This is a genomic window from Cytobacillus sp. NCCP-133, assembly GCF_026011715.1.
GTDB lineage: Bacteria > Bacillota > Bacilli > Bacillales > Cytobacillaceae > Cytobacillus.
Window position 1 is genome coordinate 115,343 of the sequence record NZ_BRVM01000008.1, and the last position, 55,227, is coordinate 170,569.

Here is a 55,227-nt window from a genome sequence, read left to right on the forward strand (position 1 = left end):
TTAAAGATATATTTCGGCAGCCTCTTACTCATTGTATTGCCACTCCTTTCTCTGATTTGGCAAGTATTTTACTGTAAGCGATAATGGTAATCGTAGCAATTAGAATCAATAGGAAACCAATGGCGCCTCCATAAGGCCAGTTAAGCATAACGGCTACTTGTTCATATGTTAAGTAGGACATGAGTTTCACCTGTGGGCCACCCAAAATGGCAGGTGTGACAAAGGAGCTGACGCTTAAGCTGAACACCATAACAGATCCGGCAAAAACGCCTGGCAAAGTCAGTGGAAGCAAAATGGAAAAGAAAGTTCTGAAGGAGCTGGCCCCGAGATTTTGAGAGGCTCTGATGACAGAAGGGTCAATTTTCTCAAGGGAACCTATGATGCTTAACACCATGTATGGAAAGAGAACATGCACCATACCAATAACAACACTTAGTTCGGTATATAAGAGAGTTAACGGTTGATCAATCCAGCCTAGCTTTAAAAGTGTATTATTGACGACACCATTATTGTTAAGCAGAATTACCCATCCATAGCAGCGGATAACCATGCTGATCAATAAAGGCGACAACACGAGCAGAGTGAAGTAATTTCTAGCCCTCCCCTTTGATTTGGAAATCTGAAAAGCTACCGGATATGAAATAATAATCGTTATCAAGGTAGTTAATAGAGCAATTTTCACAGTCCGCCAGACAACTCCCAGATAAAAGGGATCCGACATGAATTTGATGTAATTTTGAAGTGTCCATTCATTTCCTATCCCTGTGCTGGCATCAAATGTTTTAAAGCTAGTAATAAATAGGAAAAACAAAGGAAGCAGAAAGAAAAAGATGAAGATTCCAAGTGTAGGCAGCAATAACAGCCACGCATCAATCCGTTTCTTAATAAGATTTTTTTTCTTCTGCTGAAGCAATAAGTCATGTTCTGTTCCGATTCCTGCTTGCATTCATTTTCACCTCACTATTCTAGAAGGCAGCAGATCTTCAGGATTCCAATAAGTATAGACGCTGTTTCCTTCTTTTATTTGGGTCGGATTCAAGACTGTATTTGATATATCCGCAACAAGATGCTTGTCCTTCACTTTTAAAATATATCTTGTCTTTGCACCCAGGAACATTTTTCTCTCCACTGTTGTTTGAAAGGTTTCAGGATTGGACTCAGTTAGCGAGATTTGTATTTTCTCAGGCCTAATAAAAAAGTGAACCACCGAATTCTTCTCAGATGGCACTGAAACAATTTGTTCATTGCCAAAAAAGTGCATTTTGCTTTTCTTGTTATCATATGTTTCCAGTACTTTTCCCTGAATGTGGTTTACTTCGCCAATAAACTGAGAAACAAAGTCTGTCTTTGGATGATTATAAATGCTGGCAGGGTCATCAACCTGTTCAATTCTTCCCTCATACATAACGGCGATCCGGTCTGATATCGCGAGTGCCTCTTCCTGGTCATGAGTGACAAAGATCGTAGTAATGCCGACTTGTTTTTGGATTTCTACAATTTCTTCACGCATTTCCTGGCGCAGCTTTGCATCAAGATTGCTTAAAGGCTCATCCAGGAGCAGCACTTTTGGCTTAATAACCAGGGCTCTCGCAAGTGATACCCTCTGCTGCTGTCCGCCAGAAAGTTCTTTTGGATAACGCTTTTCATAGCCTGATAACCGAACCATCTCCAACGCTTCGAGTACTCGCTTGTTTATTTCATTTTTCTGTACCTTGCGAAGCTTAAGCCCATAAGCCACATTGTCAAAAACCGTCATGTGCGGAAACAATGCATAATTTTGAAAAACCATTCCCATCTCTCTTTTATTTGGGGGAAGCAGGTGAACGGGCTTGCCGTCCACCTCAATCTTACCGCTGTCCACTTCCAGAAAACCGGCGATCATGTTTAAAGTAGTGGTCTTCCCACACCCTGAAGGTCCCAAAAAGGAGACTAGTTCCCCTTTTTGGATATCAAGACTAAGTTTTTTAACTACTTCTGTTTTGTTAAAAGTTTTCACTACATTTTCAAGGCTTAAGTAACTCATCTTTTCCCCTCTTTCTTAATGGGCTACTTCGATTTCTTTATTGGCCCGTTCTGTCCACTCTGCTCGTTTTGCATTTACAACTTCCCAATTTACTTTGATCAATTTTGCAATCTCGTCTTCTCCATAAACGACCTTATCTACGATATCTCCTTCAAGCTTTACGTTTTTATTTACTGGACCATCGAAAAGAGAATTAGCGAAAAGAAGCTGTGCCTCTTCATCGAGTACAAAATTAACAAATTCCTGTGCAAGATCGGCATTAGGGGCATCTTTTACAACACTGACCGTTGGCATTAATGCAGGGACACCTTCATCTGGAATAACATATTCAATCGGGAATCCAGTATCTTGCAGCGTGAACACACGACTGCTTCCCCAAGCACTTGCGACTGTCTGCCCCTGCATAAAGTAGTTGGATACATCTGCTGTTTTATCAAAAGTCACTGCGTTTTTTGCAATTTCTTTTAATTTTTCAAAGCCTGGTTCAATATTTTCTTCACTTCCTCCATTCGCTATTGCAGTCATCAAAAGGAAATGAACACCGTACGTATTCGCTATAGATGGCAATACAAGTTTTCCTTTGAACTTAGGGTCAGCCAAATCATTCCAAGATGTCGGCGGCTCCCAGCCATTCTGTTCAAAAGTCTCTTTGTTATAGGCCAACCCTGTTGAAATGATCCCAAATCCTACGCCGACATTGTCTTTGTCCTTCGCAATATCATAGACATCTGCCAGATTCGTAACAACATTTTCATCTAATGTCGCCAGCAATCCAAACGCCTTCGCCTGTGCTTGCGGACCATCATCCAGGAAAGCTACATCAATTTGAGGATTATCTTTTTGGGCTTGCAATTTCGATAAAGTATCAACAGAACTTCCAGTAATGTATTTCACCTTTACGCCATGCTCTTTTTCAAATTTTGGTATCAGTACTTCCTTCATTTTTTGTTCATAGCTGCCTCCATATGCCGCTAAAACTAGTGTCTTCCCATCGTTTTTTCCTGATCCTTCATCTTTAGAACTTCCAGTTTGGCTGCTGCACCCTGCTGCAATGACAAGTAACAAACAAAGCAATACAAATAGATAAGCTTTCTTTTTCATTCTTCATTTCCCCCTCGCTAATTTTTGTATACCTGCACAAAAGGAGCAGTTCTCTGATGAAGATTCAATTTTAACTCAATCCCCCCTTTTTGATGGAATCAATCTATATAAATGATTGACTATTTACAATATTCAGTTATTAGTTTTTAAAATATAATATTATAACTTTATATCTTTTATGTTTATAAAAGGTCCTCTCAAAAAAGATTATAATTGGACCTCAGTATAATAAACCTCTTTATCGTCGCGAATGTAAAACTTTGAGTATTCAATAATGTCTTCTTGCTTCGTATAAGTAATCCGTTCCCATTCAAAAACTGCAGTGCCCTGTTCAATTTGAAGGAGTCTAGATTGGTGGATAGGAAGAATATATGGTCTAATAAAAACTTTGGCTCTTCCAAGTGAAATATGGTATTTGTTTTTTAATAGGTTGAAGATGAGGTCATTATTAATATCAGCTGGTGTAAGACTAGGGCATCGATCAGCAGGCAGGTAGGTATACTCTAGTGCGACTGGATCATTGTTTTCTATTTTTAATCTTTCAATTTTTATTACTTCATCATCAGGATCAATTCTAAGTTTCTGGGCAATTTCAGAGCCTGCTGTTTCATATTTAAAACTAAGTATTTCATGGGGATGCTCGTGATCAGAATTGGTGGAAAGAGATATAATCGAGTTAAGGTCCTGTTCCTTTGCAGCTCCTGAAACAAAAGTACCCTTCCCTCTTTGCCTGAAAAGATAACCCTTATTCACAAGCTCAATTACTGCTCTTTTTACAGTGATAGTACTGACATCGAAAAGATCTGATAGTTCCTGTTCAGTCGGAAGCTGGCTTCCAACTTCCCACTGTCCTGAAATGATTTTTTCTTCTAAAATCTTCTCAACTTGTCTATAGAAAGGTATATGTAATCTTTTATCTATCTGCATTTTGTTCTCCCTTTATTAAATATAATGTTATAACTTTATATTATTTAATAATTTAACCGTTTTAAATTTAATTGTCAATATTTTTTGAAAATTAAATTAAAAAAAGAACAAGAACTAAGGTTTGCATAATCTAAGTTGGTTCACAAAAATCACATGTGAACTTTTCCCGATTGTCGTCACGTTTTTTCTGCTAAACCGAATCGAAGCCAAACTCGATGTAGTGGTGTCGTCAATCCAGGGATTGCCGGATCGGTTGAAGAAATAAGAGCAATGTACCTTCCCTTGTTTATAGGAAGGTATGAAGATCGAATAAGTTTCTTATTAGGTTAATAGGCGACCATATCATTAACTATCTTTTTGACTGATAATGCTACATTTTCGTCGGTAATCTCCTTGATTAAAACTGCATACCAAGCATTTTTCTGCGTTAATCCCTTTGACCTTCTGCTTTCCTCATTGCTGCATCCATTTCGCCAGCATTCGGCATTCCCGTTTGCGCTCCCATCTTGGTGACTGAAAGCCCTGCGGCCAGGTTTGCATATGTTAAAGATTCTTTTACATGTTTGGTTTTTGCATATGACACAGCAAAGGCACCATTGAAGGTATCTCCCGCTCCAGTTGTATCCACTGCCTGCACAGGAAAAGCTGGAATCGTTATCTTTTGGCGATCTTCCAGATATTCAACTCCCTCTTCCCCTTTTGTTATGATACTTTTTGCAGCAAGCAGCTCCTGTTCCTCTTCAGTGCCTGATTCGGATAAAAGCTGCTTAAATTCGCCCTCATTGGGAGTTAAAAATGAAACCATTTCAATTAATCTCAATGACAGCTTTTGATAGGGAGCTGGGTTCAGTACAATCGGTATTTTGTGCTGGTGCGCAATTTCTGCTGCTTTCATAACGGACTCGATGGGGATTTCCAGCTGCAGCAGAAGAAGATCACTTTCTTTGATTTGAGCTTCGTGCCTCATCACCCACTCGGGAGTTACTTCATGATTTGCTCCCGGTACGACAATAATGCGATTGTCATTTCCGGAAATCGTTATCGAGGCAATTCCCGTTTCTTTCCCCTCTGTAATCTCCACTTTTCCCTCTTGAATTCCTTCTTTCCTCAACAATTCCTTTAGCTGTTTTCCAAAAGTATCATTCCCTACCTTCCCAACCATAAAAACATCAGCACCCAACCTTGCTGCAGCTACTGCCTGATTAGCCCCTTTGCCTCCTGGAAAAGTAGAAAAAGATTGGCCTGTGAGCGTTTCACCTTGAGTGGGTACCCTCTCTGTCACGGTAACTAAATCCATATTTAAACTTCCCAGAACGGTTATAATCGGTTTTCTCATTTCATGGCCACCTTAATTCTATAAAAATAGGGCCTTATTTGGGCCCCTTCTGTTATGTATAAAAATATGGTTACTTAGTTAATGTATTTTCCTTCCATGCAGTCAAACCTCCTTCAAGCAAGGTAACATGATAGTCTTTTTCAGCGAGGATAGACGCACATTTTCTTGCTGAGTTTCCGGTTGTACAGGTAATAATGATCTCTTTGTCAGCAGGCAAAGCGGAAAGAAGTTCATCCGCATTCTGTTCTTCCAGGCTAAAAATATCGGTTTTTGGTATGTTCACGCTTTGAATATTGGCGTCTTGAATATGTTCGTTGAGATACTTTTCCTCAGCCCTGACATCAAGGACAAAGACCTTTTCATTTTTAATTTTTTCCTTTAATTCATGTGGGGTGATGGTATTCATTAATAGTCACCTCTTTTTCTTTTCATTTTATCACATTCTTAATATGGATGTATGCATTCCCAGGGATTCCCCGCCAACCGCCTCTTCAAGGCCGAAAACATTTTGGCCGTCATGCATATATAAGACCGGGTATCTCTTAGTGCTTCCTTCGTAACATCCTGGCAAGTAAACTCGTATTATTCTTTCCTTATTAAACAATTGAATAGTAAGGCTTTTTAGCATTTTGTTCACCCGTACCTTTTATAAAAATAGTACAATATATCTTTTCCATAAAAAAACACAATCCCTTTTTTAATGGACTGCGTTATCTCATAATTGAATAATAGCAATTACAGCGATTTCACCGCCATCATGACAGAGATTTGACCACGAAAAAAAAGGCCCTATTAAAGGCCTAAAATGGATTAGCGAGGCACATCGATTGGTGAAAGTGCACAAATACAGCGGCAATCTACTATAAAATCCTGTGCTGCTGGCTGTGGAACTTGAACACCTATTGGCACTTGCATATCAAAAGTAAAGTGTGCACAGCAAGTTTCACGATTAAAATATTTAAAGGTAAATACAGTACCAAGACTCAGATTAGCTGAATCTAAATGCAAGAATTCTTTAGTTCCAGCAAGCAATAGGTAAAACTGATCGCCTCTATCAGCACGATTTAAGATGCTGCATGCACAACCATCACAGCCAGTTTTTTTAGATTCCATCGGACTCGTGCATCCGCCTTTCTTGGAGCCCATCATAATGTCACCCCCTTACTACTATCATATTTCTGAAATTCCAATCGGACAGAGTTTTAATCAAAAACTTTGTAAAATAAGGAATTTACCTATTGCTTGTTGATCTTTTTTTATAATCCTTCCATTTATTTAAATATCAACAAAATAAAAGTTCAGAGAAGGGTTTCTCTGAACTTTTGTATAAAGGCATTTTTAATGTAAAAAGCAGTTCTCCCTAAAGACCTTCATGGCCCCGCTTTCTTTAGAGGTTTTAAACAGTTCACCATTGGGTATCCATTCCTATCCTTATGCCCATTTACAATAAAGGTAAAGTCGGTTTTTTCTATCCTAGAAGTTAATGAATTAGAAAATTCGATAGATTTTAATGAAAAAAAGAAACGCTGCTGCAAGCACCTATTCAGTCTACTTTCACAATCATCCCAGATTGAATCGGTTTCCCTTTGTACGTTAATACTCCGTGATTGTTCGAATTGAGTGTTACTTTTATTTCATTCTTTCCTTTTTTTAAGGAGTCCAAATGATAATACTCTCCGTATAAACGAGTGACCTTTTCCCCATTTATGTATAAATGGGCATGGCCTTCGTTAAAGCTGGGTTCCATCTCACCCGCTTTTTCCGGCGCAAAAGAAAATTGTTGCGTCTCCACTTTCAAAAGCCATGTGCCGGAGGGGTCTAGAGTCACACGAATGTTCACACTCGGCACTTCATATCCTTCTGCCATTTCAACTATCCCATGTCCGCTGTGCATATTGGACGCACCAGCAGGTAAATGGTCCTTATGCGGATTTTGACTTGTATAATAAAAGAAGAACCCTAAAAAGAGGACAAGGAAACTTAAAAAACTCTTGAATTTTTCCACTTAAAAGCCTCCTTATGCCGCTTTTTCCATCCGCTTGATCATCAAACCAATGATCACAAGCGCCAGGCCAATTGCTAAAAATGCCAAATCGTACGCCAAAGGATTCTCAGCCATCGCTCTCACGCGATGGACTTGCAGGATATGATGGTCAACAATCCCCTCAACGAGATTGAAAGTGCCGCCGCCTATGAAAATACCGCCAATAAAGATTTTCCAGCTGTCTCCAAGTTCATTTTGCCGGGCATCTGTAAAAATTTTCATCGCGCCCCAAATCAGCTTTGCTGAAAATAAAGCCGTAAATAAGCCATCCGTAAAAATCTCAAGCTTTAGATTCGGGCTAAGTATCATATGGTGCCATTGCAGCAGCTGATGAAATAAGATCCCATCAATTGCCCCGACTAGCCCCAAGCCAAGAATAAAACCCGCTACAAATAAATTTTTGTTTTCCTTTTTCAACGAAGCACCTCTTAAAAATTCGTGGTACTTCGAGTAGTGCCCAATTAAAGAAGAATTTATACGTTTCTCTGTAAAATTTCTAAAAGGAAGAGTTCCTAAACTAAACCTAGAAAACAGCAAAAAACTCAGAGGTTTCACTCTGAGCGTCTTTCTGGCACATTTATTTAGGTTTTATTAACATTTGCCTTTTTCTGTGCCTGCCAGGTGTTGATCATACTTGGAACTCCTGCTAGCAGACTGACCATAAAACTCCACATCGCATATCGCCAATCTCCGGTATAGAGGGATACACCAATAAAGAATAGCAGCTGCCCCACAAGTGCAAACCAGGAAACGATCCAAGCAAACTTTAAGTTTGCTTTCATTTGCCCCACCCCTTTTTCAATGATTATAAATTCGATTTTGTACAGCCGGTAATGGAAAGAATAAGCAAAGAAGAAGCAATTAGAAGGGTAAATAATTTCTTCACACCTACACTCCTTTCTATTTAAACCTACGAATCACCTCCATAATAGTTTCAAAATTATGTAAATAAAATCAAAAAGGCAGATCATCCTTGATCACCGGCTGAATTTTCTTGACCAGATCCGTAATATTGTTTTGTTCATTCCAGGTCACCTTTTCAATAACGGTTTCCCTGTGGCCAGTCTCGTTCAGCTGCTGCTGAATCCATTCATATGCAACGATGCTGACGGCAAAATCAGCATCAGCCCTAAAATCTTGATCCCGAACGTAAAACTCGCCTCGTCTCATGCCCCTGCACCCCTCAATATTAAGAACTGTCTCGATAATTACCTTCATGTCACACCTCAAAAATTGTTTTTTCTTCATTATAGAACATATATTCGCTTTTATCAAAGCTAATACGATCCAAAATAAAATAACTAAGCAAAAAACGAAAAAAGATGAGGAAAAGTGACAGATCCGTGCCCATCATTGCCTCATCCAATTGGTTAATGGTGCTCTTCTTCAGCAGCCAGTGCATCTGCTTTTGTTTGATGAACGGTACCGAACGGATGCTGCGGGGGTGCATAGATCGAGTAGAGTTTTAGCGGTTCATTGCCAGTATTAATGAGATTATGCCATTTGCCGGCAGGGATGATAATCGCAAAATCATCAGAAACTTTTCTTTCAAAATCTAAACGGGCTTTGCTGTCGCCCATCCGAACAATGCCTTCCCCTTGTTCCAAACGCAGGAACTGATCCAAATCAGGGTGAATTTCCAAGCCGATATCCTCTCCCACCCCGATGCTCATTAACGTGAGCTGCAAATGCTGCCCAGTCCATAAGGCTGTCCGGAACGTGCTGTTTTTCGTCGTAGCTTCCTCAATGTCGATGACAAACGGCTGCGGGCCAAAATCCGTAATCCTGTTATTTAAGGAAACTAATCGATGGGCATTTTGCTGTTCGCTTGATTGAGCCCAGCGGAAAACATTTCGAATTTCAGGCATTTGTGTAAGCATGGCGCTTTGCTGATACTCCTGGTACCCTTCCAGTTCCGTTTTGTAAGCCTTCTGCAGCCCTTCCCGGTAATTCAGAATGGATACGTGGTCAATTTGATACTCTGGCTGCGTGCCTGTCAGACTGTAATAAAGATTGCTTAATTGTGTTAAATGGGCTTTCTTTCCGTCCATGGCATAATGAATATAGCTTTTATGCTCCAGATTTGGCGCAAGATCTGCTAACTGCCTATACAGCTCCTGTGCAGTGGCTTCTCTATTTATACCACGAAGAATGGCATCACATACCTGCTGGAACTGATCCTGATTGCTTCTTAACATATTTGAGTAATACACCTGTGAATTCCCGTGCGGGTAAAAAGGATAGGAATACGCATATGGATTATAAGACAAACTGGTCATTCCTTTCGCTGTTTTCTATAGACATCATATGCCTATGCGCAAGGAATGTACTTTGTTTACCGATCTATTTGTTGAGTCCCTTACCGATAAAAAATGAAACAGCAAGGGGCACTCTTAATGTTATTAAAATGCTCTCACATTCATCTCTCCGCAAGCTTTGCCAATCTTGTAAAAACCGGAATTTATCCACAAAGTGAGGAACATTGAATTTTTTATGCAAATATGCTCTAATATAAGTGAGTTCTTATGTTTTTAAATACCGATAGTTGTCATATCAACTATCTAATTATATAAATGATATTTATGCTGAAATATATTATTCTAAGGCCCATTTGCATGGAAAAGAGGAAACGCACAACGCCTTTCTATATGTCCTCTCCGGCAATATGGATTTTGCGCCAATGGGGTGAATTTAAAGAAACATGGTGTTGCCACATTAACCTATAAGGATGATGGCGAGAGTCATACCAGTGAATTCATGATAAAGGCAAACAGCAGACGTTCAAAAGTGCTGGTCTATTCTGGCACAACATTTAAAGAAGAAATTATGCCATACGGACCGTTTGTCATGAATACAATGGAAGAAATCAAACAGGCCTACCGTGACTTTCATTCAGGAAGATTTAGACCGTCTGCTGTTTGATCGAAAGAACGAAGTAAAAGTCTCCCGTGAATACGAACGATCTAAAAAGGAGGAAATTGTATGGATGTACTAGAAGCCATTAAATCAAGGCGCAGCTTTGGGCTTGTAAAAGATGAATCCGTACCCAATTCCGTTATTGAGCAAATTTTAGAAGCGGGATCATGGGCGCCAAGCCATTATCGTACAGAACCATGGCGATTTTTTGTCCTCATGGGGGATGGCAGGAAAAAGCTTGGAGAAGTCCTTTGTAAAATTGCGAAAAAGAATGGGGAAACCGATCCGCAAAAATTGCAGAAGGTCATGGAGAAGCCGTTTCGGGCACCGGTCGTGATCGCAGTAGGAGTTGAACCGAGCGACAACCCTAAAGCCATCGAGCTGGAAGAATACGGCGCAGGATTTGCGTGCATTCAAAACATGCTGCTGACTGCCCACAGCCTTGGCCTCGCAGGATTTTGGCGAACCGGAAAGCCGACATACGCCCCGCTGATGAAGGAATTCTTCGGTTTGTCCGAAAAAGGGGAAGTCCTGGGATTCCTGTATTTCGGCTACCCTAAAAAAGCATTGCCAGAAGGAAAACGGAAGCCTTTCCAGCCAGTAACCAAGTGGATTAAAGAATAGGAAAGGAAGAGCATGCCCGGCATGCTCTTTCGTTTATTTAATATAGACAAGTACAATCAGTGCTGCCTATAGTCTGACAGCAGGCCCTTGTCACTTGTTCCGTTCCAGGGAGGTTTCCGTCACATTGCGGCAGGCAGCTTTAAAATACTTTGCAAACGAAAAAATGGGGCAGATCATTCGGCACTTAGGTGCATCTTGCCAGCGAAATTGACTGCTGACTGCCAAGATTAAGCGAAATACAGCTAAACCAATCATTTCAGCTTAAGCAATCTTTCATTTATCGGTCAAAATCGTAATTTTATCGGATAAATTAGGCAGTTTAACGACCAAAACCGATGATTTCTCGGCCAAACGATCAGGTTTAACGGCCAAATGACAAGTTTTCAGCTGCCCTTCTCATGTCCACCGCTTAAAAATAGATTTTTCCGGCCGAATGCATGTATTTACCGGCCAAAACCGGGAATTTACCGGCCAAATTTGATGATTTACCGGCCTACTATTAGATTTACCGGCCAATTAAATCTTTCTAGCAATTTATCTTTTTGCCTGAAAAGCAGGTTCATCTGCAAAATTAAAAAACTAGCCTGCCATAGCTTCGTAAAAAGGTAAACGCAGACTAGTTCATTTATTTTCAAAAACACCTGCTACTTTTTCGGAATCTCACAGCCGTTTTCATCGCAAATTACACCGTCCTGGTTATTTAAGACTGTAACTTCATCTTCTGCAATTACTTTCTGCAATGCTTTGACAAACATTTCAGTTGGCTGCGCCCCATTTAGCGCGTACTTTTTATTGATTAAGAAGAAAGGCACACCTGTGATGCGGTACTGCTGCGCTGCTTGTTCATCAGCACGGACAGCGTCCGCCATATCATCACTTGCAAGCAGTTTTTCTACTTCTTCCCGGTCAAGTCCAACTTCCGCCGCCAGCTCGGTTAAGGTTTCATAGTCTCCAATATGTTTGGAATCTGTGAAATACGCACGCAAAAGCCTTTCCGTCATTTCTTTCATTAACCCTTTTGTTTTCGCAAACATCGTCAGGCGGTGCGCGTCAAAGGTGTTGGTCAAAATGACCGTATCCAAGTTAAATTCCAGCCCGGCATTCCCAGCCATTTGGACCATGTTTCGAGTATTCGCTTTTGCCTGTTCAATACTCATTCCATACTTTTTAGATAATTTCTCGTACATATTATCTTTAATATCACGGTCTGCTGTTGGGTCGAGCTCGAAACAGCGATAGGTCACTTCAATTGGATGGTCAATCTGTTTAATGGCATCCTCCAGATGCCTTTTGCCAATATAGCAAAATGGTCAAGCAAAGTCAGTCCACATTTCAATATGCATGATCTATTTCCTCCCATACAATAATCTCCCTTTTAGTATAGTAGGTAAGATTGTATTTTACACGGAATTAGCTTGAAATCAGCAGACAAACGTCAATGTACTAAAGACAAGCGCAGGGCGCCTGGAGCTAAACAGTTATCTAAGTTCAAAGAGATCTAAATTCTGATATTATGAAAAAAGCTTTCTTTGCTGCACTTGTCACATAAATACCGATGCTTAATTCAATATCTATACACCATATAGATTATGCAGGAGCAAAAAAGAAACCTTACCTGGAAAGATAAGGCCATCCTTTTAAATAAAGAAGAAACAAATGCTGCGTTTAAGCAAAATTTTTAATGAACGAGGGTTTCGATGGCTTTTATTCAACATATGAAACTTGAAAACGGCGCAACAGATCTGTATTGCATTTTTGCAGAAGAAATCCTGCAAATTTCGGATGTCATGCCTGTTGATTCCATCAATTAGCAATTGCAGGTCATACTTGCTCTTTCAGCCAAAAAACAACTTGATCAAGCTCTTCCTTGATCGTGAACCTGCCAAGGCTAAAACGGATTGCGCCCATTCCGATAGATTCAGGAACCCCCATTTCTCTCAGGACAGGGGACAGTTCCACTTTGCCTGCATGGCAGGCCGAACCTGTCGAGGCAGCAAGCATAGGGATGGAAGATAGAATATCCTGTCCAACTCGATTAACAAAACTAACATTCAAGGTATTCGGCAGCCGCTTTTCTTCATGGCCATTCAAAACAATGCTGTTCCCAAACGCCTCCTTTAACTGTCCCCAAAAATAATTCGTTAACTCTTCAAGTCTTGAATCATAAACAGATTCGAGAGCCAAAGCACAGGCTTTTCCCAAACCAGCCGCAAGCAGCGTATTCTCTGTACCTGCACGCAATCCAAATTCATGGCCCGCTCCATGGATGAGCGGCTCGACCTCAATCCCTTTCCGAAGATATAAGGCACCAATCCCCTTAGGTGCATACAATTTATGGCCGGCAATGGTAAGCATATCTGCATTTAATTGATCGATATCAATGGGGATTTTTCCTGCGGATTGAGAAGCATCAATGTGAAAAGCAATCCCGTGTTTTTTAGCAATTTTCCCGATCTCTTCAATGGGCTGAATGGTTCCGACCTCATTATTGGAATGCATAATGGTAATCAGAATGGTATCTTCCCGAATGGCCTTTTCAATTTCTATGGGCGAAACCATGCCATGTTCATTTACACCCACCCTTGTGATTTCTGCGCCTAATCGCTTCAAAAAATTCAAGGGCTCAACGATGGCCGGGTGCTCAATTGTGGAAGTGATGATATGTATGCCTTTTTCCTTATTTTTAAAATAATAGCCTTTTAATGCCAGATTATTAGCCTCGCTCCCGCCACTTGTAAAAATAACTTCGTCCGGTGAACAGAGCAAAAGGTCAGCAACCTGTTTTCTCGCAAACGTCAATTTTTCTTTTACAGGTTTCCCTGCCCAATGCAAGGCGGAAGGATTTCCGTAAAAATCAGTTAAGAATGGCTTCATTTCATCTATTACTTCTGGCGCTAGCGGTGTGCTTGCATTGTAGTCTAAATAGATTTTCTTCATACTCTCTACTCCCCCTCTTTTCCTAAATTATATCAAACTAAAAGAACGCCAAGAAAAAAAGCTAGTGTAAATCAGGATTTAAACACATATTTTTTTGGTACATATGCATATTTGACTTCTCCAACAAACCTAGGAAAGCACAAAAACTTTTAGCGCATATTGTTATTTTGTATGTACTTATTTATACTTAATTTGTATCTGAATTTTCGAATAATAGAAGGAGGACATATGAAATTAGGAGCATTTTCTATCAGTTTAAGTGTAAAAGACATTAACAAATCTAAAGAATTTTATGAAAAACTGGGATTTCAGGCTTTGGGAGGAGATCCTGCTCAGAACTGGCTGATTTTGAAAAATGAAAGCTGCGTCATCGGCTTATTTCAAGGAATGTTTGAAAAAAACATCCTGACTTTTAACCCCGGCTGGAATCAAAACGCAGAAAATCTCGATTCGTATACAGACATTCGAGAACTTCAGAAACAGCTAAAAGAAAAAGGATTAACACTATTGACTGAAGCCGATGAATCAAGCGTTGGTCCTGCAAGCTTCACAATTGAAGATCCAGATGGAAATCCAATTCTTTTCGACCAGCACAGGTGAACATTTCATTAAATAGGGAAAGGGATGCAATCGCACCCCTCCTCTTCTGTACAATTTTGTACTCTCAACAGTTCTTCAAATCTGCCTATCTCATCGATTCAACCCGGAACTTTCTCGATTTCTCAATCAAATACTGAAAACCATATAATAAATACGCCTTATAATGCAGGTATAGAAAAAATTGAATAGGATTTAGCCGATTTAGCCTTATGATTTTAAACTTCTTTAGGACATCAATGATAAAGAAAGCAAATAACCCGTCAGCAATCGCATTTAGCAGTACAAACTTTTTAAAGTTTCCAAAAGTATATTTCAGCAGCCACATGGAAAGCGGCATATAAGGGCCAATACTAAAAGGAAGCTCATCCCTTAAAAACGATTTTCTCCTATCATAAAACTTCCACCAATTTCGCTTGTGTCCATACAAATGATTAAAGATTTCAAAAAGGATGATGAAAAACCCGGCAGCAGAGTAATTTTTCATGCTGCGCTTTCCTATGAACAACAACGATAACCACGGAATGATGATGATTGATAGATTAAAGATTAAATGCCTCTTCGAGATCTTCAACAATTTCACCTCAGCCTGCTAGTTTGACACCTTTAGATTATCCAGATTTAGAAAAAAAATTCTTCCATATTTGAGAGGTTATCAATAGGCAACTGAAAACTTCGCTGTATCACACAAAGAACTGCATCTCCATCGAATAAAAATCCTTCCTTTTATTAGACGTATTCCGTTCAATTCCCCTTTTAACAATATATTTACATCCAGGAAAACGTGTCTCAATAATAAATCAGTAGGATTGAATTGTATACAAAATAGAAGGAGCTGAACAAATGCTTGAAAAGCTTACCAGAGTCGTTATCTTAACGGTTTTTTGGATTCTTTTCCCTTAACTCCTTTTTATTCTTTTGATTGTTCAATTAAAGCCTAGATAGACTGTTTCCAGTTCTTCCTCTTTTACTTCCTGATCAAAATATACCCGATATGCTTTTGCACTAGGCCTTGAATTAACAATTTTTCCTATGTCCTGATCCATGTAATGGATAGACACGCCATCATCGGCTGCAATTCCATCTTTAGTAGCATGTTTGCAGCCAGCATCCGATGAAAGGAAGGCCTTCGATTCACTTCGCCATCATAATGGGGACAGTTACTGCCCTTATAAAAGAAAATGCAGGCAATGTCTATTGGAATCTCCATAGCATTGACGTGCACCTTTATATATGTATCAAAAAAAAGAGCCTTGCCGCTTTGGCAAAGCTCTCTTCACTTAATAATAATAATAAGGATATGGCGGGTATGCGTAAGGCGGGTAAGGGTATGGATAGCCGTATCCGAAACCTGGTCCTGGGGCGAGCAATGCCCCCGTTGCAAGGCCGCCTAAGAATCCCAGGCCTAGTCCAGCTCCTCCAAAGCCAAACCCTGGCCTTCCAAACCCAAATCCTGGCCTTCCGAATCCAAATCCCGGACGAATTCTCTGATCATGGAAGAGCATGCCATCTTGCTGGCCATACTCCTGTTGCATTGGCATGTGATAATATTGATAATTCAACAGAACTCCTCCTCTGTATGTTTCTACAGTAAAGGATATGCGGCAGAGGCCTAATGGGTATGGGCAGCCGCCCCATTAAAGGAAATTTAACTGCAATAATTCTACTATTTGAAGAGGATAGATCATCTTTTACTTCTTGAACTAGATATGCAACCACACCTCTATCAGTACTTTCACATATCAATAATTAAAAAGACAGAAAGGAGGGATTCACATGACTAGAAAAAGATCCTCACGCTGCCTCTTTCCTGGCTACAATTGGTGCGGTCCTGGCTGCAGCGGACCAGGTGCACCTAAGAATGCAGTTGATGCTTGCTGCCGATCCCACGATCAATGCTGGACAAGCGGGAGATCAAAATGCAGATGTGACCAGGAATTTCTCCGATGTCTCAGGCCTAAAGTAAACATGTTTAACGAGGAAGGGATTATCGCAGGGATTATGTATATTTATATGAATATACAATCTAATTTTACTTGCAGTCCTAATAGAAAGAGGAGAAATTAAGCTGCTCTCCAGCTCTTTCCGGCTTCGACAGGCATCTCCATAAAATGAATAGGCTGAAAAAGGAACTCAGTCACGAGCTCCTTTTTTTGAAAACTCTATTCCGATTATTTATAAAGCTCCATAAACTTAGGTGCCACTCTGCATGGCTCTACTTCAATTTTCTGCCAAACATTATCTTTCATATAAGGTTCTTCTTTCAGCCATTGATCCAGCTCTGCCCTTGATGGGTAATCAACCACCATGATTGAGCCGATCATCTTTTCCTCATCATTAAGGATGGCTGCACCATACAAATGCTCTCCTGCTTTAAATCTCCTCTCAACTCCTTTTAAATGTTCTTCTCGTGCACTTAATCTTCTCTCCAAGGCTTGATCGTCAGTTCCATCGTAAGCTGTAATAATAAATTGCATCGTTTTATGCCTCCTTACTTTTTTTGTAATTCTTTTCTGATAATGGAGCAACTGCTTCGATCTCAATTAATTGATGACCATATCCCAATACGGTGACTTCAGATAAAGTACCGGGAACATCATGTGAACCAAACACTTCTCTATTATAATCTTCCACTCTCATGCACTATTTTCCTTCTTTCACTGAAATACCCTTCCTATACTTTAACAATTTGCTTCAGCAGGTATTGGTCCAATTTTGAAAGAGCATTAAATGAATACCCTTTAAGTTAGCAGATTCCCTTCCAGTAAACAATATGACATGTCACTCCTCATTTCATAATACTTATAATGGTGGGTTCCAATATACATGAAAAGGAGATGTTTTGGATTGAATCCTTATTATTATCATTATTATCGTGTTAACAACTGGGGTTCTATTTTAACTTTATTGCGGCAAAGTTTATTTGCTGAAGAGATGGTTTGCTCAATGAGCTCCGAACTTTTCCATATCCCAGCAACCAAAGATCTTGAAGGAAATGCCGAGATGCATAATCATCTTGTGCCAGCTTCGTATCATCGTGTTACTGCCGCAGGCTGCGCCCAAAGACTCGTGAATGGAGAAGACCGGCAAACGATTATTGCTACCATGGCAGCTTGTATGGTAAATGCAGAAAATCAGGATAAAAAGGTACGTGAAGGATTAAAAACAATGGAAGAACATGCACCTCCTGAATACAAAACGGCTATAGGTTTAATGATCAGATGGCAAGACCAGGCAGAAAACTACTTGTCCCAAGCAAAGGAATCATTGCGGATGATGGGGGTTTCCTTTCCATCTTCAGGAAGCGGACCGGAGAATGGAGAATATAATCTTTATTGAGAATTGTTATATATATTTTTAAAAATTTTCCAGCAAACACCTGAATTCATAGCTTGAAAAAAAGCTCAGAGGGGCGCTGAGCTTTCTGAATTTTTTTAAAATAAAAATTCCTTTCTTTCATTATTGTTCCACGGTAATTTCGCTTTTGATCCCTACTGCTTTCCTCTTCCCCCTAAACCACGCATAAACAATCGCTGCAATCAAAATAAATCCAAGATAGCCCATTAGCGGATAAACCGTGCCAACCAACGTGATGAACCCGACGAAGCTTGCCCCAAATGCAGCTGCACCGAACAAGATCACAAAAAGATTGAACTTTGGATTTTCCCTTTTCACCACACGGGCCGTAAAAGCATAAAGCATGCCGACTGCTGTGTTATAAATCATGCCTAGCAATACAACAAACATTAATATGCCAAACAATGGCGAAATCTCATTAGCGAGGGACAGAATCGGCATACTGGAACCGCCAATAACATCCATTTTTACAAGCATTCCGATATTGATCAGTAAAATAAGAACACCCAATCCAGCGCCGCCAATAATGCCGCCCAGTCCTGCCTGCTTTTCATCTTTCGTCGTACCGCCCATTACCGTAAGCATCGCTGCACCGGCCGCAATATTGTAAGAAACATAAAGAAGTGCACCCATAAACCAGTTTGATGCTGCTGGTGTTTGGCTTTCCGCCAATTTCTGAACTTCACCAAAATCAATGCCCATTGTGCTTAAGGCATATCCGCCAATAATGATAACCATTAATAGCAGGAAAGGAGTGACTAGACTGATGATAGAAATAACCTTCTGGATATTCAGGCAAACCGTCAGGATCGCCAACACAGCCATGATGATATTCCCGGCCATGCTCGGTATGCCGAACTGTTCTTCAAAAATGGAACCGGATCCTGCAAGCATGACAACGGCTACACCGAAGAGGAAGAACGTAATGACGAAATCGACGGCCACTCCAAGATATTTGCCGCAAATATGATAGATGACATCTTTATGAGAGTCTGTCTGCAGCCGGCTTCCAAGCTGTGTTAAATTCATTCCCAAAAACGCAAACAGGAAGGTTGCTACAACCGCACCAATGATTCCCATCCAGCCGAAGCTTGTGAAAAACTGCCATATTTCCTGGCCTGAAGCAAATCCTGCTCCCACAATGACGCCAATAAACGCCCCGGCGATTTGAATACTCTTTTTCATCATTTTTCCCCCTTTTCAATATTTGAATTTTGCGATAATTATTTCTAAAAGAGAAAGAGAGAATCCTCTCTCCTCTTAGGAATAGCTTTTTTCCATAACCGTAAACTGCTTAATGGTTTCAAGATCCGGCTCATATCCGAGGCCCGGTTTTTCTGGTACCCTTATGATTCCATTCTCAACAGTTACTTCCGGTTCAATCAGATCCTTCTCCCAATAGCGGGATGAAGCTGCTGTATCCCCTGGCATGACAAAGTTTGATAGAGTGGTTAAGGCGATATTGTGTGCGCGGCCAATTCCGGATTCAAGCATGCCGCCGCACCATACCGGAATGTCTCTTTCCTTGCAGAGATCGTGAATTTTCTTGGACTCTGTCAGTCCGCCAACACGGCCGATTTTGATATTGATAATCTTGCAGCTTCCAAGCTCTATCGCTTTTCTGGCATCTTCATAGGAATGGATGCTTTCATCCAAGCAAACAGGCGTTTGCAGCTCTTTCTGAAGTGTGGCATGGTCGATAATATCATCTGAAGCCAGCGGCTGTTCGATCATCATCAGATCGAACTCATCGAGCTGCTTTAATAGGTTAATATCTTCCAGTCTATAAGCAGAGTTTGCGTCCGCCATAAGCTGTATATCCGGAAAATGCTTACGTACTTCCCGCATAACCTCAACATCCCAGCCTGGCTTGATTTTGACTTTAATCCGTTTATAGCCTTCATTCACATGCAATCCAATAAGCTTCAGCAAATCAGCAACCGTATCCTGAATGCCGATGCTGATGCCAACATCGATTTCATTGACTGTCCCGCCTAAGGCCTTAGCTAGCGGAATGCTTTTTTGCTTCGCATATAAGTCCCAGACAGCCCCTTCAAAAGCTGACTTCGCCATATTATTTTTGCGTATGTAGGAAAGGGCTTCGGACACTTCATCCGGATGGCTCATTTCCTTATTTAATAAATCCGGAATGATAAAGTCTTCAAGCATATGCCAATTCGTTTTCAGTGTTTCTTCATTGTACCAAGGTGAATGGAAAGCAACGGATTCACCCCAGCCGCTCAAGCCGTTTTCATCCTTCGCTTCCAGTAAAAGAAACTCTTTATCCTGGAACGTGCCAAAGCTTGTCGTAAAAGGAGCTTTCATTCTCATTTTCATATGCCGCAAAACGATTTCTGTCACTTTCATGTCCATCCCCCGCCTTTTCTTGTTAGTTCAGTTCAAGACTGTCTCTTTGGACCAATACATAGTAATGTACGAGTTCTTCGACTCCTTTTATAAAACTTGTCATTGCATAGCCTTGAGCAAACAGCCTCTGCAAAATCTCCCGCGTTTTAAAGCGCCAATCCCTGGCCAATTCAACATTCTGGTTTTTTATAGACTGGAAGTTCGCAGGAATCGGGAGGAGTACTGGTCCCCCTCCTTCTTCCCATTCGGTATTTAATAGGACCGGAAAATCATCCTCAGACACGCCCCATTCAAATGGATCCTGTGCTGATTCCGCCCTAGCATTCAGCGGCAGCTTTACATGCGGACTATTAATCCACCATTCTACTTTCAGACGATCTGTCGGAAGGCCACGATTCAAGCTGTCATCCATATCCCCGTAGCAATTTTTCACATAAGTAGAGCAAATGGCATTAAGCTTTGTTAAGTTCAAATAAGCATTGCGGCTTTCCAGCGGATCAAATGTCCAGGTGATCAAGTCATAGCCCATTTCTGACGCCATCTCTTTTTGCTTTTGTTTAAGAAGCGCTCCCAAGCCTTTATCCTGATGATGAGGGTGTATGCCCAGCATGTGGGAGCAGAGATAGCTTTTGCCTTTGTGAAATCCGGCAAACCCGTAGCTGAAACCAATCAGTTCATCCTCAATAAAAGCTCCCAGCAGCAGGCCGCCATTTTGGGCAGCTGTAATGGTTTGATGAACGGGAAGCGGAGCCATATTCCAAATTTCAAGCTCCAGTTTTTGTATCAGATTCAATTCTTCTGAAGTGTTAAGAACTCTTAACTCCATGGTTAAAACCATTGTTACTCCCCCTTTCCGTGTTCCTCCAATGTATGCATGACCGTTCGAGCGAGGATTTCCATTCCTGCGTAGATGGCATCATGATTAAATGTCATCTTCGGGTGATGAAGCCCTGGCTGCAAATCACAGTCTAATCCAAGCATCGTGGCCTTGATATTTTGTTTCTTTAAGGTGTAAAAATGGAAATCTTCTCCGCCGGAAGTGACAATCGGTTCTCTTAATTGATCCGCACCCAGAACATCCACAATCGCTTTCTCCATAAACTGCTGCGCCTCTTCTTCCACCTCAGCGGCTGCCACATCCGCTTTCGTCTCTAGTGTGATCTTCACGCCATATAATTTCGATAAGTATTCAGATATCGTCTCGATTTTCTCCGATAGCGCAGCAATCACTTCATTCGTTTGTGCCCGCAGATCGAGACTGAAGGAAGCTTTTCCAGGGATGATATTGCCTGAATCACTGCCTGCATGAAATTTCGTCATCTTCGCTGTATACGGAACCATCGGATCGAGATGGATGCTTTTAATTTCATTCACGAAGGATGCGCCAATCTCAATGGCATTCTGCCCTAAATGCGGGCGGGCGCCGTGAGCGTCTTCCCCTATAATCTCGCCTGCAAGGAATCGGGCAGCACCATGGCAGATAGCAGCTGACGCCTCACCATCGCGAATTTCCTGAATAGGCCTGAGGTGGACACCATATAAGTAATCCACATCATCCAAGACACCCTCTTTAATCATTTTTAAAGCGCCTGTCCCCTTTTCCTCTGCCGGCTGAAAAATAAATTTCAGTTTCCCTTTTGAAGAAAAGCCTGCTTTTTGAAGCAGCAGCATCGCCCCAAGCCCCATGCTCATATGGGCATCATGGCCGCAGGAATGGTTGGCCTGGAACTTGCCATCCACCTCCTGCCAAAGCGCATCCATATCGGCCCTAAGCGCCACACATGGACTGCCTTCCCCCACTTCAACCACAAGGCCTGGACAATCGCCAAACACCTGGACATGAAAGCCCCGGCATTCAAGGAAGGTCTTCAAATACTCTGTCGTCTGATATTCCTTCCAGCTAATCTCCGGATTTTCATGCAAATGATTAAACACACAATTAATCGTCGGTTTTAATTCTTCAACGTATTCTCTCAATTCATCTTCCCTCCAGGCTGAATAAAAAAGTGATTGCTCTCCAGCTTTTCATATTGTTCCTTCCGTCTTTGGAATCGGTCCCTGTCTTTTATCGACACACCCGCAAGTACGGCATTCAAAAATGAAAATAAAGCCGGTGCAGCATCAATCGTCGACTTTTCCGATGAATGGATCTTAAAAAGCAAATCCGCATGCTCCTTAATCGGGGCCAGACTGGAATCTGTGATCCCAATCACAAAAGCTCCCTGCTTTTTCGCCAATTCCGCGAGTTTAATCGTATCCTTCATATAGCGGTCAAATGAAATCGCAATAAACGCCGATTCCTTGTCCATCTCACTGATGGTCAAAAGCAAATCATCCGTATCCGGCCGGATCAGCTTTGCATTCCCCCGGACAACCCCAAGTGTAAATGCCAGCCAGCTTGCTGCGGAGAAGGAAGACCGCAAACCTGAAACATACACCTTTTCTGTTCTGATTAACCGATCCACCATTCGATCAAAATCTTCCTCATGGATATTTTGAATCGTCTCCCGGATATGCAGGAGATCCTTCTCCATTACATTCGCAACAAATTGAGGCTTCTCAGCCAGCTCCATCTTGCTCGTAAAATACTGGCCAAGCGTGCTGCTGGTTTCCAAAAGCTGCTCGCGAACCATCTTCTGAAGCTCTGAATACCCGGATAAATGAATGGAATAGCAAAACCGAATCACCGTAGTCTCACTAACCCCTATTCTTTTTCCAATCTCTCCTGCAGACTTCACCGCAAAATCCTTTGGATGATCAAGCAAATACATGGCTGCCTTCTGCTGGCCTTTAGAGAGGTTATGAAACTCTTTTTCTATCGTTTCTTTCAATATCATGTAGGTTCACCTTCAAAAATGAAGTTTATGCTGTATTTTTAAAATTTATGAAGTCTACGCTTCGTTTTTAATAAATTAACATAGATTTCTTTCGAAAACAATCATTATTCTGAAAATTTTAAAATAAAAATTGGACACCAGATCTGGTGTCCAATTAGAAGGTTTAGACCTCTACTGCAGCTCATTTTCCATCAGTACCACTTTTTAGGTGTAAAGGCAAGATTATCCTGAAAATAGGTAGTTTTGGTTCCGCTGAAGGATAATTATTTAGCTGATGTTAAGTTATACGGTAATTGATACCCATGATGAAGACCCAACTAGCCTTGATGCTATGACAGTCGTCAATATGGAGACAGAGGAAATATTCATCATTTATGTCAGCGCGGATGCAAGCGGAAAACATGGAAAGAAGGATATTCTTACCGATTTTTTATGAACAGACACACTGAATGCTGCAGTGTGTCTGTTTTTCTTGGCTCTCTTCCCACAAAAAAAGATGCTGCCCCGGTTCATAAAACGATACCGGACAAGGGAAAAGAAAATCCTTTTGAAAAGCATAAAACTGATGAAAACTGCACCTATAAATTAAAAATAATCCCCATCAAAGAATAGATAATTACCGTTGAAAACAGTACCGTCATATGAACCAGAGAAAAAATAAACAGCGACTTCGCCCACTTTTCCGGGTCCATCCTTTTATAGCCGTATACACTCAAAATCAGCCAGGCAACGCCTAATAGGAGGGCTACCAGCATAAGGCCGATGCTTAAAGTTCCTAATAAAAAGCTTATTCCAATCAAAACGATTAGATAGATATTAGTTTGAATATAGGTTCTCCTTACCCCTTTAACAACTGGAAGCATCGGTACATTCGCCGCTTTATATTCATCGTGTTTTCGGATGGCAATCGCATAGAAATGCGGCATTTGCCAGATGACTGTAATGACAAACAGACCAAGGATCGCGGGATGCGTGATGTCGGGATGGATCGCAGCCCATCCAATGAGAGGCGGCATCGCCCCGGAAATGCTTCCGATTTCCGTATTGTAGACGGTTCTTCTCTTGCTCCACATGGTGTATGGGACCACATAAAAAAACAATCCCAAGAACCCCATTAATGCGGCCAAAGGAGTCGTAAATGCAAGAGCTATAAGCCCAAATACAGACATAAATATCCCGAGCCATAGTACTTGGCTGGGCTTAATTTCACCCGTAACAGTTGGTCTCTCCTTCGTTCTTTCCATGATCGAATCGATGTCCCGGTCGTACAGATTATTAAAGGCCCCTGCTGCCCCCATGACTAAACTGGAACCAATAAAAGCCAATATGATTTCCGGCAATTTCTCAAGTAAACCATAATTGTAGGTATATAAGGATAATGTTAATCCGGCAAACATCGGGATCAGATTCGATTTTATAATCCCAGTTTTTACGGTTTTAGCCAGGATTTTTGAAAAAGGCTGGCTCTGCCTTCTCACGCTTTCTTCCTCTTTCATGATGATACTCTTCCCCTTTTGCTTAAATCTCTCTATCTAAATGCCTGAAATGAAATCCATTCTAATCATAACACCTTTCTGCTTGCGCTACATTAGAATAGATTAATATTATATCGTTTTTTCTTCGCAGCGGGGATAAAAAAAGCAAACCCTAAGCGGGATTGCTTCTAATGACAAAACTGTTTAAGTACGTTGGTGCCTATTCCCGGCCATGAAGCTTTTTACCTCATCGGCATTTTTGCTGAATACACCATGGTCCTCTTCTGTATTGTTTTTGGCTGTATGGTAATATTTTTATCCTCTATGGGATAGACCAGATTTTCAATTTAGATTTCCTCTAATAATTTCCCCAGCATGAAAACATCTATTTCCTCTAAAGAAGAAATAACCAGGTCCGCCCTAGATAAATCCATTGGAATTTGCTTATGCTTAACACCAATTTTCTTCATACCTGCTCTTGAAGCAGCTGTTAAACCATTCAAAGAGTCTTCAATGACAATACAATGTTCAGGTGGAACCCCCAACTTTGCGGCACTATGAAGAAAGATGTCAGGATGCGGTTTGCTCTCTTCGAACTCTTCCCCACTTACTATTGATCTGAAATATCCATGGAGGTCGCAATCATCTAATACTTTATCAATTCGTTCTCTGTCAGACGACGAAGCCAGTGCAGTGGGGATTTTCTGTTTTCGCAGATTTTCCAGCAGCGGTCGGGCACCAGGAAATAAAATCTTGTCAAAATGGACGTTTTTAAATCTAAAGAATTTTTGTTGATAGGAAATTAGGTCCTCTAGAGGCTGTGTAACTCCACAGTGCTCTTTTATCATTCTCCACTTTCGATTGGCACTTCCACCTATAAATTGCAATCGTATCTCATCTGGGACCGAAATGTTTAACTCCTTGAATAATTCTTCATTTAAGTTTTTAAAGACAGGTTCACTATCAACAATTACACCGTCCATATCAAATATAATCGCATACGAATCCATTTCTTATTCCTCCTTAAATGCAAAAGGAGCGATCAAGTGAAAGCTCCTTTTTACTTTAATTCAAATTCCATTCCATGCTCACTAGCTGTTCTATCTTCTCTACTTCGGTTTTGCTAGTCTCTTTATTTACTAGAGAGGTATATAAGTGAGGAATGACCATTTCTGCACCGTTCTCAATGCAAGTCTGGACAATCCGATGTACATTTTCCATGTTAATCCCACCTGTAGGTTCGAAAACTTTCAATCCTGCCTTTGAAGAAGCTTTTGCCATTTCAGCTACTTCATCTAGTCTCTTATCTCCGTTTATCGGATAAAATTTAACTGAGTGTACCCCTATTTCAGCAAGCATGGAGGCTGCCAGATCACACGATACCTTTTCTTTATAACCAGAACTATTGGCGCCAGTTGAAATGTATACTTCACCCGGAGTTCCGGAAGGTTCAATTAACGCATTAACAATGGTTCCCGAAAAACCTTGCTGTGTAATCCGTCCGAGTGTATAGCCTGCTGCTGGGAACACTTGATTTATATGTTGAGGATTAGTTTTGGCAGAAACGTCAGCTACCTTCTTCCACATCGCAGGGTCGCCATCCCCTAATCCTACTGAAACAGGAATATTATGTCTCTTAAACAATTCTACTTGGTCAATAGCTGCTTCAACATTCGAAAAATTTTTAACCATTACCCCTACCAAGACTCTGTCTCCCGCTGCAGCCACTAGCTCTTTCGCGTTGACTGCATCCTTTGCTAATACATTAAAAACGACTTTATGGTTCATTTGGGCTGCTCCTCATTAAGTATACTTTTTATTGTATTTGCAATAACTTCTTCTTGTCCTTTAAGAAGAGGGCGAGGATCCACCGCTAAAATGCCAATATTAACATAATGATGGCGAAGATAAATCGCCGGATTCCCTATTTCAAGCCGGTGAAGAAGCTGTTCTGCAGTCAAGCCTGCCTTATCAGTATCAACTTCAATTTGAGCCCTATATATTGCTCTTCCCGCTTCATCCTGCTTGATTGAGCATGTAAGGCCATTAACAGTTTTAAGCGATTCACACAGTTTTGTCATTCGTGCAATCTGGTCATCTGGATTATCTTCTTTATATGGATATTGCCTTAATGCTGCAATGAGCCCTGCAACACCTTCTTTTCCAATTTTCATTGGGCGCCCTATGCCTTTGTATTGCATTCTGCAAGCTTCCATCAGATCCTTTTTGCCGCAGATCAAGCCTGAAGTTGGTCCTTCAAGCGCTTTTCCGCCGCTGTAAATGACAATGTCTGCACCCATCTTAATATACTTTTTGAAGTCTTCCTCTGCAGCTGCATCAATTATAAATGGGATATTATTAGCTTTGGCAATTTCCATCATCGTTTCAATCGGCTGCATTCCTTTTTGAACAGCATGGTGAGACTTTACATATAGCAGCGCAGCTGTTTTTTCCGTTATGGCCTGCCGAATATGATCAGCTTCCACTTTATTGGCGCTTCCAACCTCAACCGCGCTGCCGCCTCCTATACGGATCATTTGACCAATACTAGCACCAAAATGGATTTGCTGGCCCTTTTGAATGATAATCTCATTCCTGAGCCCCTCTGAATCTGGAATTCTCTCAATTAATGTGAGGTTTTTTCCGGTAATGACAGATGCAACTGAAATAGCGATTCCTGCAGCTGCCCCGCATGTCGGACAGCCATCTTCTGATCCTGTATATTCTGCTATCACTTTGCCTGCGAACTCCATCATCTCATCAATATCAACGTAATCCTGTGATGCCTGCTTCAATGCCTCTGCCACTTCATCACTGACCGCAGATGCACCCAATGCTGTCATTTTCCCACTGGCATTGATAACCTTTCGTAGTCCAAATGATTCAAAAACACTCATTTTATTCACACCTATTCTAAAGAGATTGGGAAGATAGCTCCAAATATCATTGCACCTAATATAGCTCCACCTGCAACAGGTTTTTTCCAGACATAGAAAATAGCTGCGCCAATAATCGATCCAATTCCGATAGGTATCGATGCACTTGCTGCTGAGATAACGATTAAAGGTCCAAGGAATCGACCCGATGTATTACCTGCACCCATCATAATGTCCGCTCCGAACGTCGAATTAGATTGATTTACTGTGAACTTCCGGATTCCAATAATGACATATCCTACAATGACCCCAAGCAAAGCTCCTGTAATTAACGAAAGAACAAAGTTTTCCAGAGGCGCAGTAATCCCAGATGCTAGCAATAAGGCAGGGACCCCAATGCCAATACCAGTTTGGAGCGAGCCACCAATATCCAAGATTCCAACGAGTGAACCTTCTAATATTCGTGCAAATAAGAAGCTTGCTCCAAATGCTGCTGCAGCTCCATATCCAGCCCCTTGAATTCCTGCTTCTAACATAGCTACGATTGCAACATCATTAAAAGCACCGATTTTATAAACATAATACATATGTGTACCAGCAAAGATACCTGATGATAAAAGAGCTACTAAGATAGGGAATGACCAGTCCGCATACCAGAAGTTTTTGCTCAAATCAATTTCTGCCTTTTTATTTATCTCCTGATCCATTACGCGAGCAGTTTGAGAACTCATTTTACTTCACCTCTAATCCTATTAATTTATGCAAGTCTTTTAGCCATTCAGGTGTATTTAAATACATGCTTTCTAATAACCTAACATCGAATCCCCGGAAGAATGCACTTAACACAAAAAGTAAGATAACAGAAGTAATCAATGTTTTCGTCACTCTATTCCATCCGCTGTCATCGACCCCTTTGCCGATTAATATCCCTAATACTACACCTGGTACAGCATTCCCCATAATTAAATGGGCAGCCCCTCCAAAGATCGTCCCCCAAAAACCGGAACGTTTTCCCGCATCAAGTGCTGCAAGCCAAAAAATGACAGGCATGACGGGATTAATCAATAAATTCGCAGCAGGTACAAGCACCTTTATGGCAATGGCCTGAAGAGATTCAGGAATTGCAGATGCCGTCAAATTCAGGAAAGCAACTACGATAACTCCCATGATACCCCCGGCGATTGCCATTTTCTTAGGATTATGCAGGGTATCTTCCGGACGTTTGCCTTTACGCATAAGGACAGATGCAGCCCAGTTCGGAATGATTCGATGATCCACATCTTGTGTGAAAGCTCCAGCTCCGACTGAAGAAGCCCAAGCGTTAAAGAAGAATCCAAGTCCGAAAGAAAAATGGGACGCTGCGTCACCTGCGCAAGCATTCAATTCCCCTAAAGTACGGAAAGCCCCCATTCCCTGCACTTTCGGTGCGTGAAACATTCTGGCAGCCCCTGCTCCAACCCCCACACCGACAAGGGCGCCAATAATGATCGATTTGATCGCTATTTCCAATACCTCCATGTTCCCCCTCCTATTTCTCTGTTATTTGGTCATTTTGAAAGATTCCATTCACAACTCCGCCAGATTCTTCAATTCTCTTAAAATCAATCGACTTAACATTTAGCAGAGTCGCTTGAACATTGACATCCAAAACAACTTTATAAGTTTGTCTTTTCCTTGGAAAGAAAAAGAGCAGAAAGCGTTCTATATAGGTTTTTTCAATAGCTTCAAGTACTTCAATCCCCAACGGTTCAATGCGAATCATCATGGATTTATGTTCATCTAGAATTTTTTTCTGTATTTGTCCCAGTGCGAAATTAATAGCATGTTCTTTAGTCCTACCGGCGCCTTCCACTCTGACTTTTTGTTGAATAACCTTTTCCATAGGGTTACACTCTTGCTTTCATATAAGCTTCAGTAATACGTTTTCCTAATTCCTCAACATCCATAAAACCAAATCCAAGAACGCGTTTGCCTTCATTTACAGCAGTTACGCCCTCTTCAATGGAGCGCATACCATAATGGGCAGGATATCCATATTTTGTTTGTGCAGTGATTGCTCCTGCACCGCCACTTCCACAAAAAGATAGCCCCAAATCCGCATTTTCAGCTTTCATGACATCTCCAAGCCGCATATCTGCGCCAACACCATTAATAACTATTGCCTTCCCGCCAGCGGCTTCAACTCCTTTAGCCACATTCTGACCTTTTCCCAAACGATCTCCAATTACTACAACAACTTGACTCATAATCCTATTCCTCCTTTTAATCATTCAGCCTGGCAGATTCAAAATGGATAGAAAGTAGGTATTTCTCATCTTTGTGTAAATCCGGCAGTATCTCACAAATCTTATTTGCCATATTAATGGAACCCTCTGAAACTTCTTGGAACAGGAAGGTATCTACAGGCTGAATTTTTTCATTATGCTTGGATCGATATACCATAGCTGAAATGTGAGATAACAAAGATAGCCTTTGTGCATTTGTCATCACTACGTTTTCCTGAGATAGGAGCTGTTCTGCAAAATTCATTATTTTTTTGCATAATAGAGGTTCTTCACTTTTTTCATAAAGCTCTCGTGTTTTTAATTCCATCTTTATTCTTGTATGCCACCTTTCCAGTCTTTAAGGTCATGTATGGAGTAAGAATTTGATGACAGGCCAATTCTTCCCCTTCAGAATCCGCTAGGTGCACACTCTTTTCTTCCAGGCTAAAAATAGTCATATCTGCTCTAGTACCCATTTTAAATGTCCCTTGTTCAGATAAATGCAGCGAATCTGCAGCCTGTTTCGTGACCGCCGCCACTACTTCGGTTAAAGTATAGCCAAGGGAAAGAAGCTTTGACATCGTAATCATGAGGCTTCCGACAGGGTGCGAATAATTATTTTTGTAAATATCAGTGCTGATGGTAAATGAAAGATTATATTTTTCTTTAAATTTTCTCATCGTTTTATAGCTAAAACTTGAAGTACCATGGCCAACATCGAACCGGACACCCCTCCTAATAGCATCTATGCCTTCTGGAATCATTTCTCCTGACTGTTTTAAGACTCCATGTTTTTTTCCATGAAAGGCATGTGTAACAATATCCCCTTGAACAAGAATGGGGAATATTTCTTGTAAATTCGGAGGGGGATTTCCTATATGGACCATAATGGGTTTATGTAAGTTGTCTGCTAGTTTCCTGGCATGTTTCAACGGCTTGATCCCGTTGTCCTTCACAACAGATCCACTCATTCTTGCCTTAAGGCCGACAATGCTTTTTTCGCATTTAAAAATCTCCTGTGCTTCCTCAATCTTCATCAAATCTTCTATATTAGCAAGTTCTGAAAGTCCATGACAGAGCCCTTTTTTCGAAATGTTCAGAAAGGCCAAAATCTCTGTTTTGCTATGGTTGATTATTTCTTCTTTAAATATAGAGAAATTATCATAACCAGAGCTCCCTGCATCTACAATTGTTGTTACACCCTGTTCAACACCTACAACATCTGGATCTATGCCCAGTTCTGTATAATCTTTAAAGATATGCGCGTGTAAATCAATAAACCCTGGGGAAACATAATATCCTGTTGCATCAAGATACTGAATCTTACACTGATCCTGATTCAGAACCTCTCCAACAGGAGCAAATCTCCCATTAAGAATGCCGATGTCCATTTTCTTTATAGATAAGTTATCTGGGTCAATTACGAAACCATCCTGAATGATTAATGCTTCATTCATACCATCACTTCCCATTTTTTAAAGTATTGTAATAGAGTAAAAACCTCAACATTATTAACATGTAAGTCTTTATCTTCTAAAATACTACGGACTTTATTCATCATTTCCATGTCACCCTCCAACAGCTGTTGGCTTGTATGGAAATAATGATCATATTGCTTGTCAAAATAATAGCGGTGAACCATTAAGAAAACATGAATTTCAAAAGCATTCTTCCAATTTTGGTTCGATTGAATTGGAAAAGCCTCCAGTAAAGCCTGAGTTGCTTCAAAGCCTTTTAAAATAATCTCCTGGCTGAGGCTTTCGGCGTCATCATTTATCGTATGTGCTTTTTGGTCCTCGAGTAGTTGATTGACTTCAATAGCTTCCGATCCGATCAGCTTCTTCATTTGAGCCCTGATCGCTTCAATATCACTTTTTCCCGGCAGAGGCTCTACGACAACAACAGGAATTTTTGTTTCAACCGGAAAAACACTTACAATCATATCAACTTTTTCATTCTGGCAAATCTCTTCAACGTCCAGAAGAGAACAATAGCCAACAATTTCTACTGCCGGAATTTCTTTTTCAACACGATTCTTAATAAGTCGTGCTGCACCTCTTCCAGTTGAACATACATAAAGAACTTTTACTTTCCGTTTTGGCTTAAATGTATTTTCATAAGAAACAAGAAAATGAAGGACAATCAAGGAGGTAAATGAATCCTGAGCTATTAACGCATGATGTTTAATAAAACGATGGCATGCTTCCTGTACATGTTTGAAAAGTTCAGGATGATTCCTTTTGATTTCTTCCTCCATAGGATTCATTTCTTTTAAATAAAATGATCCATTTTGAAACCTTAAAGATAAATGGGCAAGTAAATTGCTGTTAAGCTTCGGATCATTTTGATAATCAATTCTTTCAAGCTTGCTAACGTGATGAATTATTTTTTCTGTTATGGCCACAGCATCTAATGATTCAAATTCCTTCTCTAGCCCGCCTGAGATATAGAGAAATTCCTCCTCTAATAAAGGCAGCTGCATTTCAGTCAAAACTTTTTCCATAACAGAAGCTAAGAACTTAGATCCCTCATCCTGTAATTTGGACCTGTCTAAAACACGATAGCTCTTGATGGTATAGCCCATATTTAGTCTAATGACTGAAAAGGTAATCCGAAACAGTGATTTTAATAAATCAGAAACTCTCATTAAATTGGCCAATGAAGAGTCATACAATTCTTTCATCTGTTGCTCGATAGCTTTATATTCATCCTTTAGTGCATCATCAATAAGTAAACCAGTATCTTCTTCTGGCACCTTTTTCGTGATACGGGTTGTCATCTTATAGATCTCAAAATCATCTAAATCGTGATAGATGAGATGTTCAAGCATCAAACGAATCTGTAGCTCTTCCCCTAAAAGTTTGTATCCGATCCTTTGCTTGCGCTCAAGGTCTATACCCCAGGAGAGAAGAAATTCTTCGACTTTATTCAAGTCGTTTAATACGGTATTTCTGCTTACCTCCAATGACTCTGAAAATTTAGCAGCAGTAATATACTCATTGGTTAATAGCAGAGCGAATATCATTTTCCGAACACGAATTGTCTGATCAGGATAAATATTGGCTCGTTCAGATTGAGTAAGAGTTCTCCTCAACAGGATTCTGTCTTGATCACTGCATTCAAGCCAAATCCCCTTATTTGTTTGAGAGTGCAGCTGCCTATTCTGGGTTTTATACCAATCTCTAACTAGTTCCAAATCATACTTGATCGTCCTTGTGCTTACACCGTACTCCACAGACAAATCTTTAATCCTCAATGGGGATTTGGACATCAATAATTTGTTTGCCATTTGAAAAGCTCTTGCCGTTAACATATCCTCACCGCTCTACTAGTAGTTGCAATGTAATCGATTACACTTATCATTATAGAAAAACCCCACTAAGACGAACAGACAAAATTTCTTCACCTTTATTAGTGAAATCAAATTCATTGGAATATTCTAAATATTTAAATCCCTTTAAATATTTAGTCTGGCATTATAAAAGCCAGACCTTCTGTTGGCCTGGCTTGCGTTCGCTATATAAAAATTATACACTCTACTCTAATATTAGTAACCACTTCATCAAATAGCTACTCCCTACACGAAAAGACAATCACTTAGCGCATGAAAACTCTCAATTTCATGTAACTGGGCAAAAAGCAGGAATTTAAGGAACGACTCCGTCGTTAATTTTTTCGTATAAAAATTTAATTTCAATGTTTTCACATGTTCCTCAAATAAATGAGAATTAATTGGTGAAAACCATTATCCAAATGAATTTTTTCCTATAATCTTGTCCATGTATGATGTCCTTTATTAGTGGATTTGGATGGGTTACCACCTGATTAAACCATTATAAAGGACTTTTTCTTTACACAAAACAATAAAATTGAACATTTAGAGTACTTTTAATAGTGGAATTTAATTAATGCAATACTAGTGGTAAAATTTATAAAAAATATTTCATCTTTTAATGATGATGATGATGTTCATACCCATGTTCTGCCGCATATTTACGGAAATTATCTAAGTCCAGCATTCCTGTTGAGGTACCGTTTAAGGCCTGATTCATACGCTCCAGCAGTACGTTTTTTAACTTTGGATGATAGCCAAAATAATCTGCAATATCAATGGATACATCCTTACAAGTCGCTTTAAACTGATCTGCCATGTTATTCATTCTTTCCATTAATATTCCCGTAAATAAAAAATACGGAAGCATGATGATTTTTTTTGCACCTAATTTAATACAGCGTTCCATCCCATCCTGCACAGTTGGTGTCGTGACCCCCATAAAGGCACTTTCAACGATAGATACATTTAATTTCTCCCATAACAACCTGCTAATCTTATAAAAATCAGCATTTGCATAGGGATCGCTGCCGCCTCGTCCAATTAATAAAATAGCTGTGTCTTCATGCTTTTGATTCACATCTAAGCCAGTTTCAGCAAGTCTTGTTTTTAAAATTTCAAAGACTTCCTCATGAACACCGATCGTTTGGCCGTAGGTAAAGTGAATATCCGGGAAATGCTCTCTAGCATGTTCAATTTCTGCTGGAATGTGCAGTTTGGAGTGTCCGGCATGCAATAGGATGATAGGAATGACATGGATTTCATCTGCCCCTTTTTCAGCACAAAGCTGAATTCCGTCTTCAATATTGGGGGATGCAAATTCTAAGAAGCAGGCTTCTACCAAGAGGGCTGGGTCAATGTCGTTTCTCATTTGATCGATGAATCGGCGGACTTCGTGATTCCCTGCCTCCATCCTGCTGCCATGGCCGACAAATAGAACCGCTTTTTTCATTGGCCCTTTTCCTTTCTTGTATTTATCGATTCCTTTAATGCGGTTTTCATTGCGTTTTCGTTCGCCGTGTTCCATGGAGTAAATGATTGACTCTTTTTTCACTGCTTCATGAACAATGCCGCGAGCTGTTTCTTCTTGCTGGACCGAATACCAGGTTCCTTTTGGGTAATCAATGACGACGCATTTGTCTTTGCAGCGGCCGTTGCACCGGGTACGGGATGTGTGAATATGCTCGTCTAAACGGTTTTTCCGGATTTCATCGCGTATTTGCTGTGTGACTTCTTCTGCGCCTGCTCTCATACAGGTTGCGCCGTTGCAGATGAGCAGGTGACGCTGCATATGTTCTAAATTCCAGGTTGTCATTAGGTGACCTCCTTCTATTAATTTTGATATTCTAACTTGAAATCTTGTTTAGGCTTAGTATTAAGCCCGTTGATTTCAGCACGGGGCACTTGCTTTCCGTGGGGCGTGCGGTGAGCCTCCTCGGCTTCGCCTGCGGGGTCTCACCTGTCCCGCTTCTCCCACTGGACATTGAATAATCTACCCTGAATCAACACCGCACGAAGAAAATGCGAATGCATTTTCGAGGATCAAGTGCCCTCCGCTCCAATCAACTCAGCGGATATATTTAAATAACCGTTCAAAAGCAACAAAGTTCTCATAAACACCCAAATGTTAAAAAGCCTCCGGATAAAAACCTTTGGCCAAAACCTCAAGCGCTTCCCCAACACGAACTCCTTCAGATGCTGCAGACAGCGGCAGGATGACAAAGCGTTCATTTTGTACGGCTGGTGTCTGGCTTAAGGCAGGGTCTTTTTTAAGGAACTCTATTTTTTGTTCCGCAGTTGTTGAGGCATAATCGATCACTACGATGACATCAGGCTGGCGTTCTACTGCGTCTTCTTTTGAGACGGTGGCCCAGTTTCCTTTTACATCACCAAAGACGTTGTGGCCGCCTGCCATTGTGACAAGTGTGTTCATGAAGTTTTGTGTGGCGGTGAATACATCGGTTTCGCCGCTGTCATAAACCAGAACATCTAATGGGACTTTTACTTCGGGCAATTGGGATGTAATGGCTTCAATTTCTTGGTTCATTTGGGAAATTAGTTTTTTACCGCGTTCTTCCACCTGGAAAATCTTTGCGATATTTTGGATGTCAGCATAGATATCTTCCAGGGTGGGTGCCACTATCACAGATGATGATTGTAAGTAGCTGTTAATGCCTAATTCCTTTAGTTCTTCACGTGTTGCAATGTTTTTCTCATTGAAGGCACTTTCCCAGCCGCCATATAGAAAGTCTGCTTCTTTTGAAATGACTTGCTCTTTTGATGGATATTGTTCTGCCAATACTGGAACTTTGCCGTATGCCTCCTGTAATGGCTCATAAATTTCGTTATCCAAGAATGCAGTGCCAGCCATGGAATCTTCTAAACCAAGTGCCAGCATGATTTCAGTCACATGCTGATTCAATGATATCCCACGCTTTGGCGCTTCTTCGTATTCATTCACAAAGCCTTCATTTTCAATAACCACTTTCTCCGTCTGCTCCGCTTGTTCACTTTTCACCTGTGCTGTGTTTGACTCTTCTGCTGAGCATGCGGCCAATAATAATGCGGCCGCCAAGACCAGGAAAGTCCAAATTCTGCTATTTTTCATGTTCATAGGTCCCTCTATTCCATTTAATCGTTTGTGTAAAAAAATAAATGAAGCTTTTTGGTAAATGGGTTTTTCGAAACACCGGCCTGCATATGGAAGACTTCCTTCAATGTCTCTTCTGTCAGGACTTGCTCCGGTGTTCCCGACATATAAAGAGCTCCATCGTTCATGACAAGGAGCTTATCGCAATACCCTGCGGCCAGGTTTAAATCATGAAGGGCAGCCACAATGGTGATAGGCAAATCCTTCACTAAACCCATTAATTGATATTGATGTTCAATATCCAGATGATTGGTCGGTTCATCCAGAATTAATATGTTTGCCTGCTGTGCCAGGGCGCGTGCGAGCATTACCCGTTTCTTCTCGCCGCCTGATAATTGGTTAAACATGCGGTTTTCCAAGTGAAGCACATTTGCGAGCATCATGCTATCTTCCACAATGGCAAAGTCCTCCTTATTGTCAGGGGAAAGCCATTTTTTGTAAGGCGTACGCCCCATCATGACCAAATCTTTTACCGTAAAATCAAAGAGTACCGGAGTTTCCTGACTGACAACAGCTAACTCCTGAGCAAGCTTTTTCTGCGGGATATGGAGAATATCTTTTTCATATAACGTCACGAAACCGCTCGTTTGTTTTAAATGACGATAAATGATTTTGAGCATTGTCGACTTTCCGCTGCCATTCGGTCCAATGATGCCAATGAATTTTCCCTGTTGCACTGAAAAAGTGATATTGTTTAAGATTTGCTTGTCCGGCACTGAAAAGGACATTTTTTTGACCTGCAGCATCACTATTCACCGTCCCCAAAAGAATAACGCTTTCGCCTGAGCATCCAGATAAAGAATGGGCATCCGCAAATGGCGGTAATAATCCCGATTGGCATTTCTTCAGGCGCCAGCACCATACGTGCGGCCATATCCGCCCAAACTAAGAAAATGGCACCGATCAGAGCGCTTATCGGCAGAACCAGTTTGTAATTAGAACCCGCCAGCATCCGCACGATGTGAGGAATAATCAGCCCGACGAAGCCAATGCTTCCGCTGACCGCGACGACCACACCGGTCAGAAGGGATACAAAGAGAATGATAAAGATCCGAAACCGGTCCAGATTCACGCCGAGTGTCGCGGCCGTTTCCTCACCAAGCAATAAAGCATTAAGCTGCCGATAATTCATGAGCAGCAGAATAAAAACAAGCAGCAGTGAAAAAAACGGAATGCCAAGATTGGACCATTTCGCGCCTGCCAGACTGCCGAGCATCCAATGCATGACCGCTTGTATGCCGCCCTGCTGCTTGGACATCATCAGCATAAAATTGGTAATGGCGGATAACACCATCGAAACCGCAATCCCTGCCAAAAGCAGACGAATGACCGATATGCGTCCATTGACGCGTGCTAAAAAAAACACAATCATGACCGCAAAAATGGCGCCTAAGAATGCGGCCAGGGAAATGGCATAGACGCCCAGCATGCTGAATGCACCAAGTAAAATAACCGATGCCGCTCCAACAGATGCACCGGAGGATACCCCCAGAATGTAAGGATCTGCGATCGAGTTTTTCACTAATGCTTGAATGGCTGCCCCGCAAATGGCCAGTGCGGCCCCTATTATGGCCGCAAGTACAATACGGGGGAATCGTATATCCCAAATAATAACCGCCTGCGCCTTAGAAGCATCTGCTGCTATGAATATACCCAGCTTGGAGAACAGCACTTCCCAAATAAGGCTTGGAGTAATGTCCACAGATCCTACCATCACGGCAAAAGTCATGGAAGCAAGCAGCCCCGCGGCCAGGGCACCTATCAGTAATGTAAACCGGGCCCTGGTCATAGATGCTTCACAGGCTCCCAGCTGATAATGGCCGCATGGAAAGGATAACGGTATGCAAACTGGCCGTCCTCTTTGAAAATAAATCGTTCCAATGAAGCTTCCACATGTGCCTGCTCAAACCGGGGAGATAAGATTTTCTTGCTCCCGGCATCAAGTAACTGCTGCCATGTATCATAACGATGCTCCCGCTCAAGCTTTAATATTTCACAATCTGCATAAATGCCTAACTGATACAGCATGTTGACGATCATGATATAATCCCGGCGCGGGTATTTAATGTCATAGCCAAACCGCTCATCCAACAGTACGTAATGCGGCTGAATAGGGCCAGTCGTTAAGCCGATTATGGCACGTTTTTTTGCCAGCCTGTTCATTTTCTTCAGTGCTTCATTCATTTCATACATTCGATAAAAGCAGTTCACCCCCACCACAATATCATGCGGCTCCAATTGTGCTTCTTCCCATTTGCTGTGAACAAACTGGATACGGGCATCTTCTTCAAAGTACTGCTTTATGTATGTGAGCACACTCTTTGAACCATCCACCAGCGTTAACCTTCTGACATCCTGGCTGAGCGGAAAGGTATAGTTCCCCCATCCCGGACCGAATTCAATACAGCTTGAGTCTTCAGGGATATGCGGCTTCATTTTTTCATAGATTTTTTTTGAATACTCATCTGTTTGCTTGTATCCTTTTTTCTTCATGGACTGCATCCAAAAGGCTTCCTCCAGCTCATCATCAACCATCCGCTCCGGCATCCTGCCATGCCAATCCAGCATGCCTTCCTTCCAGAGCTTCTCAAAATCGTATTGCAAAGGGGATTCTTTTATCATTGAAATTCACCTCAATTCCCAAAACCTAACTAGATACTGGGTCCTAAATACCCGGGCAGGCTGCTTAGAACTCCAGCCCCTTCATGGCTTTAACATCTTGTTCGGCATAATAATGTTTGGTGGCATCAATGGTAGACACTAAATCGGCTAATTCGACAATGGCAGCATGTGCAGAGCGCCCTGTGATCACCAAATGCATCGTTTTTGGACGGTTTTGAATGGCCTCTAACACCTCAGCTAATGGCAGCACATTATCAATGGGAAAACGTGTGATGGCAAGGGCATTATTCAGTTCGTCCAGCACTAATACATCTGTTGTTTCATCTTTTAATTCTTCTTTTACCGTCTGCCAGGCTTTTGCAAGTGCTTTGCGGTGCTCCTCCGCTGTTTTCGTCCATGTAAACCCGATTCCTAATTGCACGGTTTCAACACCCAGTTTTCTGAGGGCCAGCTGTTCACCATATGTACGTTCCGGTGATTTAATAAATTGAAAGTATTTCACCTTCATTCCGCGGCCAATTGCCCTTAATGCGACACCAAGCGAAGCGGTTGTTTTTCCTTTGCCATCCCCCGTATAAACCAGCAGCATCCCTTTTTGTGCCATAGACCATTCCTCCTTACAGCCAAGTTGTCTTTTCAGCAAATGGGGTACGCTTTTTCTCGGAAGCCATTTCTTCTGCAGGATAGCCGATGCATAGCGTTCCCACTAATTGCTCCTGCTCAGATGCACCGATAAAATCATGCAGTGCGGTATCATGCACCAAGCCAACGCCTCTTGTACGCCATACCATGCCTAACCCCAGCTGTTCTGCCATCAGCCACATCGACATGATGGCACTGCTTACGGCAAAGACATTATCTTTTGTCGCCCCTTCATCGCCTTCCACAATGGCGGATGTCACAACAATGATCAGGGGTGTGTTCGTGATGGCTTTCATGGAGCTTTCCACTAAATGCGGCTTCGCCGGAAAGCGTTTTTGCAGGTAATCAAGTGCCACCTGCTCGTAGCGTTTTAAGCTTTCTCCCTGCAATACATAGAAATGCCACGGCTCACGCATGCGGTCATTTGGTGCATATGTGGCTGCTGCTAATAATGTCTCGATTTTGTCCCGTTCTACTTCGCGCGATTCAAAGTTTCGAATCGCACGGCGTTTTTTCAAGGCTTCTAACATAATTCATGCTCCTTTTCTATAAACCAGGCAATTTGATCCCGTACTCCAACCACATCTCCAACCAAAATCATCGATGGATTCGAGATGCCATGAATCCGGATATCCTCTGCAATCGTTTCAAGTGTCCCTGTAATCGTCCGCTGCTTGGCAGTTGTGCCCCATTCAATCACAGCAGCAGGGGTTGTTCCGCTTTTGCCATTGGCTATTAAGCTTTTCGTAATGTGAGCAATGTTGCCAATGCTCATATAAAAGGCGACCGTGTCAATTTGAGTAAGCGCAGACCACTTTAAAAAGTCCTGCTTCTTTTCGGCGCAGCCATGGCCTGTTACAATCGCAAAGCTTGCCGCATGATCACGGTGTGTCACAGGAATCCCTGCATAAGCAGGCGCAGCAATCCCGGCGGTTATTCCAGGAACAATTTCAAAGGGAATACCTGCTTGCCGCAAAATGGCCGCTTCTTCAGCGCCGCGTCCAAACACAAAAGGGTCGCCTCCCTTTAAGCGCAGCACCTGCCTGCCAAGGTTTGCCTGTTCTACCAGGACCTGATGGATTTCATCCTGAATCAATCCATGCCTGCCCGGCTCTTTTCCGCAATAAATCAGCTCTGCATCTGCTTTTTTATGTGTTAATAACTCACTATTCACCAGACGATCATATAAAATTACTTCAGCCTGCTGAATACACTCTAATCCGCGAATCGTCAGCAGTTTGGGGTCACCAGGTCCAGCTCCAACAATATAGACAAATCCTCTCATTGCTTTTCTCCTAAACGCTTAAGCAGCCATTCTTCACATTTTTGCACATCCCCTTGCTCCATCCACTCCAAAACTTGAGGTTCCAAAAGCTCTGCCAACAGCTGCTTTTTCTCATTCCCCGTAAACTTCTCTAAGATTCGCTGACGGGCTTCCTTCAAAAAAGATACATACTTCGCGTAATGCTCTCCATATTGCTCTGCTAGTTCTCCCTTCACTTTGCGGGTCAGACCCGGGCTCCCGCCAGATGTAGATACGGTCAAAACGAATTCACCGCGGCGGACAACTGCGGGATTAATGAAATCCACCCTGCCCTTTGCATCTGCCCGGCTGAGCAGCTGCCAATGCTGTGCGGCTTCCTCCACTGCATTGTTTACTTCTTCGTCGTTTGTGACAGCAAATATCAGGGCCGCATCATCTAAATCAGCCGGTTCGAAGGATTTTTCTTTCCATGTCAGAAGTCCTTCTTGGATATACTGCTGCAATTTTTCAATAACCTCCGGGCTGATCACAGTTACTTGGGCTTTTGTCGGCAGCAGCGCTTCAGCCTTCTGGCGTGCCACATGTCCGCCACCGACGATAACCACCTTTTTATAGTCAAGATTCATTAATAACGGGAAAAAATTCATATTCTGCCTCCAAACAAGCTGCCAGCCAATTTTTCACAAGCTGAGGATTCGATGCAAAATGAAAGTGTGTATAGCCGGCTGCAAGATTATCAGTTAAATAGCCTTCCTTCTGAGACCGGAAGCGGCCCTTGCAAAAGTAAGCCGGTGATGAGTGCTCTCCTTCATATGCCGAGTAATGGAATTCATGCCCTTTTGCCTGCTCTCCTTCATTCATTAGGAAGTTGCCAGGAACACCTGTGATTTCCCGATACCCGAGTGCAGCCAATTTATCCTGCATCCTGACCCGGCCCGGAATCACACCGATCATCGGGAATGCCTGTCCTTTTCGATCCACAATTTCTTCTGTTAAATACATAAATCCGCCGCATTCTGCCAATGTCGGCAGACCGTTCTCCAGCGCGGCCTTGATGGAAAGTTTTGATGCTTCATTTTTTGCCAAAGCTTCAGCAAACTCTTCCGGGAAGCCGCCGCCGATATAAAGCCCCTGTGCTCTTTCAGGAACTTCCTCGTTGTCGAGCGGTGAGAAGAAATGCAATGTGGCACCATGGGCTCGCAGCAATTCTAAGTTTTCTTCATAATAAAAATTAAAGGCCGCATCTCTGGCAACCGCAATATGTACTTCCTGTCTTTCCGGCTGAGCATCAAAAATCGAAGAGGAAACCTCCAGGACCTGGGCTTTCGTTAGTTCCAGAAGCTGATCAATATCGACTGTTTCTTCAATCGCTTCTGCCAGACTTTCAAAATAGGAATCTAAATCACCGCGTTCAATGGCGGGCACCAAGCCCAGATGACGGCTTGGCATCTTAGCTACAGCTCCTTTTGGGAGATAGCCAATGACAGGAATTCCGCATTCTTGTTCAATCGCTGATTTGACAATGGCAAAATGGCTTTTGCTTCCTAATTGATTGGCAAGAACACCAACGATTTGGGAGCTTTCATCAAGCATTTGAAAACCTTTGACAATCGCTGCCGCACTTCTTGCCATACTTGCCGCATTGACAATTAAAATGACAGGACTTTTTGTAATCCCGCTTATATGGGCGGCAGATCCTTCATTGGATAATGGGGATTTGCCGTCATAAAAGCCCATCACTCCCTCAATAACTGATACGTCTGTATCACGGCTCGCTCTTGCGACAATAGCATTCACGGTATCATGGGACATCATGAAACTATCAATATTTCGGGAAGGGCGTTTGGTGACAGCTGTATGATACGCTGGGTCAATGTAATCAGGACCGCATTTAAAGCCCTGCACGGTTAACCCGCGCTTCATCAGCGCACGCATAAGGCCGATCGTGAAGGTTGTTTTTCCGACACCGCTTCCAGTCCCTGCCAGAACAAATCGATTCATCCTCTTCCCTCCTCAAAGTTAACGCGTGCAATGCTGATGGTCACATTGCCGCTCTTCTTTTTCTCCAGCAGCAATTCCTTCGCATTCGCATATCTCATGGACGCCGGCTCACTGACACCGTACGCGCCGGTATATTTAAAGACGGTGTCCGACGGATTCTGCATCGGAATCTCATTCAGCTCTTCAGGTGTGTATGTAACAAACGGCCAGTTATATTTAGCTGTTAATTCCAGCAATCCTGCCTCGTCTTTTTTCAGATTAATAGATGCAATCGCTTTGACGCTTTTTTTGCTCAAACCTAGCTCCGCCAATGTCTCATCGATTACTCTTTCAATCTCTGCCATTGACGTGCCTCGATTGCAGCCAATCCCAAGAACAATTGATTTTGGACGGTACAGGACGCCGTTCTGGAGCAGAATCTCTTCATGCGGTACTAGAATGCGATCTGTAATAAGCAGTGCCGCTTGCGGCTTTGCCTTGATGGCTTCCTCTATTGATGGATAAATTTTTAGATTGTCCGGCATTTCCCTGTCATATGTCCACCAATTCTTTTCCCCGGTTTCCTGCACGATCGCCACATGCTCTTCATTGACAACCGATGCACTGACAGGTGTTAATTTTTCTTCACTATCCCACATCCACCCAAATTGGGCGCCAAATAAATCGACGGGAATCGTTTTTTGAACATCTGATGCGGTAGTCACAACGGGAGCCGCCCCAATCGCATGGGCAAATTCATGGGTTAAGGCATTGGCACCGCCAATATGGCCGGATAAAACGCTGACAACATACTGGCCTTTATCATCAACCACCAGCACGGCAGGGTCCGTCTTTTTATCGATCAAAAGCGGGGCAATCATGCGGACGACAGCACCGAGGGAAATGATGCAGATTATCCCTTTATACTGCTGGAACAACGCAGGCAATAATAGGCTCACCGTGCCATCAAATAACTGAATTTGCCGTGCTTCTTCATCGCCCTGTTCAAATTTTTTCATATAATACAGGTCTGCATACGGGAATGTTTCCGCATAGCTTCTTGCATGCGCCACCCCATGCTTCGTAATGGCAACAAGGGCATAGGGTTTGCGCTTTTCGATTACCGGCATTTCACCTTCGCGCAAATTAATCATTTGCCGTCACACCTTTGCGGAAGCCATGTGTGAACGTTTTGTCATATAGCTTCGAGCGGTATTCTTTTTCGTGGATATGCGGGTCCAATGCCCAGCCTGCCAGAATCATCGCATGCTTTCTGATGCCGTTGACACGCATCGCTTCGTCCAGCTCAGACAGTGTGGTGCGGACAATTTTCTGATCCGGCCATGAAGCACGCTGCACAACCGCAACCGGTGTATTGTCTGCCCATCCGGCTGCCTGCAGTTCTTTTGTGATTTTCTTTGTTAAGGTCGCACTCAGAAACATCGCAATTGTACAATGATGGCTGGCCAAAGCCTGTAATTTTTCACGCTCCGGCACTGGTGTCCGCCCTTCAGCCCTCGTTAATATAAGCGTTTGCGTTAAATCCGGAATCGTCAGCTCTGCCCCTACTGCGGCTGCGGAGGCAAAAACAGAACTGACGCCCGGCACCACTTCACAGTCTATATCGTGCTGTTTCAATAGTGCCACTTGCTCCATCGTTGCCCCGTACATCGCCGGGTCGCCTGTATGTAAACGTACTACTGTCTTGCCTTCTTGAACACGCTCGACAATGCAATCCACCATTTCTTCAAGATGCATCCCGGCTGTGCGGATAATCTCAGCCGACTCCTTGGCTTCCGCCACTAATGTCTCGCTGACAAGGGAGTCGGTATACATGACAACATCAGCCTTATTTAATAGTTTTAAGCCTTTTACCGTAATTAAATCGGGATCTCCAGGTCCTGCTCCGATAATCCAAATTTTCTTCATTTGCGCACCACCATACATGACAAGTAATTTAACTCAGCTCCCCGGAGCTCATGGACATTCCATATGGCCTCTTCGTCAGATGTGACCTTTGTAACAACATGTGTTTTGTCCAATAAATCCATTTCCTCCAATAGGTTCAGCATGTCGTCCAATACTTTCGCTACTTTAATGAAGACGATCGCATCATGAGTTTCGATCACCCGCCGCATTTCCTCCATATTCTCGGTTGCCGGAATCATCGCAACATGGTCATCGCCATCAGCCAGGGCAATACCTAAACGATTAACAGAACCATTAAAAGACGAGATGCCAGCTACTGTTTCAATTGGAACATCGGGATGCATCTTCTGCATCAGCTTCATTAAATGGATAAATGTGCTGAACAGCATCGGATCCCCTTCTGTCACGAATGCGACATCTTTTCCCTGAGACAGAAAGCCATAAATAGCTTTTGCGGATTTTGTCCATTCAGCCCTTAGTGTCTCTTCGTCTTTTGTCATTGGAAAAACCAAACCAAGCATTTCTTTTTCTTCGGGATTTATATACATGTCAACAATTCGATGGGCGTAGGATTTACTGCCTCTTAATTTTTTGGGATATGCAATGACCGGGCTTTCCTGCAATTTGCGGAATGCTTTTACCGTGATTAATTCCGGATCTCCCGGCCCGACTCCTAATCCATATAAAGTTCCGATTCTCATTTAGTTCTTTCCTTTCTTTGCAGTCACAATAAAAATGGGATTTAACGGCTCAAAGCGTGTTAAATGCAGAATTGGCTTGCTTTTTGAAATCTGTGCCTGCAATACGGATACTTCGCAGCCAAGAATTTTCAAATGCTGCATCGCTTCTGCGAGATTTTCGATCGTGGCAATATTCATAACGAGCCGGCCATTTGGCTGCAGCCGTGAAAGGCATATCTGCAATAAAAGCTCCATATTCCCGCCATTTCCGCCAATAAAAATAGCATTAGGATCAGGAAATTCATCCAGCCTCTCAGGCGCCTTTCCAAGGACGGCCGTGAAATCTGTCCGATGTTTTAATTGATTCTCCAGGCAGTTTCCCAGATCACCCTCATTCTTTTCAATCGCATACACCGCACCTTCCCGGGCTATTTTCGCTGCTTCAATCGCAACGGAGCCTGTGCAGGTTCCAATATCCCAGACGATGCTGTTTTCCTTTAGCTCTAACTCCTGCAGACAGAGAGTCCGGATCTCCTTTTTCGTAATCAGGCCTCTATCCGGCTTTCTCTGTACGAACCTGTCATCCGGAATTCCCAGTGAGGCACGCTCCACAGACATACGCTGCTTTAAAATCACCACATTCAAAGGAGAAAAGAATGATTGCTCCATTTCGTCCAAGGTGAAAAAGCGGCAGCGTTCATTTTCCCCCTGCAGATTTTCAGCAACAAAGGCCTCATACTCCGTCATGCCGAACTCCTTTAAATACGCTGCTATGGCCTGTGGTGTATTCTTTTCATCTGTTAAAATAGCAATCTTTTTCCGCCCGTCGATTCTTTGGGCAAAACCTTTAATAGAACGGCCGTGCAGGCTGACAATATACGCATCCTGCCAGCTCTCCTGCATTTTCGAAAAAGCGAGCTGAACTGAGCTGGTATAAGGATAAATCTCCAATGGAAGCTTTTTTGCCAATACACTGCCAAGCCCATAAAACAGCGGATCACCCGATACCAAAATAACCGTATTGCGTGTTTCCTGCTGCAAATCAGCTGTTAACGCGGACAAGCCGCCTTTGATTACTTTTTTCTCTCCAGTAAATTCCGGGAAAAATTGCAAATGGCGTTCCCCGCCGACCAGGACATCACATTCATGAATCCAGTCTATGTATGAGGGGAGCAATCCTTCTGCGCCATTATCCCCGATACCAATCATCTTCATCCAATTTGTCAATATTCTCAGCCTTTCCTAGACAGCTTCCGTTCATGGCATACAGAGTTGTCGATACTTTGACGTTTGCGTTCATATGATTCAGTGCATAATAACAGCAGTTTCGGCAAAGGGCTTCAAAGAATTCTTCGTTTCCCTGAAGGATTTCACCCACCTGTGAAGCCGTATTTGCCTGTAAAATGTCCCGCTGGATCTCCTCATCAATCCCCACTTTATTGGCCATGCCAGCTAAAAACTCAAAACTGACTGGTGCACTTTTCGAGTGCACCATCATAACTCCCTGTGCAACCTTTGAGAATTTCCCCATCATCCCTACAAGAGAGACTTTGGGAATCTTCTTCCTTGCCATATTCTTTAAAGTAAAACCGACAAAGTCGCCCATTTCGATAAAGGCTTCTTCCGGCAAATGCGGATACTGCTTCATAGCAAATTTTTCACTGCGTCCGCCTGTTGTAATGACTAAATGCTCACATCCTGCTTCTTTTGCGACATTGATCGCCTGAGCGATACTCGCCATATAAGCGGAACTGGAAAATGGCACCACCGTCCCCCTTGTTCCTAAAATCGAGATTCCTCCAATAATCCCTAATCGGCCATTCAATGTTTTTTCAGCTATTTCTGCACCGTCCGGAACCGAAATGATCACTTCAATGCCGCGATTTATTTTATATTTGTCCATTGCTTCCTGCACGACACCATGGATCATTTTACGCGGCACAGGATTGATCGCTGCCTGCCCTACCGCTACTGGCAGCCCGGCTTTCGTGACCCGTCCCACACCGATCCCGCCATCTAAATGGATGCCTTCTTTTTTGGCATATGTGACCGTACTTTGAATTCGTGCCTGATGTGTCGCATCCGGGTCGTCCCCTGCATCCTTGATCGTTTCGCACATGACCCGGCCATCTGATCGATCAAAAGCCGTCACTTTAAAAGTGGCATACTGGCCAACCGGCAGATAAATCGTAACTTCATTTGGCACCTCTCCGGTCACAAGCGCCTGCAGTGCTGCCTTTGTCATGGCTGCGGCACAGGCACCTGTCGTATAGCCGTGCCGCATTTGAGATGGATCTTTTTTAGTTCGCTGCTTTTGCCCGTTCATCCGCCATAATCGAAATGGCATTCAGCGCAGCGACCGTCACTGTACTGCCACCCTTTCTCCCTGCATTCGTAATAAATGGGATTCCTTCTAGGACGGCCAGCTCGGCTTTGGACTCTGCCGCTGATACAAAGCCGACTGGCATGCCAATAATTAAGTCAGGTTTTGCGAGGCCTTCTTTCATTAAACGAATCAATTCCAGAAGTGCTGTAGGCGCATTGCCGATAGCATAGATGCCCCCTTCATGCAGACTTGTTGCTTTTTGCATAGAAATGATCGCACGTGTTGTTCCCTGAGACTTCGCTTCCTTTGAAACATCTTCATCTGCAATATAACAATGCAGGTCCCCGCCATGCTTTTGGAATCGCTTGCGTCCTGACCCGCTTTCAATCATCTGTACATCTGCCACGACATGACGACCCGCCAAAATCGATTGAACACCTGCTTCAATGGCGTCAGGAGTGAAAATCATGCTGCGTCCCAGCTCGAAATCTGCCGAGGCATGGATGACACGCCGAACCACCAGCCACTGCTCGTCTGTAAATGGATGTTCGCCCATCTCCTCTTTAATAATTGAGAAGCTGTGATCATAAATTTTATCCGGATCTACCGTTACCGGTACAAATGTGGTATTAAAGTTCATGTTTGCCATGTGTAAAGCCCTCCCAATTTTTGAGTCACTTCTTCGAAAGAAGTGCAGAAGTTTTCATATACAAGCGGCGGCCGCTTAATCAAAATAACAGGAATCCTCATTTCCAGGGCAGCTGCCATTTTTTCATCCACCGATCCCACTTTGCCGCTTTCTTTTGTAATCATCAGTGTCACTCCGTATTGCTCACATAGTGCTTTGTTTAATGATTCGGAAAAAGGTCCCTGGATCGCAATAATGTCCTTTTGTTTAACGCCAAGCTTATGGCATTTTTCCATGTTCCCCATGTTTGGAAGCATCCTGCATACAAGCCGGATCTCATCACGCATCAGATATTTTGTGAAGATCTCAAGTGTTTTGCTGCCGGTTGTCAGCATGATTGTCCCTTTATGCGATTGAGCCAATTTTGCTGCTTCCTCATAGCTTTCAGCTTCAGTGATGAGCGGTGAGGTAAACTGTTCCTTTGGCCTTTCATAACGTATGTATGGAATGCTGCATGCTTTAGCTGCTGACATGGCCGTTTTTGACGCTTCTTCCGCGTAGGGATGACTGGCATCAATCACAGTGGTCACCTCTTGCATCTGAATCAGTTCATTCATGTCATTTTCTGTCAGCCGACCCACTTTATAAGATATGCCTTCAGCTTTCAAGCTCTCAGCTGCCGATTCTGTGACAACGGTTGCCAATAAGGGATAACCTTGATTTTTCAATTGAATGGCTAATGCTCTCGCATCACTTGTGCCTGCTAAAAATAAAATCATGAATTCCTCCTAATCCCCGCATGGTGCCGGCTCGACTTCGATCCTGGAGCTCATATCCTGATAGGTAAAATACTGAATTTTTTTCACGCGCTTAAAATATTTAAAAAGCCGTTCATTTGGATGCGCATTTTCCTTGTATTCTTCGATAATCTCCTTTAATAACGGCACAAGCTGATCAGGCTCAATCCCCTCTGCAACCGGCTGGGCAGCATGGGCTGTCCGGCCCACCGGCTTCGCCCCGATAAATAAATCAAACTTCTTCTTGCGGTAAACAATCCCGATATCATCAAATACAGCCCGATAACAGGCCATACCGCAGCCATTAAAGCCAATATGCAGTTCCTTTGGAAGCTTTAAGCCGCCCAGTTCAGCTGCAATTTCCTCTGCATACGGAATAGATTCTGTCTTCTCCCCGTAGCAAAAATCGCAGGCTTTTAAATTTAAAACATCCCCTACTGGCATGACTGTCAGATGGTTTTGTTTGAGTTTTTCCACAATCGATTGAGGCTGATCTGTTGGAACCTTGATTAATAATCGGTGATCCGGTGTATATTCCATAGTGCCCTTCTCGCCAACAGCTTCTGCCAATACGCGCATTTGGTCAGGTGTAATAAATTTATTGGCAACACCAGGCGAAACCGCAAATTCAAAAATATCTTCGATTGGCTGCTGCACTAAATGTGTTTCGTCAATCTCGGATTTCGTCACCATCGATAAAGCCTTAAAAGCCATATCCAGTGAGTTGGCTGCTTGTTTTTTGCTTTCAATCTGCTCGTAGCCGGCCTGGGCTTCCCCGGTTTCCTGATTTAATGCCCATGGCTCCGCTTCCTTTTTTAAACGCTGATGCGGCTTCAAGCTTTGCTTTCCTTCACCTAACGTATATTTACGCTGATAGCCTCGAGGGGTAATGATTTTATTGTCATAAAAGAAAGTGGAGGAATTCCCGATCACGACTGTTGTCAGCATGCCAATATCGTGATCAAGCATTTCCGCCAGTGTCGTCAGAATGACATTCTGATTTTCACGGTAAGCACTTTTCACCAGCCCCACTGGTGTAGCAGGAGAACGATATTTTAATAGAATCCTTTGTGCCTCGACAATCTGGCGTGTCCTCCGGCCGCTTTTCGGGTTATATAAAGCGATGACAAAATCCGCCATCCCGGCTGCTTCAATGCGCTTCTCGATCACTGTCCAGGGTGTTAAATGATCGCTCAGACTGATGGTGCAGGAGTCATGCATGACAGGTGCCCCCAGTAAACTCGCACATGAATGAATCGCAGAGATGCCAGGAACAATTTCCACTTCGATTCCTTCTTCTTCCGTCCAGCCCATTTCGATCAGTACTTCATACACTAAGCCGGCCATGCCGTATACACCTGAGTCACCGCTCGATATCACGGAAACAACATGGCCGGCTTCCGCTCTTTTCACTGCATCCTGCGCACGGGATACCTCCTCAGTCATCCCTGTGCTGACAATGGAACTTGCTGTTACGAATGGCATGATCAGATCAACGTATGTTTTGTAGCCAATAATGCAATCACTCTGCTGCAGCGCATCCACAGCCCGTTTGGTTATATGCTCACGATCGCCCGGACCGAAGCCGACAACAAATATTTTTCCCTTCTTCATAGGTAACCTCCAATTAAGAAAAGCACATGCGCCTTGCCAGCTGCCGTGCTGCTCGAGCAGGCGGCCTGCGCCAATCCATTCTCAAAGTTCTACTTTTTGCCAAATAAAAAATGCCTGCACTCCTTTTCAAAGGAATACAGGCATATGAAATGACAGCATAAAAATAAGCATACTGAAACTCAAAAACAATTGATCATAATTGTCCCGCCTATACTTCTCCCTCCGAAAAGCAAGTGTCGTTTAAATAAGCAGGTTTCCTGACTTAAGCTTCTTCTTACTCTTACACCTTCCCGATTTCTCAGTGGCATTGTAATTTCATCAGCTCTTACAGTAGCGGGGGCTGTACCAGACTTTCACTGGTTTCCCTTTTACCTCACCAAATGTGAGCACTTATTTAAATTGAACTATTAAATTTTTTACTAATATAACATATAATCTCCAAAATTGTCATATTATTTTTTTATAAATTTTTTAATGCTTTGTTAGTTCTCTCTTACTCGCAATATATAAACCTACTCAAGCAGAAGCCTGTACCTTGGATTAAAATGATGACGGAGTCACCGAGAAAAGTATAGCAGCTTTTTTTTTGCTCATTCTCTGCTGCTAAAACCCTTTTCTTTTCAAAATTTCTCTGCCTTTTTGCCAACTATTTATATTTTCCATCACCATACTCCTTCCATACTAGGGGCAGGCACCAGAAAAGTACGATTATTCAATAACGCCCGTTTCCATTATTTTCACTTTAGCGCGAACGGTTATTTTGATGTCTGGGTATAATTGTTTCCATTTTTTCTGATCCCATTTCCGTGTTCGGGTGCGCACTTCTTCCCCAATGCCAAGCGGGTCAATTCCTTTTTCTTGGAATTGCTGAATTATTTCTTCTGAATTTTTTTCAATCTCATCCTTCAGTTCATTTTCTATCTTTTTGATTTTTTGTTTATTTAAAGTTCCATCGCTGTATTCCCGGATAATCGCCTTTACATCCATGTTGATTTTGATCTCTGCGTTTGTCATCGGTTCAGGTATATCGTATTTTCTGACAGACTTTATATTAACAATAGACACTTTTTTTTCTTCTTTCGTCTTAAAGGCGTAGGTATCCTTTTGGCCTTTATGCACTAATAGGAGTGTCAGAAAAAAGAATTTTTCCTGCTCGATTTGATCGACCAATTTGTCATCCTCAAACAATCCGATTGCCTTTATGTTAAGCTTCCCCTCTTTTTGTTCAATGATGGGAAGCATCGGGTCAATTCCTTCAGCATATAATTTGTATTTGAATATATGCAGGTTCGTTTTATGAATTAGACCTGTTTCAACATTTTGTTCGATTAAATTCGATAAAAAGATCCCATTATCCATATTTCCATACTGTTTACTTAACACTACCTTTGGGTTCCCATCTAAGATAGCCAAATAAATATTTGCACCAATCGAAGGATCTCTTGCTAAGGTATCCAATAGGTCAACAATCCCTTTTTCAGCTGTCTCCCTTTCATACAAGGCTACTTCTAATTTCCCGCTAACCATTGGTTTTTCGGATTGCAAACTTTGTTTATCCCGATTTTCTTTATTTAGGATCGCGGTAGTCGTTAACGTTTCATTTTTAACAGACCCATCTGGCTGATAATTGGGGAAAACAGTTGTTAACTCTATAATATCGTCATCTACATACCGATAGGCAGCCCCCGTTACTAATTGAACATCATCCAAAATACGCTGATCGATATTCATACATCCAGTCAGCAATACAGACAGCAGAAGGATTTGCATCATCCTTTTAAGCTTTCCCAATATTCCCCCTCCTTATCTTTGATAGAAGGAATGACAAAAGAGTCAGGAAAGGGATATACATAAAGACTAAACATAATCCCAATAATGACATAAATTTATTAAGATTCTCGATATTTTCTCTTCCTTCAATCGCTACCGTTGAACCAAGTAATATAAAGAGGATGACTACACTGACGATCACTACTTTTTTTTGTTTAATATGAAAAATTGTTTGTACCCCTTTGGTAGCAGCCCACACAGATAAACAGATATTAGGAAGGATGATTAAAATCCAGGACGTTATCCCTATATACTCAAACCTTTCTACAAATGGGAGTTCAACAATTTTCCACATAGATAATGTGGCCCAGGTGTGTCTGCTAATTTGATTCTCGCTATAAAAACCGATTGAAATGATGAGTATAAATAAATAGATGACTCCTGTCAGAAGATTCCCAAGGTGAGCCCACTTTTGTGATTTTTTAGGATGTTTTAAATATGGATAATAAATAAGCAAAGTAGAAAATCCCAAATAGCTCAGAAGCATGTCTTTCGTAGCAAGGGTTAGCTCTTTCACAGAATGGTTCCATACAGGGAGCAAGTTGCGGAAATGGATATATTCAATGGGAAACAAAAATGTAAAAAATATGTAAAACGGAATAAGGACCCCTAGGAAGCTGATTCCTGTAACAATGCGAAATCCTCCTGTTACACAATAATAAACGAGAATGAGTAAGATGATGCAAAACGTAATCATATTAATCATGGGAAATAACCACACCTGAACAATTTCGATATAACTTCGAAGGACGATTATTCCAATCAATAGCCAATAGACGATCCAAATAAGACTTAAGAATCCCCCAATCCATTTTCCAAACAAATCCCTATGTATCCCAATAAGATCTTTTTGATGCCTATTTAGCAGCAGGTACATAATCCAGATGATCATACTTACAGCAATTCCTGCACCAATGACGGTCATCCAGGAATCATTCCCTGCAGACTTCATGATCGTACGCTGGAATCCAAACACGCCCACTCCTAATTGGACAGAGTGAATTAAAAAGAAAACAAGAAAAGGTGATATTTGAAATTCTTTTTCTTCCAATTTGAATCCAGCTTCCTTTCTTAATTTCTTTTGGTGTTATGTTTCTCTTTAGCCTGTTTAGAATTGAAACGCATGGTATCTTCCGTTTGTTCCTGAATGGGCCGCTTTGATTGCATAGAGAAAGGTAAACGAATAAGGGAATCCTTCAAATCCTGAATTCTTGGCGGATAAAAGGGCTCAAGAAACGGTCTGCCTAAAGAAGTCAGCCTTAATAAGTGAATCAGTAAGAAACTAAAACTCACTGCTACTCCTATTAAGCCAAGATAATGCGCCATCAGCAAAAAAGGGAAGCGGATTAAACGAATCGTATTACCCATTTGATAGACAGGCGTTGTAAAAGATGCCAGCGCCGCTAAAGCAACGATAATCAATAAAACATTACTGGTTAACCCTGCTTCAACGGATGCTGTTCCAATCACAATCCCGCCCACGATGCCGATCGTCTGGCCGACTTTTGTTGGCAGCCTTGCCCCTGCCTCTCTTAACAATTCAATGGCTAACTCCAGAATAATGGCTTCCAAAATCGGCGGCAGCGGAATCGCACTTCTTGAAGTAACAAGCGTACTAACTAAGTCCTTTGGAATTAATTCGTAATGATACGTTAGGACAGCCACATATATGGGAGTAACCAAGATAGAAAATATTACAGCAAAAAAACGGACCAAACGAAAAAATGAGGCCACAGCCCAATTCAAATAATAGTCCTCAAAAGCGTAAAAAAACTCAAAAATGGTCGTTGGACCGATCAACCCGTGCGGGGCACCATCAACTAAAATAGCAACTTTGCCTTCTCCAAGCACTGAAGCAACACGATCAGGCCTCTCTGTATCAATCAGCTGCGGGAAAGGAGAATTTTGGTTGTCTTGAATTAATTGCGTAATATATGAACTATCCATGATTTGATCAATATCTAAATCTGATAGCCGCTGAATAACCGTATTGACATTTTCCTTATTGGCGATCCCCTCAATATAAAGGACAGACACCCTTGTCTTAGATAGCTTGCCAATGATCATTTCTTTTACGGTAAATTCCGGCATCGGTAATCTTTTACGAACCAGATTAATATTTGTATCAAGCGCTTCCACAAAGGACTCTTTAGGTCCAACAACGCTAAACTCAACTTCAGGAAGCGAAACTTGACGTGTCCTTTCCACACCAGCTTTTACTAAGCAAACTTGATGGAGGTTATTTATATTAAAAATAAATAGATATCCTCTTAAGAGGGATTCCTGAATTTTTGCTGGCTCAGATGTAATGATCACTTCTTCAATTGGCAGCACAGAAGACAAAGAAGCAAATGACTCCCACCTTTTCAAATAAGGCAGTACATCCCGATGCAAAATTTCCGTATCAATTAAAGACGTATAGTAGCCAATACATAGGGAAGTCTCATTAACATGATAAGTAAACTGGGTAAAATCATTCGAAAGGGATAATTGCCTCAGCAAGCTTCCCAGAGGATCCGTTTCTGAATTAATTTTGCCGCCAATTTCTATATCTTTTCCCTTAAATAAACTTCTTCTATTTCTCCACTTTTTCATTCAACAATCCCCATCTTAAATTAGAAGTAATCAATGCTTCCCCTAACATCCTTGCCAAGAAGGAGGAATGGTATTCTTTCCTAAAGGGTGCCTAGTGTAGTAAATAGATCAAAATCATAAAAAAGACCACCGTTTTCAATGTAAAATGGAAGTACCT

At 42.1% G+C, this 55,227-nt stretch carries 64 protein-coding genes, 2 pseudogenes and 1 riboswitch (1 of these 67 running past the window's edge); of the genes and pseudogenes, 7 read left to right on the top strand and 59 right to left on the bottom strand.

What is annotated here, in order from left to right:
* The 5 genes from NCCP133_RS11480 to NCCP133_RS11500 all read right to left on the bottom strand — a co-directional run.
* A protein-coding gene (locus NCCP133_RS11480; protein ID WP_264805115.1) for an ABC transporter permease crosses the window boundary here: on the bottom strand, window positions 1–32 show its 5' end (the start). The gene continues 769 nt to the left of window position 1, outside the view; 32 of the gene's 801 nt are visible here — the first part of the coding sequence; its start codon is at window positions 30–32; the stop codon falls past the left edge of the window.
* Window positions 29–946 carry an ABC transporter permease gene (locus tag NCCP133_RS11485; RefSeq protein WP_264805117.1) on the bottom strand — a complete coding sequence of 306 codons (918 nt, stop codon included), beginning with the start codon at window positions 944–946 and terminating at the stop codon, window positions 29–31. Before NCCP133_RS11485 ends, NCCP133_RS11480 begins: the two co-directional genes overlap by 4 nt.
* 6 nt (window positions 947–952) lie before the next feature.
* Window positions 953–2,023 (bottom strand): ABC transporter ATP-binding protein, encoded by a 1,071-nt coding sequence (locus tag NCCP133_RS11490; RefSeq protein WP_264805118.1) that lies wholly within the window; start codon window positions 2,021–2,023, stop codon window positions 953–955.
* A 15-nt stretch (window positions 2,024–2,038) separates the two neighbouring features.
* Window positions 2,039–3,124: an ABC transporter substrate-binding protein gene (locus NCCP133_RS11495; RefSeq protein ID WP_264805119.1), complete on the bottom strand. Its 1,086-nt coding sequence runs from the start codon at window positions 3,122–3,124 to the stop codon at window positions 2,039–2,041.
* Window positions 3,125–3,331: 207 nt separating this feature from the next.
* Entirely contained in the window at window positions 3,332–4,051 is a 720-nt protein-coding gene (locus tag NCCP133_RS11500) for a GntR family transcriptional regulator (RefSeq protein ID WP_264805120.1), read from the bottom strand.
* A 121-nt stretch (window positions 4,052–4,172) separates the two neighbouring features.
* Here NCCP133_RS11500 and NCCP133_RS11505 point away from each other — a divergent pair, with 121 nt between their 5' ends.
* Window positions 4,173–4,316 (top strand): YvrJ family protein, encoded by a 144-nt coding sequence (locus tag NCCP133_RS11505; protein ID WP_442874257.1) that lies wholly within the window; start codon window positions 4,173–4,175, stop codon window positions 4,314–4,316.
* A gap of 162 nt (window positions 4,317–4,478) precedes the next feature.
* On the opposite strand, the gene rbsK is transcribed toward NCCP133_RS11505, so the two are convergent.
* The 9 genes from rbsK to NCCP133_RS11545 form a co-directional block, all read right to left on the bottom strand.
* Complete coding sequence (gene rbsK / locus NCCP133_RS11510; RefSeq protein ID WP_264805121.1) at window positions 4,479–5,387, bottom strand: ribokinase; 909 nt, start codon at window positions 5,385–5,387, stop codon at window positions 4,479–4,481.
* Between the two features lie 70 nt (window positions 5,388–5,457).
* Entirely contained in the window at window positions 5,458–5,793 is a 336-nt protein-coding gene (locus NCCP133_RS11515; RefSeq protein WP_264805122.1) for a rhodanese-like domain-containing protein, read from the bottom strand.
* A 30-nt stretch (window positions 5,794–5,823) separates the two neighbouring features.
* Window positions 5,824–6,015: an alpha/beta hydrolase-fold protein gene (locus NCCP133_RS21970; protein ID WP_442874258.1), complete on the bottom strand. Its 192-nt coding sequence runs from the start codon at window positions 6,013–6,015 to the stop codon at window positions 5,824–5,826.
* Between the two features lie 182 nt (window positions 6,016–6,197).
* Window positions 6,198–6,536, bottom strand: coding sequence for a hypothetical protein (locus NCCP133_RS11520; RefSeq protein ID WP_264805123.1), 339 nt, complete (start codon window positions 6,534–6,536; stop codon window positions 6,198–6,200).
* Window positions 6,537–6,930: 394 nt separating this feature from the next.
* On the bottom strand, window positions 6,931–7,392 hold the full coding sequence (locus NCCP133_RS11525; RefSeq protein ID WP_264805124.1) for a hypothetical protein: 462 nt from the start codon (window positions 7,390–7,392) through the stop codon (window positions 6,931–6,933).
* 12 nt (window positions 7,393–7,404) lie between these two features.
* Window positions 7,405–7,848, bottom strand: coding sequence for a DUF2243 domain-containing protein (locus NCCP133_RS11530; RefSeq protein ID WP_264805125.1), 444 nt, complete (start codon window positions 7,846–7,848; stop codon window positions 7,405–7,407).
* 164 nt (window positions 7,849–8,012) lie between these two features.
* Window positions 8,013–8,213: a hypothetical protein gene (locus NCCP133_RS11535; RefSeq protein ID WP_264805126.1), complete on the bottom strand. Its 201-nt coding sequence runs from the start codon at window positions 8,211–8,213 to the stop codon at window positions 8,013–8,015.
* A gap of 172 nt (window positions 8,214–8,385) precedes the next feature.
* Window positions 8,386–8,649 (bottom strand): hypothetical protein, encoded by a 264-nt coding sequence (locus NCCP133_RS11540; protein WP_264805127.1) that lies wholly within the window; start codon window positions 8,647–8,649, stop codon window positions 8,386–8,388.
* Window positions 8,650–8,801: 152 nt separating this feature from the next.
* Entirely contained in the window at window positions 8,802–9,629 is an 828-nt protein-coding gene (locus NCCP133_RS11545) for a cupin domain-containing protein (protein ID WP_264805128.1), read from the bottom strand.
* A gap of 487 nt (window positions 9,630–10,116) precedes the next feature.
* On the opposite strand from NCCP133_RS11545, the gene NCCP133_RS11550 reads away from it, so the two are divergent.
* Together NCCP133_RS11550 and NCCP133_RS11555 are read left to right on the top strand one after the other, a co-directional pair.
* On the top strand, window positions 10,117–10,353 hold the full coding sequence (locus NCCP133_RS11550) for a pirin-like C-terminal cupin domain-containing protein (protein ID WP_264805129.1): 237 nt from the start codon (window positions 10,117–10,119) through the stop codon (window positions 10,351–10,353).
* A gap of 60 nt (window positions 10,354–10,413) precedes the next feature.
* The gene (locus NCCP133_RS11555; protein ID WP_264805130.1) at window positions 10,414–10,971 is read left to right on the top strand and encodes a nitroreductase family protein; all 558 of its coding nucleotides are present in this window, start codon (window positions 10,414–10,416) and stop codon (window positions 10,969–10,971) included.
* 644 nt (window positions 10,972–11,615) lie between these two features.
* Here NCCP133_RS11555 and NCCP133_RS11560 read toward each other — a convergent pair.
* Window positions 11,616–12,269, bottom strand: coding sequence for a DsbA family oxidoreductase (locus tag NCCP133_RS11560; protein ID WP_264805193.1), 654 nt, complete (start codon window positions 12,267–12,269; stop codon window positions 11,616–11,618).
* A 523-nt stretch (window positions 12,270–12,792) separates the two neighbouring features.
* Window positions 12,793–13,908 carry a cysteine desulfurase family protein gene (locus NCCP133_RS11565; protein ID WP_264805131.1) on the bottom strand — a complete coding sequence of 372 codons (1,116 nt, stop codon included), beginning with the start codon at window positions 13,906–13,908 and terminating at the stop codon, window positions 12,793–12,795.
* A 228-nt stretch (window positions 13,909–14,136) separates the two neighbouring features.
* Between NCCP133_RS11565 and NCCP133_RS11570 the strand changes: the two genes are divergently transcribed.
* Window positions 14,137–14,508: a VOC family protein gene (locus NCCP133_RS11570; protein ID WP_264805132.1), complete on the top strand. Its 372-nt coding sequence runs from the start codon at window positions 14,137–14,139 to the stop codon at window positions 14,506–14,508.
* 85 nt (window positions 14,509–14,593) lie between these two features.
* Here the strand turns inward: NCCP133_RS11570 and NCCP133_RS11575 are convergent, their stop codons facing one another.
* The 3 genes from NCCP133_RS11575 to NCCP133_RS11585 all read right to left on the bottom strand — a co-directional run bounded on the left by NCCP133_RS11575 (window position 14,594) and on the right by NCCP133_RS11585 (window position 16,067).
* Window positions 14,594–14,992 (bottom strand): hypothetical protein, encoded by a 399-nt coding sequence (locus tag NCCP133_RS11575; protein WP_264805134.1) that lies wholly within the window; start codon window positions 14,990–14,992, stop codon window positions 14,594–14,596.
* A 543-nt stretch (window positions 14,993–15,535) separates the two neighbouring features.
* Window positions 15,536–15,715: a hypothetical protein gene (locus NCCP133_RS11580; protein WP_264805135.1), complete on the bottom strand. Its 180-nt coding sequence runs from the start codon at window positions 15,713–15,715 to the stop codon at window positions 15,536–15,538.
* A 70-nt stretch (window positions 15,716–15,785) separates the two neighbouring features.
* Complete coding sequence (locus tag NCCP133_RS11585) at window positions 15,786–16,067, bottom strand: hypothetical protein (protein ID WP_264805136.1); 282 nt, start codon at window positions 16,065–16,067, stop codon at window positions 15,786–15,788.
* A 214-nt stretch (window positions 16,068–16,281) separates the two neighbouring features.
* Between NCCP133_RS11585 and NCCP133_RS21935 the strand changes: the two are divergent.
* Window positions 16,282–16,365 (top strand): annotated as a pseudogene (locus NCCP133_RS21935) (phospholipase); the annotation flags it as partial.
* Window positions 16,366–16,676: 311 nt separating this feature from the next.
* On the opposite strand, the gene NCCP133_RS11595 reads toward NCCP133_RS21935, so the two are convergent.
* Both NCCP133_RS11595 and NCCP133_RS11600 read right to left on the bottom strand, forming a co-directional pair.
* On the bottom strand, window positions 16,677–16,982 hold the full coding sequence (locus tag NCCP133_RS11595; protein WP_264805138.1) for a YciI family protein: 306 nt from the start codon (window positions 16,980–16,982) through the stop codon (window positions 16,677–16,679).
* 4 nt (window positions 16,983–16,986) lie between these two features.
* A complete protein-coding gene (locus NCCP133_RS11600) occupies window positions 16,987–17,145 on the bottom strand; it encodes a hypothetical protein (RefSeq protein WP_264805139.1) in 159 nt (52 codons plus the stop codon).
* Between the two features lie 207 nt (window positions 17,146–17,352).
* On the opposite strand from NCCP133_RS11600, the gene NCCP133_RS11605 reads away from it, so the two are divergent.
* Window positions 17,353–17,844, top strand: a complete 492-nt coding sequence (locus NCCP133_RS11605) for a hypothetical protein (protein WP_264805140.1) — start codon at window positions 17,353–17,355, stop codon at window positions 17,842–17,844.
* Window positions 17,845–17,964: 120 nt separating this feature from the next.
* On the opposite strand, the gene NCCP133_RS11610 is transcribed toward NCCP133_RS11605, so the two are convergent.
* From NCCP133_RS11610 to NCCP133_RS11630, 5 genes are all read right to left on the bottom strand, one after another.
* Window positions 17,965–19,047: a YkvI family membrane protein gene (locus tag NCCP133_RS11610; protein ID WP_264805141.1), complete on the bottom strand. Its 1,083-nt coding sequence runs from the start codon at window positions 19,045–19,047 to the stop codon at window positions 17,965–17,967.
* A gap of 75 nt (window positions 19,048–19,122) precedes the next feature.
* Window positions 19,123–20,229, bottom strand: coding sequence for an o-succinylbenzoate synthase (gene menC / locus NCCP133_RS11615; RefSeq protein ID WP_264805142.1), 1,107 nt, complete (start codon window positions 20,227–20,229; stop codon window positions 19,123–19,125).
* Between the two features lie 22 nt (window positions 20,230–20,251).
* Complete coding sequence (locus NCCP133_RS11620; protein WP_264805144.1) at window positions 20,252–21,067, bottom strand: GNAT family N-acetyltransferase; 816 nt, start codon at window positions 21,065–21,067, stop codon at window positions 20,252–20,254.
* A 2-nt stretch (window positions 21,068–21,069) separates the two neighbouring features.
* Window positions 21,070–22,206, bottom strand: coding sequence for a M20 peptidase aminoacylase family protein (locus tag NCCP133_RS11625; RefSeq protein ID WP_264805145.1), 1,137 nt, complete (start codon window positions 22,204–22,206; stop codon window positions 21,070–21,072).
* A complete protein-coding gene (locus tag NCCP133_RS11630) occupies window positions 22,203–23,066 on the bottom strand; it encodes a MurR/RpiR family transcriptional regulator (protein ID WP_264805146.1) in 864 nt (287 codons plus the stop codon). The genes NCCP133_RS11625 and NCCP133_RS11630 overlap by 4 nt, the downstream gene beginning before the upstream one ends.
* Before the next feature lie 274 nt (window positions 23,067–23,340).
* Between NCCP133_RS11630 and NCCP133_RS11635 the strand changes: the two genes are divergently transcribed.
* Window positions 23,341–23,502: a hypothetical protein gene (locus tag NCCP133_RS11635; protein WP_264805147.1), complete on the top strand. Its 162-nt coding sequence runs from the start codon at window positions 23,341–23,343 to the stop codon at window positions 23,500–23,502.
* A 142-nt stretch (window positions 23,503–23,644) separates the two neighbouring features.
* Here NCCP133_RS11635 and cyoE read toward each other — a convergent pair whose 3' ends face one another.
* The 33 genes and pseudogenes from cyoE to NCCP133_RS11800 form a co-directional block, all read right to left on the bottom strand.
* Complete coding sequence (cyoE, locus tag NCCP133_RS11640) at window positions 23,645–24,562, bottom strand: heme o synthase (RefSeq protein ID WP_264805148.1); 918 nt, start codon at window positions 24,560–24,562, stop codon at window positions 23,645–23,647.
* 326 nt (window positions 24,563–24,888) lie between these two features.
* On the bottom strand, window positions 24,889–25,551 hold the full coding sequence (locus NCCP133_RS11645; protein WP_264805149.1) for an HAD family hydrolase: 663 nt from the start codon (window positions 25,549–25,551) through the stop codon (window positions 24,889–24,891).
* A 55-nt stretch (window positions 25,552–25,606) separates the two neighbouring features.
* Window positions 25,607–26,329, bottom strand: a complete 723-nt coding sequence (locus NCCP133_RS11650; RefSeq protein ID WP_264805150.1) for a KDGP aldolase — start codon at window positions 26,327–26,329, stop codon at window positions 25,607–25,609.
* Window positions 26,326–27,438, bottom strand: coding sequence for a DgaE family pyridoxal phosphate-dependent ammonia lyase (locus NCCP133_RS11655; RefSeq protein ID WP_264805151.1), 1,113 nt, complete (start codon window positions 27,436–27,438; stop codon window positions 26,326–26,328). Before NCCP133_RS11655 ends, NCCP133_RS11650 begins: the two co-directional genes overlap by 4 nt.
* Window positions 27,439–27,449: 11 nt before the next feature.
* A complete protein-coding gene (locus NCCP133_RS11660) occupies window positions 27,450–28,124 on the bottom strand; it encodes a DUF4310 family protein (protein ID WP_264805194.1) in 675 nt (224 codons plus the stop codon).
* 25 nt (window positions 28,125–28,149) lie between these two features.
* Window positions 28,150–28,935, bottom strand: a complete 786-nt coding sequence (locus tag NCCP133_RS11665; protein WP_264805152.1) for a DUF4311 domain-containing protein — start codon at window positions 28,933–28,935, stop codon at window positions 28,150–28,152.
* 10 nt (window positions 28,936–28,945) lie between these two features.
* Window positions 28,946–29,299 carry a DUF4312 family protein gene (locus NCCP133_RS11670; protein ID WP_264805153.1) on the bottom strand — a complete coding sequence of 118 codons (354 nt, stop codon included), beginning with the start codon at window positions 29,297–29,299 and terminating at the stop codon, window positions 28,946–28,948.
* Between the two features lie 4 nt (window positions 29,300–29,303).
* Window positions 29,304–29,663: a glycine-rich SFCGS family protein gene (locus NCCP133_RS11675; protein ID WP_264805154.1), complete on the bottom strand. Its 360-nt coding sequence runs from the start codon at window positions 29,661–29,663 to the stop codon at window positions 29,304–29,306.
* Window positions 29,664–29,679: 16 nt separating this feature from the next.
* A complete protein-coding gene (locus NCCP133_RS11680; RefSeq protein ID WP_264805155.1) occupies window positions 29,680–30,009 on the bottom strand; it encodes a PRD domain-containing protein in 330 nt (109 codons plus the stop codon).
* On the bottom strand, window positions 29,981–31,138 hold the full coding sequence (locus tag NCCP133_RS11685; protein ID WP_264805157.1) for an amidohydrolase/deacetylase family metallohydrolase: 1,158 nt from the start codon (window positions 31,136–31,138) through the stop codon (window positions 29,981–29,983). Before NCCP133_RS11685 ends, NCCP133_RS11680 begins: the two co-directional genes overlap by 29 nt.
* Window positions 31,135–32,970: a BglG family transcription antiterminator gene (locus NCCP133_RS11690; RefSeq protein WP_264805158.1), complete on the bottom strand. Its 1,836-nt coding sequence runs from the start codon at window positions 32,968–32,970 to the stop codon at window positions 31,135–31,137. The genes NCCP133_RS11685 and NCCP133_RS11690 overlap by 4 nt, the downstream gene beginning before the upstream one ends.
* Before the next feature lie 294 nt (window positions 32,971–33,264).
* Window positions 33,265–33,414, bottom strand: a pseudogene (locus NCCP133_RS11695) (DUF4372 domain-containing protein); the annotation flags it as partial.
* Between the two features lie 217 nt (window positions 33,415–33,631).
* Window positions 33,632–34,828 (bottom strand): CbiX/SirB N-terminal domain-containing protein, encoded by a 1,197-nt coding sequence (locus tag NCCP133_RS11700; RefSeq protein WP_264805159.1) that lies wholly within the window; start codon window positions 34,826–34,828, stop codon window positions 33,632–33,634.
* Between the two features lie 312 nt (window positions 34,829–35,140).
* Window positions 35,141–36,121, bottom strand: a complete 981-nt coding sequence (locus NCCP133_RS11705; RefSeq protein ID WP_264805160.1) for an ABC transporter substrate-binding protein — start codon at window positions 36,119–36,121, stop codon at window positions 35,141–35,143.
* A gap of 23 nt (window positions 36,122–36,144) precedes the next feature.
* Window positions 36,145–36,909, bottom strand: a complete 765-nt coding sequence (locus NCCP133_RS11710) for an ABC transporter ATP-binding protein (protein WP_264805195.1) — start codon at window positions 36,907–36,909, stop codon at window positions 36,145–36,147.
* A gap of 2 nt (window positions 36,910–36,911) precedes the next feature.
* Complete coding sequence (locus tag NCCP133_RS11715; protein ID WP_264805161.1) at window positions 36,912–37,952, bottom strand: FecCD family ABC transporter permease; 1,041 nt, start codon at window positions 37,950–37,952, stop codon at window positions 36,912–36,914.
* Window positions 37,949–38,785: a class I SAM-dependent methyltransferase gene (locus tag NCCP133_RS11720; RefSeq protein WP_264805162.1), complete on the bottom strand. Its 837-nt coding sequence runs from the start codon at window positions 38,783–38,785 to the stop codon at window positions 37,949–37,951. The genes NCCP133_RS11715 and NCCP133_RS11720 overlap by 4 nt, the downstream gene beginning before the upstream one ends.
* Before the next feature lie 64 nt (window positions 38,786–38,849).
* Complete coding sequence (locus NCCP133_RS11725) at window positions 38,850–39,389, bottom strand: cob(I)yrinic acid a,c-diamide adenosyltransferase (RefSeq protein WP_264805163.1); 540 nt, start codon at window positions 39,387–39,389, stop codon at window positions 38,850–38,852.
* Between the two features lie 13 nt (window positions 39,390–39,402).
* Entirely contained in the window at window positions 39,403–39,957 is a 555-nt protein-coding gene (locus NCCP133_RS11730) for a nitroreductase family protein (RefSeq protein WP_264805164.1), read from the bottom strand.
* Window positions 39,951–40,712, bottom strand: coding sequence for a uroporphyrinogen-III C-methyltransferase (gene cobA, locus NCCP133_RS11735; RefSeq protein WP_264805165.1), 762 nt, complete (start codon window positions 40,710–40,712; stop codon window positions 39,951–39,953). Before cobA ends, NCCP133_RS11730 begins: the two co-directional genes overlap by 7 nt.
* Entirely contained in the window at window positions 40,709–41,338 is a 630-nt protein-coding gene (locus tag NCCP133_RS11740) for a precorrin-2 dehydrogenase/sirohydrochlorin ferrochelatase family protein (protein ID WP_264805166.1), read from the bottom strand. Before NCCP133_RS11740 ends, cobA begins: the two co-directional genes overlap by 4 nt.
* Window positions 41,307–42,692: a cobyrinate a,c-diamide synthase gene (locus tag NCCP133_RS11745; RefSeq protein ID WP_264805167.1), complete on the bottom strand. Its 1,386-nt coding sequence runs from the start codon at window positions 42,690–42,692 to the stop codon at window positions 41,307–41,309. Before NCCP133_RS11745 ends, NCCP133_RS11740 begins: the two co-directional genes overlap by 32 nt.
* On the bottom strand, window positions 42,689–43,825 hold the full coding sequence (locus tag NCCP133_RS11750; RefSeq protein ID WP_264805168.1) for a cobalt-precorrin 5A hydrolase: 1,137 nt from the start codon (window positions 43,823–43,825) through the stop codon (window positions 42,689–42,691). Before NCCP133_RS11750 ends, NCCP133_RS11745 begins: the two co-directional genes overlap by 4 nt.
* Window positions 43,818–44,600 carry a precorrin-4 C(11)-methyltransferase gene (gene cobM, locus NCCP133_RS11755; RefSeq protein WP_264805169.1) on the bottom strand — a complete coding sequence of 261 codons (783 nt, stop codon included), beginning with the start codon at window positions 44,598–44,600 and terminating at the stop codon, window positions 43,818–43,820. The genes NCCP133_RS11750 and cobM overlap by 8 nt, the downstream gene beginning before the upstream one ends.
* Window positions 44,597–45,301, bottom strand: a complete 705-nt coding sequence (gene cobI, locus NCCP133_RS11760; RefSeq protein WP_264805170.1) for a precorrin-2 C(20)-methyltransferase — start codon at window positions 45,299–45,301, stop codon at window positions 44,597–44,599. Before cobI ends, cobM begins: the two co-directional genes overlap by 4 nt.
* On the bottom strand, window positions 45,302–46,495 hold the full coding sequence (gene cbiE, locus NCCP133_RS11765) for a precorrin-6y C5,15-methyltransferase (decarboxylating) subunit CbiE (RefSeq protein WP_264805196.1): 1,194 nt from the start codon (window positions 46,493–46,495) through the stop codon (window positions 45,302–45,304).
* Window positions 46,470–47,606, bottom strand: coding sequence for a cobalt-precorrin-5B (C(1))-methyltransferase (locus NCCP133_RS11770; protein ID WP_264805171.1), 1,137 nt, complete (start codon window positions 47,604–47,606; stop codon window positions 46,470–46,472). Before NCCP133_RS11770 ends, cbiE begins: the two co-directional genes overlap by 26 nt.
* On the bottom strand, window positions 47,581–48,255 hold the full coding sequence (locus NCCP133_RS11775; RefSeq protein WP_264805172.1) for a precorrin-8X methylmutase: 675 nt from the start codon (window positions 48,253–48,255) through the stop codon (window positions 47,581–47,583). The genes NCCP133_RS11770 and NCCP133_RS11775 overlap by 26 nt, the downstream gene beginning before the upstream one ends.
* Window positions 48,243–49,013, bottom strand: a complete 771-nt coding sequence (cobK, locus tag NCCP133_RS11780; protein WP_264805173.1) for a precorrin-6A reductase — start codon at window positions 49,011–49,013, stop codon at window positions 48,243–48,245. The genes NCCP133_RS11775 and cobK overlap by 13 nt, the downstream gene beginning before the upstream one ends.
* Before the next feature lie 9 nt (window positions 49,014–49,022).
* Window positions 49,023–50,645 (bottom strand): precorrin-3B C(17)-methyltransferase, encoded by a 1,623-nt coding sequence (gene cobJ, locus NCCP133_RS11785; protein ID WP_264805174.1) that lies wholly within the window; start codon window positions 50,643–50,645, stop codon window positions 49,023–49,025.
* A 230-nt stretch (window positions 50,646–50,875) separates the two neighbouring features.
* Window positions 50,876–51,054: riboswitch (cobalamin riboswitch) on the bottom strand.
* 299 nt (window positions 51,055–51,353) lie between these two features.
* Complete coding sequence (locus NCCP133_RS11790; RefSeq protein ID WP_264805175.1) at window positions 51,354–52,436, bottom strand: Ger(x)C family spore germination protein; 1,083 nt, start codon at window positions 52,434–52,436, stop codon at window positions 51,354–51,356.
* Window positions 52,423–53,526, bottom strand: coding sequence for a spore germination protein (locus tag NCCP133_RS11795; RefSeq protein ID WP_264805176.1), 1,104 nt, complete (start codon window positions 53,524–53,526; stop codon window positions 52,423–52,425). Before NCCP133_RS11795 ends, NCCP133_RS11790 begins: the two co-directional genes overlap by 14 nt.
* Before the next feature lie 20 nt (window positions 53,527–53,546).
* Complete coding sequence (locus NCCP133_RS11800; RefSeq protein WP_264805178.1) at window positions 53,547–55,070, bottom strand: spore germination protein; 1,524 nt, start codon at window positions 55,068–55,070, stop codon at window positions 53,547–53,549.
* Between the last annotated feature and the right edge of the window lie 157 nt (window positions 55,071–55,227).

Excerpts from the sequence above, each read along its gene's own strand:
- NCCP133_RS11485 (WP_264805117.1), bottom strand. The coding sequence starts at position 946 with ATGCAAGCAGGAATCGGAACAGAACATGACTTATTGCTTCAGCAGAAG.
- NCCP133_RS11490 (WP_264805118.1), bottom strand. The coding sequence starts at position 2,023 with ATGAGTTACTTAAGCCTTGAAAATGTAGTGAAAACTTTTAACAAAACA.
- NCCP133_RS11495 (WP_264805119.1), bottom strand. The coding sequence starts at position 3,124 with ATGAAAAAGAAAGCTTATCTATTTGTATTGCTTTGTTTGTTACTTGTC.
- NCCP133_RS11500 (WP_264805120.1), bottom strand. The coding sequence starts at position 4,051 with ATGCAGATAGATAAAAGATTACATATACCTTTCTATAGACAAGTTGAG.
- rbsK (WP_264805121.1), bottom strand. The coding sequence starts at position 5,387 with ATGAGAAAACCGATTATAACCGTTCTGGGAAGTTTAAATATGGATTTA.
- NCCP133_RS11515 (WP_264805122.1), bottom strand. The coding sequence starts at position 5,793 with ATGAATACCATCACCCCACATGAATTAAAGGAAAAAATTAAAAATGAA.
- NCCP133_RS21970 (WP_442874258.1), bottom strand. The coding sequence starts at position 6,015 with ATGCTAAAAAGCCTTACTATTCAATTGTTTAATAAGGAAAGAATAATA.
- NCCP133_RS11520 (WP_264805123.1), bottom strand. The coding sequence starts at position 6,536 with ATGATGGGCTCCAAGAAAGGCGGATGCACGAGTCCGATGGAATCTAAA.
- NCCP133_RS11535 (WP_264805126.1), bottom strand. The coding sequence starts at position 8,213 with ATGAAAGCAAACTTAAAGTTTGCTTGGATCGTTTCCTGGTTTGCACTT.
- NCCP133_RS11540 (WP_264805127.1), bottom strand. The coding sequence starts at position 8,649 with ATGAAGGTAATTATCGAGACAGTTCTTAATATTGAGGGGTGCAGGGGC.
- NCCP133_RS11545 (WP_264805128.1), bottom strand. The coding sequence starts at position 9,629 with ATGTTAAGAAGCAATCAGGATCAGTTCCAGCAGGTATGTGATGCCATT.
- NCCP133_RS11555 (WP_264805130.1), top strand. The coding sequence starts at position 10,414 with ATGGATGTACTAGAAGCCATTAAATCAAGGCGCAGCTTTGGGCTTGTA.
- NCCP133_RS11565 (WP_264805131.1), bottom strand. The coding sequence starts at position 13,908 with ATGAAGAAAATCTATTTAGACTACAATGCAAGCACACCGCTAGCGCCA.
- NCCP133_RS11570 (WP_264805132.1), top strand. The coding sequence starts at position 14,137 with ATGAAATTAGGAGCATTTTCTATCAGTTTAAGTGTAAAAGACATTAAC.
- NCCP133_RS11575 (WP_264805134.1), bottom strand. The coding sequence starts at position 14,992 with ATGAAAAATTACTCTGCTGCCGGGTTTTTCATCATCCTTTTTGAAATC.
- NCCP133_RS11580 (WP_264805135.1), bottom strand. The coding sequence starts at position 15,715 with ATGGAGATTCCAATAGACATTGCCTGCATTTTCTTTTATAAGGGCAGT.
- NCCP133_RS11595 (WP_264805138.1), bottom strand. The coding sequence starts at position 16,982 with ATGCAATTTATTATTACAGCTTACGATGGAACTGACGATCAAGCCTTG.
- NCCP133_RS11600 (WP_264805139.1), bottom strand. The coding sequence starts at position 17,145 with ATGAGAGTGGAAGATTATAATAGAGAAGTGTTTGGTTCACATGATGTT.
- NCCP133_RS11610 (WP_264805141.1), bottom strand. The coding sequence starts at position 19,047 with ATGAAAAAGAGTATTCAAATCGCCGGGGCGTTTATTGGCGTCATTGTG.
- menC (WP_264805142.1), bottom strand. The coding sequence starts at position 20,229 with ATGAAAGTGACAGAAATCGTTTTGCGGCATATGAAAATGAGAATGAAA.
- NCCP133_RS11620 (WP_264805144.1), bottom strand. The coding sequence starts at position 21,067 with ATGGTTTTAACCATGGAGTTAAGAGTTCTTAACACTTCAGAAGAATTG.
- NCCP133_RS11630 (WP_264805146.1), bottom strand. The coding sequence starts at position 23,066 with ATGATATTGAAAGAAACGATAGAAAAAGAGTTTCATAACCTCTCTAAA.
- NCCP133_RS11635 (WP_264805147.1), top strand. The coding sequence starts at position 23,341 with ATGTTAAGTTATACGGTAATTGATACCCATGATGAAGACCCAACTAGC.
- cyoE (WP_264805148.1), bottom strand. The coding sequence starts at position 24,562 with ATGAAAGAGGAAGAAAGCGTGAGAAGGCAGAGCCAGCCTTTTTCAAAA.
- NCCP133_RS11645 (WP_264805149.1), bottom strand. The coding sequence starts at position 25,551 with ATGGATTCGTATGCGATTATATTTGATATGGACGGTGTAATTGTTGAT.
- NCCP133_RS11650 (WP_264805150.1), bottom strand. The coding sequence starts at position 26,329 with ATGAACCATAAAGTCGTTTTTAATGTATTAGCAAAGGATGCAGTCAAC.
- NCCP133_RS11655 (WP_264805151.1), bottom strand. The coding sequence starts at position 27,438 with ATGAGTGTTTTTGAATCATTTGGACTACGAAAGGTTATCAATGCCAGT.
- NCCP133_RS11660 (WP_264805194.1), bottom strand. The coding sequence starts at position 28,124 with ATGGATCAGGAGATAAATAAAAAGGCAGAAATTGATTTGAGCAAAAAC.
- NCCP133_RS11665 (WP_264805152.1), bottom strand. The coding sequence starts at position 28,935 with ATGGAGGTATTGGAAATAGCGATCAAATCGATCATTATTGGCGCCCTT.
- NCCP133_RS11670 (WP_264805153.1), bottom strand. The coding sequence starts at position 29,299 with ATGGAAAAGGTTATTCAACAAAAAGTCAGAGTGGAAGGCGCCGGTAGG.
- NCCP133_RS11675 (WP_264805154.1), bottom strand. The coding sequence starts at position 29,663 with ATGAGTCAAGTTGTTGTAGTAATTGGAGATCGTTTGGGAAAAGGTCAG.
- NCCP133_RS11680 (WP_264805155.1), bottom strand. The coding sequence starts at position 30,009 with ATGGAATTAAAAACACGAGAGCTTTATGAAAAAAGTGAAGAACCTCTA.
- NCCP133_RS11685 (WP_264805157.1), bottom strand. The coding sequence starts at position 31,138 with ATGAATGAAGCATTAATCATTCAGGATGGTTTCGTAATTGACCCAGAT.
- NCCP133_RS11690 (WP_264805158.1), bottom strand. The coding sequence starts at position 32,970 with ATGGCAAACAAATTATTGATGTCCAAATCCCCATTGAGGATTAAAGAT.
- NCCP133_RS11700 (WP_264805159.1), bottom strand. The coding sequence starts at position 34,828 with ATGACAACCTGGAATTTAGAACATATGCAGCGTCACCTGCTCATCTGC.
- NCCP133_RS11705 (WP_264805160.1), bottom strand. The coding sequence starts at position 36,121 with ATGAAAAATAGCAGAATTTGGACTTTCCTGGTCTTGGCGGCCGCATTA.
- NCCP133_RS11710 (WP_264805195.1), bottom strand. The coding sequence starts at position 36,909 with ATGCTGCAGGTCAAAAAAATGTCCTTTTCAGTGCCGGACAAGCAAATC.
- NCCP133_RS11715 (WP_264805161.1), bottom strand. The coding sequence starts at position 37,952 with ATGACCAGGGCCCGGTTTACATTACTGATAGGTGCCCTGGCCGCGGGG.
- NCCP133_RS11720 (WP_264805162.1), bottom strand. The coding sequence starts at position 38,785 with ATGATAAAAGAATCCCCTTTGCAATACGATTTTGAGAAGCTCTGGAAG.
- NCCP133_RS11725 (WP_264805163.1), bottom strand. The coding sequence starts at position 39,389 with ATGGCACAAAAAGGGATGCTGCTGGTTTATACGGGGGATGGCAAAGGA.
- NCCP133_RS11730 (WP_264805164.1), bottom strand. The coding sequence starts at position 39,957 with ATGTTAGAAGCCTTGAAAAAACGCCGTGCGATTCGAAACTTTGAATCG.
- cobA (WP_264805165.1), bottom strand. The coding sequence starts at position 40,712 with ATGAGAGGATTTGTCTATATTGTTGGAGCTGGACCTGGTGACCCCAAA.
- NCCP133_RS11740 (WP_264805166.1), bottom strand. The coding sequence starts at position 41,338 with ATGAATTTTTTCCCGTTATTAATGAATCTTGACTATAAAAAGGTGGTT.
- NCCP133_RS11745 (WP_264805167.1), bottom strand. The coding sequence starts at position 42,692 with ATGAATCGATTTGTTCTGGCAGGGACTGGAAGCGGTGTCGGAAAAACA.
- NCCP133_RS11750 (WP_264805168.1), bottom strand. The coding sequence starts at position 43,825 with ATGATTAATTTGCGCGAAGGTGAAATGCCGGTAATCGAAAAGCGCAAA.
- cobM (WP_264805169.1), bottom strand. The coding sequence starts at position 44,600 with ATGAAGAAAATTTGGATTATCGGAGCAGGACCTGGAGATCCCGATTTA.
- cobI (WP_264805170.1), bottom strand. The coding sequence starts at position 45,301 with ATGAGAATCGGAACTTTATATGGATTAGGAGTCGGGCCGGGAGATCCG.
- cbiE (WP_264805196.1), bottom strand. The coding sequence starts at position 46,495 with ATGAAGATGATTGGTATCGGGGATAATGGCGCAGAAGGATTGCTCCCC.
- NCCP133_RS11770 (WP_264805171.1), bottom strand. The coding sequence starts at position 47,606 with ATGAACGGGCAAAAGCAGCGAACTAAAAAAGATCCATCTCAAATGCGG.
- NCCP133_RS11775 (WP_264805172.1), bottom strand. The coding sequence starts at position 48,255 with ATGGCAAACATGAACTTTAATACCACATTTGTACCGGTAACGGTAGAT.
- cobK (WP_264805173.1), bottom strand. The coding sequence starts at position 49,013 with ATGATTTTATTTTTAGCAGGCACAAGTGATGCGAGAGCATTAGCCATT.
- cobJ (WP_264805174.1), bottom strand. The coding sequence starts at position 50,645 with ATGAAGAAGGGAAAAATATTTGTTGTCGGCTTCGGTCCGGGCGATCGT.
- NCCP133_RS11800 (WP_264805178.1), bottom strand. The coding sequence starts at position 55,070 with ATGAAAAAGTGGAGAAATAGAAGAAGTTTATTTAAGGGAAAAGATATA.